Below are 57,671 nucleotides of genomic sequence, written 5' to 3'. Positions count from 1 at the left end.
AAAGATCTACGTGGTTCATTAAACGTTGATGATGAAGGTGTAAATGGCCAGTACAATACTTTGATTGAAAATGGCGTACTTAAAGGTTATATGCAAGACAAGCTCAACGCCCGTTTAATGGGTGTTAGTCCAACAGGCAATGGTCGTCGTGAGTCTTATGCTCATCTTCCTATGCCGCGTATGACCAACACATACATGCTGCCAGGTCAGCACACACCAGAAGAGATCATCTCTACAGTTAAGAAAGGTCTGTATGCGCCTAACTTTGGCGGCGGTCAGGTGGATATTACTTCAGGGAAGTTCGTCTTCTCGGCCTCTGAAGCTTACTTGATTGAAGATGGCAAAATCACTCGCCCAGTAAAAGGGGCCACCCTAATTGGCTCAGGCATTGAAGCGATGCAACAAGTCTCGATGGTTGGTAATGATCTTAGCATTGACCGTGGTGTCGGTGTGTGCGGTAAAGCAGGTCAAAGTGTTCCAGTTGGTGTCGGTCAGCCAACGCTGAAGCTCGATTCGATCACTGTTGGTGGTACGGAATAGAGAAGGGAACGCTTTCGCTTCGAGATTCGAGAGAGGACTTAGTCCTTCGAGGGGTCTTTGTGGATGAGGTGGCGAAAGTTGCTGAAAAGCTTAATTGGACATAAAAAGAAGGGTTGACGCCATGCGCCAACCCTTTAATTTTTCTCGCTTCTCGCTTCTCGCTTCTCGCTTCTCGCTTCTCGCTTCTCGCTTAGATGCCATCTCTTTCAATAGGGCAGCTCATACAACGAGCGCCACCACGGCCGCGGCCTAATTCATTGCCTGGAATGGTAAGAACCTTGATGCCCGCTTGGTCATACTTCTCGTTAGTATAGACATTACGCTCGTAACCAATCACAACGCCCGGTTTCACCGTTAGCACGTTGTTAGCATCGTTCCATTGCTCACGTTCCGCTTCGTAGCTGTCACCACCAGTGGTAATTATCTTGAGGTAATCCAAGCCCAATGCTTCTTCAATCGCGTGAATAAAGCTAGGTACTTGTTCGACCTTCATTTCGCCGTCGTTTTTAGGTGTCAGACGCCAAGTGTTGAGATCTTTACGCATGATTTCTGGGTAAACCGAGAAGGTATCGATATCCATGTGCGTCATCACGGTATCTAAATGCATACAGGAACGGTGTTTAGGTAGTTCGATGGCAATAACTTGCTTCGCCTGACCGTGTTTAAATAGTTTTGCAGCAAGGTTTTCGACACCTTGAGCAGTTGTCCGCTCTGACATACCAATAAGCACAGCACCTTTACCAATAACCAGTACGTCACCGCCTTCAATGTTGGCGTTGTCGTAGTGCAGGTCTTCATCACCGAAGTACTTAATAAAGTCTTGACCTGCGAATACCGGATGCCAGCGATAAATAGCACGCAAGTGGTTGGTTTCACGTTGACGGGCTGGTTTCATCATAGGGTTGAGTGACACGCCGCCATATACCCAACAGGATGTGTCGCGGGTAAACAGATGATTCGGTAGCGGTTCAATCACGAAATCCAGTGGACGATGCATACGTGGTAGCATAGAAGAAGATTGAATTGGTAACTCTGAATACGCCAAACCACCTAGCAATACAGTGGCGAGATGCTCATTGTCCATCTCTGATAGGTAATGGCGCAAATCTTTGGCAAAAGTTGGACCATAGCGGAAATCTGAAATCTGGGTATTAAGAAGCCAAGTTTTCGCCTCGTCAACGGTAAGGGTTTCGACAAGTAGATCGTGAAGCAGTAATACCTCGACATCTTGGCTACGCAGAGTATCGGCAAACTTGTCGTGTTCTTCACCCGCTGCCTCAACAGCCAATACATCATCAAACAACAGCTCATGACAGTTTGACGGGGTGAGGTGGGTGAGTGCTCGCTCTGGACGGTTTAACAGTACTCGTCTTAGTTGACCAACTTCAGAGCCTACGTACAACTTACTCATTTCGTATCCTTACAATTAGTTCCTGAGCGTATTTATGACAAGTTTGTTATAAAGATGCAAGTTGACATACTGGTTGGTATTGCTGTGTTTTGTTTGTTTATTGGTTATATATTTCATAATTTCCTTATGGAGTGCCTTCTTGTGCTGTTTTGTGATTTCATAGAGTGCAAGGAAAGATGCGTTGCTATGCGATTACTAACGCTGGAAAGGATTGCTCTTTTCTAGGGTCCTAGAGCATAGCTATGCACAAATTGGAGTCTGTATGGTTTATCGTTACCTATTTATTCATTTGGCCATTTGTCCAGTCTATGCATAGGCTAGAGATAAAAACGCAGTTCGCGTCATTTGCAAGGATGTTTAGAAATAGAGAGAAAGTTCTGAATTGTGACAATGATAAAAAATTGTTAATTCCTATAACTGTGAAGTGGATCTTAATTGATCTAACTTGAAGTGGTGAAGAAAGATCGGGATCGAACCATATTCTGGGTAGTAATTTCTCTGGATCCATGCGATATTTCGTCGCGGTATATAATGATCAATTTTGTCACTATCTGGAGCACGACTTATGTCTCACGAAGATGAATATCTATCTGTTGAAGCGTTAATTGAGATTCAAAAGGAAGATACTCGCGAAATCATCCAAGCTTTGTTAGAAGACGGCAGTGATCCAGATGCTTTGTATGAGATTGAGCACCATCTGTTTGCTGAAGATTTTGCTACGCTAGAAAAAGCTGTGGTTGAAGCCTTTAAGATGGGCTTTGAAGTACTTGAAGCAGAAGAAACAGAAGATGAAGATGGCAACAAGTTGCTTTGCTGTGATGCAACGATGGAATCTGCACTAAACCCAGAAGCGATTGATGCGCAAGTTGAAAAGCTGGTACATCTTGCAGAGAAGTTCGACATCATTTATGACGGTTGGGGCACCTATTACGAAGGTGAAGATGCCTTGTACCCAGAAGAAGACGATGAAGAGTAAGTTCATCTACTGATAGAATCTTGAAAATACCAGCTAATCGGCTGGTATTTTTGTTTTTGCCTTAAACGAGATATATCTTTTCTTGCCGAGTTGGCATTATAATCGACTCAACTTTGATCCAGGACAAGATATAGATATATGGAACTCTCCCTTGCTGGCCTGTGGCAAGTCTCCCCCTTGACTGATTTATCCATCCCACAAGATGATGTGACATTTCCAGCACCAATAAGTCAGGTTTTGCCTGATTATCTATCTGAATCGGATATTGCCGAGCAAGAATGGCATTTAATGCATGATATCGAAGTCGATGAAGCAATGATGGCTTTTCCTGCGGTGGACTTAGTACTAGGTGGGGTAGATTATCACGCAGAAGTGCGCCTCAACGGTGTCGCGCTATTTGACTGTGATGGTACTCAAGCAGAATACAAGAAAGATATTCGTCCTTACCTACAACTTGGCCGTAATCGTTTTGAGGTTCTCTTCTTAGAAGAAGAGGAAGATCTGCTATTTGAAGAAGATCAGTTGGGTCTGTGCCAGCTAGGTGAAGATGCGTATAAAAAATTCGACAATCGTTTGGGGGTTTGGAAAGAGCCCTACTTACAGTTTATCCGTCATATGCGATTGGAACATGTGACCACTGAGCAAATATGGCACCATGGTGGTGGATGTGAGTTTTTGGTTGATTTGCACTACAAGACCTACTCACCGGGCTTAGTCTCTGCGTCAGTCAAGTTTAATGGCATGACTTACCATTTGCCTATTGATGTGCGAGACAACCGTGCCAGCGCCTTATTTCAAATTGAAGCACCAATCTATGCAGATAGTGACGCTCCCAATCTAGAAGACTTATACCTGCTCGAAGTTAATTTAGACGGTCAAACCCAGCGTTTCAACGTTGGGTTAAGTAAGGACATGTGCGTTACCCACTACCCGCTTTAAGCGTGAGCGCATCCCCAGTACTGGTTATCTTGCTGTTTACGCAGCCACATTTTCTCATGGAAGTAATAAGCAATGGTGTTAATGGTTGGCTCAATCGCCGCCATTATTCCACCAATCAATGCATCTCCAGTCATTAGGTAAACAACGCCAAAAGCAACACTGAAGTGAACAATGGCAAAGCTGGTGGTTTTAATTTTCGCCGAGCGAGATAAAGTCGCTAGCAATTTGTTTTTTGCCCATACGCGCTCGTGGAGATAAAAAGCGACGGTGTTGACTGAAGGTTCAATCATCGCAATTAGGCTACCAATCAGAATGTCACCTGTCAGTAGGTAAACGACGGTGAATGCAATGCTAAAGTGAATGGTTGCGAATGTGATTGTTTTCTTCATCTTAATAACCTGTATCTTGTCTTGCCATGAGGTTATTATTGATAATTATTCGTATTAATGAAAACGGCTTTTGTCGATATGATTGATAGGATATAGCTATTAAAAAGGCGCTCATAATTGAGCGCCTTGGATTTCCGTTGTACTTTGGTTATGAACCTTGAGGCTTTACAACCAAGACATTGATAGGGGAGTTCTGCACCACTTTGCTTGCTACAGAACCAAGCACCACTTTGTCTATCTTCGAGCGTTTATGACTCGGCATAACGATAAGATCTGCGCCGAGCTTTTCAGCAAAGTCCAAAATGGTTGAATACGGCTTGCCTTCTGCAACATGAACCTTGTATACCACATCTTCATCAATGTGCTTAATAGCAAAGTCTTTTAACTGGCTTTCGACGTCTGCTTTCATTTTTAGTGCTGCGTCTTTTGGGAAATAAGTCGCAACCATCGACATGTGAATTCCTGGTAACACGTTAAGTAGGTGCACTTGTGCGTTTGAGTGCTTAGCGTGCCAGACCGCGAGTTCTACCGCCTTGTCAGAAAAGCCTTTGTCATTGAGATCGACTGGAACAAGAATTTGCTTATACATTGTTATTTCTCTTTGTCGTCACTTGCTGCGAACACACCAAGTGGAATTAATGCATCCTTAGTTTAATTGTAGCCCCACATTGACAGTGGGGCTGACTAAGTTACGCGCTCATCTGTTCCTTTCGAGCTCGTCGTTTCTGGTTAAGGCCAAGGCCAATCAACAGCATCAGCGCAGGGACAAATACCCATTCTTTCATCGGACGATCGGCTTCAACAACCACAGAACGAATCTCCCAGTCAAAATCGACACCAGCAGATTCGGCTGGGCTGCCAAATTCCACCATATCGACTAACATACGTCCGTTGGCGCTATTAAGCATCAGGCCCATAGAGGAAATACGTTCTTCGGCTGTTGTTGCTTTATCTTCAAACGGCAGACGAACCGTTTTAGAGACGTAGTCACCTTCAAGGTTTTCACCTGCTACTAGCAGTTCTATCTCTTCACCAACGTTTAGATCTTCGGCAATCTGTGCGATTTCAGTACCAGGGTATAGGACTTTTGCCGGATAGATTTGATCCCACCAGAAACCAGGGCGGAAGAAGGTAAAGGTCAAAGCAAGCAGCAGGAGCGTTTCCCACCATTTGTTTTTAGTAAACCACCAGCCTTGTGTTGCTGCAGAGAATATCAGCATTGCGATCACAGAAGATATGATCGTGAGCAACAAATGCCACCATGAATCGATACCCATCAACAGTAATTGGGTGTTGAAGATAAACATAAACGGCAAGATTGCGGTTCGAATATCGTAAGTGAAGCCTTGAATACCAGTTCGGATTGGGTCTGATTTAGCGATTGCCGCCGCTGCAAAGGCCGCAAGACCTACTGGAGGTGTATCATCGGCAAGAATACCGAAGTAGAACACAAATAGATGGACGGCGATTAGCGGGATGATCAAACCACTTTGTGCACCTAAGGTGACGATTACCGGAGCCATCAGTGTTGAAACAACAATGTAGTTTGCTGTGGTAGGGAGCCCCATACCTAAGATCAGGCTGATCACAGCGGTGAACAATAGCATTAAGATGATGTTACCGCCGGAGATGAACTCAACAAAGTCGGTCATTACCAAGCCGATACCTGTCAGCGTGACGACACCGACAACTGTCCCTGCAGCGGCGGTAGCAACACCGATACCGATCATATTGCGCGCACCAGCAACAAGACTTTCTAATAGATCGACAAAGCCTTCTTTGGTCTGCTCGGCAATAGATCCTTGTTTAGACAATACGGCCATAAGAGGACGTTGGGTGATCAAGATAAAGATCATGAATACCGTTGCCCAGAAGGCGGATAAGCCTGGAGAGAAACGCTCTACTGTCAAACACCAGACCAGCACCACGATTGGTAGTAGGTAGTGCAAACCTGACTTAATCGTTGGACCCGGATCGGGTACTTCCGTCAGCTCTGCATCAATTTCAATTGCACCTTCTTTAGCGTACTTGGCTGAAATGTTGACTAGAGCAACATAAGCCAGAAGTAGTGCGACAGTTACAATTGGAGTGGCCGCTTCACCGAATACATCTTTGGTCCAGCCAACACCGTAGTACACAGCAGCACTTATCACACACAAGCCAAGAATGGTGCCAGTGAAAGAGAGCAAGCTAGCCAGTAGCGTTGGGTTGTGGCGGCGAGGTAGGCCTGTCATGCCTGCTTTACACGCTTCTAAGTGGACGATGTAAATCAAAGCGATGTATGAGATCAGGGCTGGAAGAATCGCTGCCTTGATAACTTCGACATAAGAGATACCGACATATTCCACCATCAGAAAGGCTGCGGCGCCCATGATAGGCGGAGTTAGCTGACCGTTAGTAGAAGCTGCAACTTCTACTGCACCAGCTTTAGTGCCGGGGAAACCGACACGTTTCATTAGTGGAATGGTGAATGTGCCTGTGGTCACTACGTTAGCGATGGATGAACCAGAAACCAGTCCTGATAGGCCAGATGCGACCACGGCAGCTTTTGCAGGGCCGCCTTTCATATGACCGAGTAACGAGAAAGCCACTTTAATAAAGTATGCACCAGCTCCCGCACGTTCTAGCATGGCTCCGAACAGAACAAACAGAAATACGAATGACGTTGATACACCAAGTGCAACACCAAATACGCCTTCAGTGGTTAGCCATAAATGCGACATAGCTTTATTGAGGCTTGCCCCTTTGTGGGCTATGACGTCTGGCATGTATGGGCCGCCAAAAGTGTACAGTAAGAAGACTGCCGCGACCACCATCAGTGGTGGGCCTAAAGCCCGGCGAGTTGCTTCAAGGAGCAATAGCATACCCATTACAGCAATCACAATATCTGGCGTTGTAGGTGCACCGGAGCGACCAGCAAGCTCGGTGTAGAAAATGTAGATATATGCGGCAGAAAAACTTCCCGCTAACGCTAACAGCCAATCAACGGCTGGGATGCGGTCTCTTGGCGAGTTTTTCATTGCTGGATAGGCAGTAAATGCTAGGAATACTGCAAACATCAGGTGAATTGAACGCGCTTCAGTATCGTTGAGTACGCCAAAGTTAAAAATGAACGGCAAAGGGGATGCGTACCAAAGTTGGAACAGTGACCAACATAGCGGCACAAACCATAAGATGCGACCAGGAAGCCCTGAAGGGGCACGTGCACCAGTATCGGATTGAGCTACCATTTCTTGCACATCTTGAGACGGAGTTGTTGTCTTCGACATGTACTTAATCCTTATTATAAATGGTCCATGTATTTATGATTATCAGAACCTTTATTTAGCATCTTTCAGTGTAGTGAAAAGATGAAATATTACTCAGTTGTGTGATTTTCTTAGGTGTAAAACGAGGGTGAGTTTCAAGAGTGTGAAACTCAAAATTTGAATGTAGCTTTAACCAAACAGCGACTACGAACCAAGGAGGCATGTGCCTCCTTGGCAAAAGAGGGTTTACTTAAGTAGACCGATCTCTTTGTAGTACTTCTCTGCACCTGGGTGTAGAGGGATAGAAAGACCAGCTTTCACCATGTCTTCTTTCTTCAAACTTGCAAACGCTGGGTGTAGGCGCTTGAAGGTGTCGAAGTTTTCAAATACAGATTTAGCAACGTTGTACGCAACTTCGTCTGAAACGTCAGTGGTTGTCACCATAGTTGCTGCAACACCAAAGCTGTTTACGTCTTTGTCTGTACCGCGGTACATGCCAGCAGGTACTGTGCTGTATGCGTAGTAAGGATTGTTGGCAACAATTTCATCGATTTTCGCGCCCGTTGCTGAAACGAGTTTAGCGTCACATGAAGTGGTTGCTTCTTTGATAGATCCATTCGGATGGCCAACAACATAAACAAACGCATCAATCTTGTTATCACAAAGTGCTTGTGAACGCTCAGAACCTTTCAGCTCAGACGCTAGTTTAAAGTCATCGTTAGTCCAGCCCATTGCTTCCATTACAACGCCCATTGTTGCACGGTCACCAGAACCTGGGTTGCCGATGTTGACACGTTTACCCTTAAGGTCTGCAACGTTTTCAATCCCAGCGTCGCTGCGCGCGATGATGTTGAATGGTTCTGTGTGTAGAGAGAAGACTGCACGTAGTTTCTTGTACGGGCCTTGCTCAGCAAACTTACTTGTACCGTTGTAGCCGTGGTACTGCCAATCAGACTGAACGATACCGAAGTCTAGCTCGCCAGCGCGGATAGTGTTCACGTTGTAGATTGAACCACCAGTCGACTCGACAGAACAACGAATGTTGTGTTCTTTACGGCCTTTGTTTACTAGCTTACAGATTGCACCACCCGTAGGATAGTAAACACCAGTCACAGAACCCGTACCAATAGTGATGAACTCTTGAGCGTTAACTGCGCCAGCGCCCATTACAGCAGCTGCAATCGCACCAACCTTAATAAGTTTGTTCAATGCCATGAATGTCCCTTCCTTATTCATTATTAACCCCTAGCAAGTGTAGTTGCTAGGGGCGTTTCCTATTACTGGAAACGGCATCTTTTTCAATCCGTATGTTGAAAAAGTGGCTGAATAATAGCAAAAAATTGGCACATAATTACACGGATGTTAAAGAATATAGACAAAATGCCTGAATATTAACCCAATGTATCTGGAATATTTTCAAGGTAAACCTTATATAAATCATTGGCTTATATTGAGAACTTAGCTAAGGGAAGATTTTTTTAAGATGTGATCTCAATCACGCCGCGAATTTGGCGGCGTGATTTGTATTTTGTCGATGTATATGAAACTAACCTGTGTACTCAAACAGGTCGCACACCGAGGCAAAAAGTTGCTCTGTGGTAATCGAAAGGGTTGGGGTGATAAAGATAGTATCGTCACCAGCTACGACGCCTAAGATACCTTCAGCTTTACCAAGAGAATCAAGTAGGCGGGCAATAAGTTGGGCAGCACCAGGACCGGTGTGAATGACGACCAACGCATTGTTGTGATCGATGTCTAGAACCAGTTCACGTAGCGAGCTAGACACAGTCGGTACGCCCAACTCGGCAGGAAGACAGTAAACCATCTCCATTTTGGCGTTGCGAGTACGCACAGCACCGAACTTGGTCAGCATACGAGAGACTTTCGATTGGTTGATGTTCTCAAACCCTTCGTTCTTCAGAGCTTCGACAATATCGCCTTGGGATCCAAAACGTTCTTCTTTGAGTAGGGACTTGAACGCACGAACGAGGTTATCTTGTTTTTCAGAATGGCGCATGGTTCTCTTTCTATGTTGGTTTTTATAAAAAGCAAGTGAATATTCTCGCATAGCTATGCAGATAGTGCCAATGTGAAGCCTGATTTCTGTCTAGTATATCACTGTAAATTTGGCAGAAATTATTGACAGAAATCTTGCTTAAACCTTTGTCATTAAAGGTGAAGGAGACGATAATAGCCTCGATGCATGTGGCACGTTTTTGTCGGATTGCGCAAGGTCGCAAAGCTGACGTTAATTGATTGTAATCAGGTTGTGATTACTATAGTTTGACCTAGTTGATTACAAATCGCTCTACAAAACATATATAAGAGAATCGTCTCAAGGAGAACTACGATGAAAGTAGCCGTTATTGGTGCCGCTGGTGGCATCGGTCAAGCCCTAGCCCTACTACTGAAAAACCGTCTTCCTGCTGGTTCAGATCTAGCCCTGTATGATATCGCACCTGTTACACCAGGGGTTGCTGCTGATCTAAGCCATATCCCAACGCCAGTATCAATTAAAGGTTATGCAGGTGAAGATCCAACACCAGCATTAGAAGGTGCTGATGTAGTGCTTATTTCTGCGGGTGTTGCGCGTAAGCCAGGTATGGATCGTGCGGATCTGTTCAACGTGAATGCGGGTATCGTTAAATCTCTAGCGCAAAGAATTGCGGATGTTTGTCCTAAAGCGCTTGTCGGTATCATCACAAACCCAGTGAACACCACTGTACCAATCGCAGCTGAAGTGCTTAAGCAGGCGGGTGTTTACGATAAGCGTCGTTTGTTTGGTGTAACGACTCTGGATGTGATTCGTTCTGAGACTTTCGTAGCTGATCTAAAAGACAAAGATCCTGGTGATGTTCGCGTTCCTGTTATCGGTGGTCACTCGGGTGTAACGATTCTTCCTCTGCTTTCTCAAGTTGAAGGTGTTGAGTTTAGTGATGAAGAAGTAGCAGCACTGACTAAGCGTATCCAAAACGCGGGTACTGAAGTGGTTGAAGCGAAAGCAGGCGGTGGCTCTGCGACTCTATCTATGGGTCAAGCTGCTTGTCGTTTCGGTCTTGCTCTGGTCAAGGCTCTTCAAGGTGAAGAGGTGATTGAATACGCTTATGTGGAAGGTGACGGTGAACATGCTCCATTCTTCGCTCAGCCAGTGAAGTTAGGTAAAGAAGGCGTTGAAGAAGTACTGAGCTACGGTGAGCTAAGTGACTTTGAAAAGTCGGCACTCGACGGCATGTTAGAAACACTGAACGGTGATATCCAAACAGGTGTTGATTTCGTTAAGTAGTCAAACCTAAGCTTAAACCGAAAGCCGACTTTTCTAAGTCGGCTTTTTTGATCCTTTTTACGCACCTAGATGTAAACTTAATAACAACGGAGGAACGTAAAATGGATATTAGTAAAATCGAGAAAGGCATGTTGGTTGAGTGTCAGCAAGGGATCGGAACTGTGCTTGAAGTTGATCAGGAACATGGAGCCGTGGTGATTGAAGAGCGGAATTCTCACCAAAAATTCGAGGTAGATATCAAGGATTTGATGGAAGATCCTCAACTTCATCAGGGATGCGATAAGTACTACTAGCGCTGAAAGCACCAACAAAAAAGCGAGCTAATCAGCTCGCTTTTTCAATCTATATGTCGGATTACTTGCGTACAGCAATCGCTTCGATTTCGATACCGACATCTTTAGGCAAGCGAGCAACTTCAACACATGAACGGGCAGGGTAGTTAGCTACCTTGTGCTCATCGAAGAACTGACCGTAAACCTCATTCACTGTGCCGAAATCGTTAAGGTCTTTAACGAATACCGTCATTTTTACGATATCTGTGACAGCTAGGCCAGAAGCCTCTACTACAGCTTTTACGTTGTCTAGAGACTGACGAGCTTGCTCTGCGATATCTGCAGATACTTCACCAGTAGCTGGGTTTACTGGGATTTGGCCAGAAGTCAGTACCATATTACCTAGGTCAACACCTTGTACGTATGGACCGATTGCTGCTGGAGCTGATTCTGTGTGAAGTACTTTAGTCATTATTATGTTCCATCTATTTTGGGGTGAACAGAATTTAGGGGATTCAGTGTGCCGCGAAATAGCGGTTGGGTAAAGTAAAAATCCTCGCCCTAAACGAGCGAGGATAGTCAATTTATGCTTATTGAGTAACCAGAGTCTGTTTAACGCTCAGTGACGATTTCACGTGAGAAGACTTTCTCGCAGTATTTACATTTCAAGCGAATATCTTGTTTCTTCTCAAATACCTTAAAGCTACTTTCTACTGGCTCGCCGTGGGTAATACAGTTGGTATTTGGGCATTCAAATACATTATTCACTTGTTCCGGTAGCTCAAGCGGCAGCTTCTTCACTACTTGGTAGTCTTCGATTTGATTGACCGTTGCGTGTGGTGCGTACAGAGCAAGCTTACTTGCTTGTTCCTCGCTGATAAACACGTTTTCAATCTTAAGCAGATCTTTGTGCCCTAGGGCTGATGAAGGTAGATTGAGACCGACCGTCACACGTTGTTGCGACTTATGCATTGAGAACAGCTTGAGAACCTTAATACCAATTTGTGCCGGAATGTGGTCGATTACGGTGCCGTTTTTAATTGCTTCAACCTGCAATTGAGTTTCTTTAGTCATGATGATTTCCTCGATTACAGTGTTTCGTTTAAGACAAGGGCAAGCAACGCTTGGCGAGCGTAAACGCCGTTTTCTGCCTGTTCAAAGTAGTAAGCATGCGATGTTTTATCGACATCAACTGTAATTTCGTCAACACGTGGCAGTGGATGAAGTACTTTCAGGTTGTCACGCGCGCCTTCTAATAGTGCGGCGGTTAGAATGTAAGCTGACTTGATATGAGCATACTCAGATTCGTCGAAGCGCTCTTTCTGTACGCGAGTCATGTAAAGCACGTCTAGCTCGGGAATCACGCTTTCCATATCGGTATGTAAACTGTATTCGATACCTGACTCATCTAACTCTTCACAGATGTAATCTGGCATCGCCAGCGCTTCTGGAGCGACAAAGAAGAAGCGAACATTATTAAATTTCGCTAGTGCCTGAGTTAGAGAGTGAACGGTGCGGCCGTATTTCAGGTCACCGACGAAAGCAACATTGAGCTTATCGAGACGGCCTTGCGTCTCAGCTATTGAGAATAAGTCGAGTAGCGTTTGGGTTGGGTGTTGGTTTGCGCCATCGCCACCATTGATGACTGGGACACCGTTGGAGAACTCAGACGCTAGTCGCGCGGCACCTTCTTGAGGGTGGCGCATAACGAATGCATCAACATAAGAAGAGATTACCTGCACTGAATCTGCCAACGTTTCCCCTTTTTTAGCCAGCGAGGTGTTACCGCCATTATCGAAACCAATCACATCACCACCGATACGCTGAATGGCAGTTTCGAAAGACAAACGAGTACGGGTAGATGGCTCGAAGAAGCAACTTGCAACGACTTTATTTTTAATCAACTCTGGCTGAGGTTTAGCCTTTAATTCTCCCGCCGTTTTGACAATCAATTCTAGCTCTTCACGAGAAAGCTCAGGAATCGAGATAATATGCTTGTTATAAAGCGTGTTTGTCATAGTCATCTTCCCAGTCATGAATTTGAGGCACAAAAAAGCCCCCCATTACGGGAGGCTTTAGAAATCGGTAGAAATAGAAAAACCAGCGCCGATAAGCATTTTGGCTTACCTAATGTAATACGCTTTTTAGAGCACGAATTACGTGGCATTGTTTTACTACCTCCAGACAAATTGCCGAGCATTATACGCCGAAGATTTGTTAACGCAAGCGATTACATCGAGGGTTTTGTTGTCACTTGTTTGCTAAGTTCAAGCGCCGAGTGTGGCAACCATCACAGCTTTAATTGTATGCATGCGATTTTCCGCTTCATCGAAGACAATAGAGTGCTCTGACTCAAATACCTCTTCGCTGACTTCTAGGCCATTCATGCCGTATTTATCAGCGACCTGCTTACCTATTACTGTCTCGTCATTATGGAAAGCAGGAAGGCAGTGCATAAATTTAACCTGCGGGTTGCCCGTTTTGCTAATCATATCCATGTTGACTTGATACGGAGTCATCTTGGCGACGCGCTCATCCCAAGCTTCGGGTGCTTCGCCCATTGATACCCAAACATCGGTATAGAGGTAATCACAACCTTTAACGCCTTCTTCGACATTTTCAGTGAGAGCGATTTTAGCGCCAGTGTGTTGTGCTATCTCCCGGCAGGTTGCAACCAGCTCCTGTTCTGGCCAAAAATCTTTTGGTGCGACTAAGCGAATGTCCATGCCCATCTTAGCTGCGCCAACTAGTAAAGAGTTACCCATGTTATTACGCGCATCACCTAAGTAGGCAAACTTAATTTCATGCAGGTATTTACCGCGACCGTGCTCAAGCATAGTGAGGAAATCAGCAAGGATCTGGGTTGGATGAAACTCATCGGTGAGGCCGTTCCATACAGGTACACCTGCATGAGCGCCAAGTTCTTCAACAATTGACTGACCAAAACCACGATACTCGATCCCATCGTACATACGACCTAAAACACGCGCAGTGTCTTTCATTGACTCTTTGTGTCCGATCTGAGAACCCGACGGGCCGATATAAGAAACTTGTGCTCCTTGATCAAATGCCGCAACCTCAAAAGCACAGCGAGTACGCGTAGAGGCTTTCTCAAAGATCAAAGCGATGTTTTTGCCGACTAGTTTTTTTTGCTCAGTTCCAGCGTATTTGGCTTTCTTCAAATCAGCTGATAGATCGAGCAAAAACTGGATCTCTTTAGGGGAGAAATCGAGTAGCTTAAGGAAGTTTCGGTTACGTAGATTAAAAGCCATGCTCCAGTCCTTGAATGTTCATTCATTATTATGGCCTTAGTTAATCATACTTAACCACTGTTTGTGAATAATTATTTAAATAAAATGCCGAGATATGAATTATATCTCGGCCGATGTGATTATAAATTCTCTTCGGCATATTCCGCTAGGCGGCTGCGAACCACACCATTGAGGTGAATGTTGGCACTACCTTCGAAGTTTTTGAAGCGTTCAACCATGTAGGTTAGACCAGATGTCACAGGGGTTAAGTAGTGTGAATCTATCTGAGCTAAGTTACCTGAGCATACGATCTTGGTTCCTTCACCACAGCGTGTGATGATAGTCTTGATTTGTGATGCGGTCAGGTTTTGACATTCATCGAGCAACACAAACGCATTTTGGATCGAACGTCCGCGCATAAAGTTGATCGACTTAAACTGAATGTTAGCTTTATCACAGATGTATTTTAGCGAGCCTTCAGTACAATGATCATTCTTATGTAGCGCCTCTAAGGTGTCGGTGACGGCAGCAAGCCAAGGCAGCATCTTCTCTTCTTCGCTACCGGGCAGAAAGCCAATCGATTCACCAATATCTGGCGTGTTACGTGTCACGATGATCTTATCAAACATGCCTTGCTCAATAGTCTGCTCAAGGGCAGAAGCCAGAGCGAGAAGAGTTTTACCACTACCAGCTGCTCCGGTAAGGATCACCAAGTCGATATCGGGATCGAGTAAGGCATCAAGCGCCATGCCTTGGTAGATGTTTTTCGGTGTAATATCCCATGCGCGACGGTGCATCATTCGTTCACGGCTGAGATCTTTAATCGTGACAGTATCGTCTTCGATCTCTTCGACACGCCCGGCAAAGTCGCTTTCTTCATCAATGACATATTGATTGATGTAAGTGGGTTCGAATGGCTCTCTATCAAGGGTGTGGTATGTTCGACCTGCGAGGTTCTTACTCTCTACATTGTGGATATTGCTCCAGAACTCTCCCTCGATTTGTTGAAAACCTTTGGTGAGATACTGAACATCATCAATCAATTGGTCGGTTCGGTAATCTTCAACAAAACGAACGCCGGCTCCCTTGGCACGAAGACGCATGTTGATGTCTTTGGTGACCAAGATGACTTCACGCGGAGCGCGTTTGTTCTGTAAATAAAGCACACCGTTGAGAATACGATTATCACCCGCTTTGTCGGCAAAGGCCTTAACGGTTTCTTGCAGTTCAAAGTCAGCCAGAATCGCGATATGACCTGTTCCCTCTTTGTCTTTGTTGATAGGGATGCCTTCAGAAATTTCATCTGGTGTGGCGTCTTTAAACATGGCTTCGAGTGCTCGTATTGCCACACGGGCATCGCGAGCAACATCGCGTTTACTGTCTTTGATCCTGTCGAGCTCTTCGAGGACAGTCATCGGGATGACGACATCGTGTTCTTTAAATGAGTAGATGGCTAGTGGTTCGTGTAGCAGAATATTGGTGTCGAGGACAAAAAGCTTCCGGTCTGTGTCACCCATAAGCGTCTCCTTGCCGCGCTGCGGCTTGCTTACCCTTCATACTTTTGCATGAAGTGGTCTACCTGCGGTTGCTTGCAGTAATGTAGCCTGGCAATCAGAATACGCTGATGGTTTGACTACAAAAACTGCAAACCCGTGTTGATCGTCATCCTATCAAATGCATCTCTCGTGCCAGTCAGAAACTTGACGCGAAATGATGTACTTTCATCAATAAGTATAATCTCGTTTTTCAACACTCCTGTTTAGAAGTGCCACTGATTTCTTACACTTTGATGTCATCCTCAAGTTGGATAAAAAATTGTTGGTTTTTGAGGCCTTTGTACGTGACCAATGTCACAGCTTCGAGTAAGATTAGCGACCTTTTTCCGCGCAACGGCTGACACCATTGTTTCCTCGTCAGTTGCCTTTCAAGTTGCGTAAGAGTTACTAAAATAAATAGACCCATTTTTGAATTAATAGATGAGGTAGTCGATTCATGACATTTGCTTTGGGCCAGCGCTGGATCAGCGATACGGAAAGCGACCTAGGTTTAGGAACCGTTGTAGCATTGGATGCTCGTACTGTGACATTAATGTTTGCAGCTTCTGAAGAGAACCGAGTTTACGCTCGAAATGATGCGCCCGTAACCAGAGTAACCTTCAATATTGGTGATGTGATTGATAGCCAGGAAGGGTGGTCTGTTAAAGTTGAGCAAGTGGTCGAAGACCAAGGGTTATTTAGCTACGTTGGTGTGCGTGAAGACAGCGGCGAAGAAGGCGTGATTTTACGTGAAATCATGCTCAGCAACCAGATTCGCTTTAACAAGCCTCAAGATAAGTTGTATGCCGGTCAGATCGACCGCATGGATAACTTTGTGCTCCGTTATCGTGCATTGATGAACCAATATCAGCAGCATAAAAGCCCAATGCGTGGTTTATGTGGCATGCGTGCGGGTTTGATTCCTCACCAGCTTTACATCGCACACGAAGTGGGTCGTCGCCACGCCCCTCGTGTTCTGCTCGCAGATGAAGTTGGTCTAGGTAAAACCATTGAAGCCGGTATGATCATTCATCAGCAAGTATTGGCTGGTCGTGCTGAGCGTATTCTGATTGTGGTACCAGAAACGTTGCAGCATCAGTGGTTGGTAGAGATGATGCGTCGTTTCAACTTGCACTTTTCTATCTTTGATGAGGAGCGCTGCATCGAAGCATTTGCCGACTCAGATAACCCTTTTGATACGCAGCAATATGTACTGTGTTCACTCGATTTTCTGCGTAAGAGCCGCAAGCGCTTTGAACAAGCCCTAGAAGGTGAGTGGGACCTATTGGTCGTCGATGAAGCGCATCACCTAGAGTGGAGCCCTGAGAAACCGAGCCGAGAATACCAAGTGGTGGAAGGGTTAGCGGAACGTACTCCAGGTGTTTTGCTGCTAACTGCAACACCAGAACAGCTAGGTCGTGAAAGTCATTTTGCCCGTCTACGTCTATTAGACTCTGACCGTTTCTTTGATTACCAAGAGTTTGTCAAAGAAGAAGAGCAGTACGCGCCAGTAGCCGACTCGGTCAGTGCGCTGTTCTCAGGTCAATTATTAGAGAATGAAGCAAAGAACCAAATCACAGAGCTGCTTTCAGAGCAGGATGTCGAGCCATTGTTCCGCATTATTGAAAGCGATTCAGATCAAGAAGCAAAAGCAACGGCACGCCAGGAATTGATCGATAACCTGATGGATCGTCATGGTACAGGTCGCGTTCTATTCAGAAATACTCGTGCGGCAATAAAAGGTTTCCCGCAGCGCAACGTCAACCTACTACCTATGCCAATCCCGCAGCAGTACAGCACGTCTATGCGCGTATCCGGCTTGATTGGTGGCAAGATTAGCCCTGAAGCTCGTGCACTGAAGAACCTATACCCAGAGGAAATCTTCCAAGAGTTCGAAGGCGATGATGCAAGTTGGTGGCAGTTCGATAGCCGCGTAAACTGGTTACTGGAAAAAATAACAGAGAAACGTAGCGAAAAAATTCTAGTTATCGCTTCTCGCGCCAGTACAGCGTTGCAACTTGAACAGGCGCTACGTGAGCGCGAAGGCATACGCGCCACTGTTTTTCATGAAGGCATGTCTATTCTTGAGCGTGACAAAGCGGCGGCTTATTTTGCTCAAGAAGAAGGTGGTGCGCAGGTTCTGATCTGTAGCGAAATTGGTTCAGAAGGTCGCAACTTCCAGTTTGCTAACCAACTTGTGATGTTCGATTTGCCATTTAACCCTGACCTGCTTGAGCAGCGTATAGGCCGCTTAGACCGCATTGGTCAGAACCGCGATATTGATATTCATGTGCCTTATTTAGAAGGTACATCGCAGGCTATCTTGGCGCGTTGGTTTGAAGAGGGACTCAATGCGTTTGCTGAAACCTGTCCAACGGGGCGTACAGTTTACGATAAGTACTCTCAGCGTTTAATTGAGATGTTGGCTTCGGGTGACACCAGCGACCTTGACGAAGTGATCGCTGAGTCTGCAGCGCTTAATAAAGAGCTGAAAGCACAACTTGAACAAGGCCGTGATCGTCTGCTTGAGATGCACTCGAATGGCGGCGAAAAAGCGCAGGCTATAGTGGATAAGATTGCTGCGACCGATGGTGACACTAATCTAGTCACTTTTGCTTTGAGCCTATTCGATACCATTGGCTTAGACCAAGATGACAAAGGTGAAAATGCTCTAGTGGTCACCCCATCGGAGCACATGCTTGTACCGAGCTACCCTGGTCTGCCGTATGAAGGTGCAACGATTACCTTTGATCGTGAAACGGCTCTGTCGCGTGAAGATATGAACTTTATCAGTTGGGAACATCCAATGATTCAGGGGGGTATCGACTTGCTAATGAGCGAGGGTGTGGGTACAACCGCGGTTTCACTCCTTAAAAACAAAGCACTACCCGTTGGGACTATGCTGCTTGAGTTGGTGTACAAGGTTGATGCACAAGCACCAAAGCGCAGTGGTATCAGCCGTTTCTTACCTACGACGCCAATCCGAATGATGCTTGATGGTAAAGGCAATGACCTATCTTCTCAGGTAGAGTTTGAGAGTTTCAACCGTCAGTTGAGCCCAGTCGGTCGCCATATTGCGACCAAGCTCGTTGCTTCGGTTCAGGCGCAAGTTCACCAGTTAGTTGAGGCTGGCGAAAAGCTGATCGTCGACAAAGTTGAGGCGATTCGCAATCAGGCGCAACAAGAGATGCAAGCAAGCTTGAATAGCGAGCTAGAGCGTCTGCAAGCGTTGAAGGCGGTCAATCCTAATATCCGTGATGAAGAGATTGAAGCGATTGATGAGCAGATTAAACTGCTGACAGGTTATATCAGCGAAGCTCAGTATCAGCTAGATTCTTTACGCATGATTGTTGTAAGTCATAACTGATTTTCGTCATATACATCATTGCCGAATCAAGGAGCGAGATGTCAGGAATCTTTCCAGTGGGCAGAGATTCCTGACTGCACCCCTACATCGATATTGGGAATGATGCTTCTGTTTTTTTAGGAAAGAGATTCTTTCATGGCAATGACTGAATACAACCCACCGCAAGATCCTTGGGTTGATGTGGTGTTCGAAGATGAACATATCTTGGTGGCTAATAAACCATCGGGACTCTTGTCTGTGCCAGGGCGTTTAGCAGAACATTACGATAGCTTGTGGTCTCGTTTGGTGGATATCTACCCCGAGATCCAAGTGGTGCATCGCCTCGATATGGACACTTCAGGTCTGATGCTTTTTGCAAAACACAAAGAAGCTGAACGCTCGCTTAAGAAACAATTTCAGTATCGGTTGACGCACAAAGTGTATTACGCGCGTGTTTGGGGTCATGTCGAGCAGCCAGAGGGAGAAATTGACCTGCCTTTAATTTGTGACTGGGAAAAACGCCCTAGACAAAAAGTTTGCTTTGAAGACGGCAAGCCATCAAAGACTTTGTATCAAGTGGTAAAACATGAAGAAAAAACCACGATTGTCAGGTTGCTACCGATTACTGGTCGATCCCATCAGCTTCGAGTTCATATGCAAGCGTTGGGTCACCCCATCGTTGGTGATGAGTTTTACTCGCACGCTGAAGCGTTCGCTTATTCTTCGCGCTTGGAATTGCATGCGACAGAACTCAGTTTTTATCACCCTGACACCGAGTTACTACAAACTCGCTTTGTACCGTGTGATTTCTATCTTGAAGCAGAAGCGATGATCTTTAACTATTTTTCACTTGTGCGAGAATTACCAGACTACAAATTGCTGCCACGCCCATAATAATTCAAGGATAGATTCGGCAGCGCAAGGAGATCTTATGTCGCTGCCAACTATTGTTTTTCTCGATCGTGCTACGATCCCAACTCAAATTGAATTGCCTCATCTACCTTTCGATCATCAGTGGATCGAGTATGATTTCACCGCACCAGAATTAGTTGTCGAGAGGGCCAAAGATGCCCAAATCGTCATTACGAATAAAGTCGTCTTGGATCGAGATGTCTTAGCTCAGTTACCTAATCTAAAGCTTGTTGCAGTCTCAGCCACAGGTTTCAACAACGTCGATACGCTTAGTTGTCAAGAACGCGGGATCGCAGTGACTAATGTTCAAGGCTATGCAACGCAATCTGTTCCAGAACATGTTATAGCTATGATGTTCGCATTAAAGCGCAACTTAAAAGGCTATCACAACGATATCGCTGCCGGAGAGTGGCAGCGCAACAAACAGTTTTGCTTCTTCACTCACCCAATTAGCGATACTGCGGGCTCGGCAATGGGTGTGATTGGCGCCGGTGCGTTGGGTCAAGCAACAGCAGCCTTAGCTAAAGCATTGGGCATGCATGTATTGTTTGCTGAGCATAAAGGTGCGAAGAAGTGTCGCGAGGGTTATTTGCCTTTTGAGCAGGTCTTAGCTGTTTCTGATGTACTTACTCTGCATTGCCCACTTAACGAGCAGACAGAGCACCTTATTGGTCGACAAGAACTGTCATCGATGAAACCTTCAAGTATAGTCATCAATACCGGACGTGGCGGCTTGGTTGATGAAGAAGCACTTATCGATGCACTCAAGCATGGCGTAATAAGAGGTGCGGGTTTTGATGTGTTTACTGATGAGCCTGCGGATGAGTCCAACTCTTTGATTGCTAACATGCATTTGCCAAATCTACTTCTTACACCACATGTCGCTTGGGGCAGTGACTCATCGATTCAAAAACTGGCCGAGATTCTGATCGATAACATCGTCGCCTTTGTTGAAGGTAGACAGCAGAACCGCGTAGTCTAGTTCTCAAGTTTTTTGGGTAATGCCTTAAGTTGCGCTAAGCCTTGATTGAATACTTCCATTAAGGTTTGCGCTTTTGGGTGGGCTTTAGAAAACATCAAATAGCTGTCGTTAGTGAGAAAAGGCTTTGGGTGATAAGTGATTAACTTTTGTGTTTCAAGCGGCAGTTGGCTAAGCGCGTACATGCCAATATGTTTCTCTTCCGGAACTAATTCCACTCTACGGTATTTGAGCAGCTGAAAAGCTTTTTCTGGGCTCTCGACACGGTTCATGCTGATACGCTTATGTTCTAGCATTTGGTCTAACTCGGCACCATAACTATAACCTAAACCACCACCAAGCTGTTTTCCTTCTATATCAGCCAATGATTGCCAGTCAAAGGGTATCTCTTGTAAGTGGAAAAATACGAATTGCTCCTGAGCAACGGGATCGCTGTACTTAAAGAGCTCCGTTCGTTCTTCGGCATACATCCAAACTGCGGTGGCGACATACTCTCCTTCGCTGGCCTTTTTATAAGCCCGTTTCCAAGGGTAAAAGTGAAACTCTACTTGGTATCCTTGGTTGGCGAAGGCTTGCTGAATGGTATCACCTACGTGTCCGTAGTTTTCAAGCGTTTCACCAATAAAGGGAGCCCAGTTTCCTGCTGCAATTTGTATTACTTCTGGTGAGCTTTTGGCATTTGCGTCAAAACACCAAAAGCATTGAAGTATAAAAAAACTGAGTAAAGTTTTTACCAAGGCACTCGTTTCCTGTCTGACTATCTTCTTTAATTCTAGAAGAGCTGGATTTTTATAAGTATTTAAAGCTACCACAAAGCCAATAAAAGACACTAAACGAACACAAATAGTTGAGTTATAAGTCAATATAGCTATGCAGGCTGAGTAATATGTAAAATTTATGTATTAATCTGCATTGCTATATGTGATGAATATCAATTAGTTGCATTTTGTTGGCTCTAAGGAATAGACGTTGAGAATGAAATGTAAGAGATTGTTTAGCTTATATAATTAGCTAACAACGTCAGGATATTAACAATATGGAAGAAAAACGTATCACTAACCCGGTTGAGTTTCAGGGAAAAGGGGGAGAGTTCTTCGGCATTTGGATAGTCAATGTTCTACTTTCTATTATAACATTGGGTATTTATTCAGCTTGGGCGAAGGTCCGAACCAAACGTTATTTCTACGGTAATACCTATATTAATGGTGATAACTTTGAATATCACGCCCAGCCGATGCAGATCCTCAAAGGACGTCTTGTCGCAATCGCGGTGCTGATCGCTTGGGGTGTGGCAAACGCCTTTTTCCCTGCTGTGAGTGCAGTTCTTCTTCTGGCTTTTTATGCTGCTCTTCCTTGGTTATTATGGAGTAACGCTCGCTTTGATGCCGCGATGACAAGTTACCGTAATGTTCATTTCTCTTTTGATTCGTCATTGAAAGAAGCGTATTTGTCGCTAATGGGACGGGGCCTGGGTGCTTTGCTGGCCATGGCTGCTTATGTTGCGGTGATAGTCGCTGTGTCTAGTATCTCTAAAGTTGCCGCTACGGTATTGGGGATCGCGTCTTTGGTTTTCATGGCTGCGGTGTATGCATGGGTCGTGGTTGGTGCGCATAAGTATTTTGCTAACGGGTATCGATATGGAGATTGGAAGTTTAGTGCCGAACTGGAAACTGGCTTCTTTATTAAAACATATCTAAAAGCGATGGGATTAGGTATTGCCTTGACTATTGTCCTTGTTATTGCAATGTCTTTAACGGCATTCAATGGTTTTGATTTTTCGGCAATTCAGAATGGTGATTACAGTTCTTTGATGGGCACTTCTCAGTTTTCGGTATTCATTATTGGTTACCTAGGGCTCATCACTTTGACTATTGGTCTGACTGCGTACACAACGACACGAGTACGCAACTACGTCTTTGATCAGTTACAAGCTAAGTTAGATCAAGAGTCAGACAATTCCTACACTTTCAAATCGTCATTTACCGCAAGAGGGTATACAGGGCTGGTAATTACTAACTTTTTACTCCAGGTCGTCACGTTAAGTATTGCCAGACCATGGGTGATGATCCGCACTACGCGTTACGTTGCCGACAACACAGCCGTATTTGGTGATATGAGTGTACTAAAGGCGACAGACCAAGATTCAAATGTAAAATCTGCTGTATCGGATGAAGTAGCTCAAGCCTTTGATCTAGGAATTGGAATTAACTAATGCTGTTTGATGGGGTAGCGTTTCCACCCCGTAGCTCAGAGCGTCATCCTGCTCAACTGGATGTGACACAAGCTAACGCGTTAAGCTTGCGCGTTGACGGTAAAATTATCAGTTGTGATCAACAGTACGCCGACATCAGCGTTCCTGTTGGTAATCTTCCGGTGCGATTTAAGTTTCCCGATGGCTGGGTATTTGTTGTTGAAAGAACAGCAGAAGTCAGTCATTGGCTAGAGTGTAATCGTAGAAGCAGTAAGGTTGATAAGATAGAAGCCAACTGGATGGCGTGGTTGTTGTCGGCGTTTGTATGCATCGGTGTGGTGCTGGGCAGTTATTTCTATGTGCTGCCATGGGCCAGCGATAAGGTCGCAAAAACGATCCCTGACTATGTTGCCGTGGCGCTGGGCGATAAGATTCTCGAGAGCTTTGACAATAGCTGGCAAGAGAGTGAATTAAGCCCACAAGCGCAGCAAGAGATTCGCCAGCGTGTCACTCAACATGTCGCGCACCTCGAAGCGGTATCATATCCGGTTGAGGTGGTATTTCGTTCCTCAGAACTTGGCGCTAATGCTTTTGCGTTACCGGGCGGTAAAATAGTCTTACTCGATGATCTGGTCGCTTTAGCCGAGAATAAGCAGCAACTCGACAGCATTATTCTTCACGAGCTTGGTCATATTCATCATCGCCATATGATCAAGAAGTTGGTGCATTCTAGTTTACTTTCGGTTGGTGTTGCACTGTTAACTGGGGAAGGCTCAGGAGTGGTAGATAACTTAGCTGGTTTGGGGGTCTTCTTTATTTCTAATGGTCACTCTCGCGAGGCTGAACTGGAAGCCGACGCTTACGCTAGGCAAGCCATGCTGACTTTGTATGGTAGCAGTGAGCCTATGGCGGAAATGTTTGAACTTTTCAAACAGCAAGAAGTATTGGAACCACCAGAGTGGATGAGCACTCACCCCGACTTCGAGCAGCGTATCCAAGCTGCGCGTGAATAACAGAGACAAAAAAGGCAGCGAACTCGCTGCCTTTTTTTGTCAGTAATGCTGGCTTATTTACAGCGCAGCAATTGTAGTCTTCTGCTCTTCAAGTTTAGCTAGAGTTTCTTTGTAACCTTCTAGCTTCTCGCGCTCTTTTGCTACCACAGCTTCAGGAGCTTTAGCAACGAAACCTTCGTTACCTAGTTTGCCTTCGATGCGCTTTATTTCACCGTGAGTTTTCTTTATTTCGCCATCTAGACGAGCAAGCTCAGCGTCTTTATCGATCAGACCTGCCATTGGGATCATCAGTTCAGACTGACCCACTAGCTTAGTCGCACATGCTGGTGTCTCAGCACCATCAGCAAGAATCGTTAGGCTATCTAGCTTAGCAAGAGAGTTCAGAACAACCTTGTTTGCTTCGATACGCGCCGCGTCTTTCTCGCTAGCAACCTTGATCATCACTTCTAGGCCTTTGCTAGGCGCAATGTCGTATTCTGCACGTAGGTTACGGATAGCCGTGATGAAAGTCTTAACCCACTCGATGTCTTCTACGATCTCAGCGTTGAAGTTCTCTTCGTTAAACTGAGGAAGCGCTTGAGTCATGATAGTGTCGCCTTCAACACCGTCTACTAGTGGCTTAACGCTCTGCCAGATAGATTCAGTGATGTAAGGAAGCACTGGGTGAGCAAGACGTAGCGTCTTCTCTAGCACAGTGATCAGCATGTAGCGAGTCGCTTGTTGCTGAGCTTCTGTACCTTTCCAAAGAACGGGTTTAGTTAGCTCTAGGTACCAGTCACAGAATTGGTTCCAGATGAATTCGTAAAGCGTGTTCGCAGCCATGTCTAGACGGTAGTTGTCTAGGTGAGCGTTAAATTCTTTCGCTGCTAGTTCAAACTGAGATTCAATCCATTTGTCCGCTAGAGAGAATTCCATGGTTGCACGTTCTTCAGCCGACAGTGACATGCCACAATCGTGCTCTTCTGTATTCATCAGTACGTAACGGCTTGCGTTCCATAGCTTGTTACAGAAGTTTCGGTAACCCTCTAGACGTTTCATATCCCAGTTGATGTCACGGCCTGTCGAAGCCATAGCAGCAAGTGTGAAACGCAGTGCGTCAGTACCGTATGGTTCGATACCGTTTTCGAAAGTCTTACGGGTGTTCTTTTCGATCTTCTTCGCTAGCTGAGGCTGCATCATATTGCCACAACGCTTCTCTACTAGAGACTCAAGGTCGATACCATCGATCATGTCGATAGGGTCAAGTACGTTACCTTTAGACTTAGACATCTTGTCGCCGTTTTCGTCACGGATTAGGCCCGTTACGTAAACTGTCTTGAATGGTACTTGAGCTTTACCATTGTCATCTTTGTTGAAGTGCATAGTCATCATGATCATACGCGCAACCCAGAAGAAGATAATGTCGAAGCCCGTTACTAGCACGTCTGAAGGGTGGAATGTCTTCAGATCTTCAGTTTGCTCAGGCCATCCCTGAGTACCAAACGTCCATAGCGCAGAAGAGAACCATGTATCGAGTACATCGTCGTCTTGGCGAAGAACAACGACAGGTGCAAGGTTGTTGTTTGCACGTACTTCTTCTTCAGTACGACCTACATAAACATTGCCGTCGTTGTCGTACCAAGCAGGGATACGGTGACCCCACCAAAGCTGACGAGAGATACACCAGTCTTGAATGTCACGCATCCAAGAGAAGTACATGTTTTCGTATTGCTTAGGAACGAACTGGATCTCACCATCTTCAACCGCTTTAACAGCAGGTTCAGCAAGAGGTGCAGCACGTACGTACCATTGGTCAGTTAGCATTGGTTCGATAACTACACCACCACGGTCACCGTAAGGTACTGTTAGGTCGTGATCTTTGATTTCATCAAGAAGACCTAGTTCTTCAAACTCAGCAACGATCGCTTTACGAGCAGCGAAACGCTCCATACCGTGGTATTTAGCTGGTAGCTCAGTAGAGTAAACATCGCTTGCTTCACCGTTAGTGGTGAATACTTCAGCCGCATCACGGATGTCTGCGTTGAACGTTAGGATGTTGATCATTGGTAGGTTGTTGCGCTTACCAACTTCGTAGTCATTGAAATCGTGCGCAGGGGTGATCTTCACACAACCTGTGCCTTTTTCCATATCTGCGTGCTCATCGCCTACGATAGGGATCAGACGGTTAACGACAGGAAGCAGGATCTCTTTACCGATAAGATCTTTGTAGCGAGGATCTTCTGGGTTTACAGCAACACCTGTGTCACCAAGCATGGTCTCAGGACGTGTTGTCGCAACAACAATGTAGTCTTTACCTTCCGCTGTCTTTACGCCGTTTGCTAGCGGGTAGCGGAAGTGCCACATGTGGCCTTTTTTGTCTTTGTTTTCAACTTCAAGATCAGAAATTGCAGTGTGCAGTTTAGGATCCCAGTTAACCAGACGTTTACCACGATAGATTAGGTCGTCTTCGTATAGACGTACGAAGACTTCTTGAACTGCGTTAGATAGGCCGTCATCCATTGTGAAGCGCTCACGGTCCCAATCTACAGATGCGCCTAGACGACGAAGCTGCTTAGTGATTGTACCGCCAGATTCGCCTTTCCATTCCCAGATTTTATCGATGAAAGCATCACGGCCGTAATCGTGTTTCGTTTTGCCTTCTTCAGCTGCAATTTTACGCTCTACAACCATCTGAGTAGCGATACCAGCGTGGTCAGTACCTACTTGCCAAAGGGTGTTTTTGCCCTTCATACGCTCAGCACGGATTAAAGTATCCATGATTGTATCTTGGAACGCGTGGCCCATATGTAGGCTACCAGTGACGTTCGGCGGCGGGATCATGATGCTGTAAGCTTCTTTAGTCGTGTCACCGTGTGGCTTAAAGTAGCCTTTCTCTTCCCAAGCTTGGTATAAAGCTTGCTCGATTGAAGTTGGGTTGTATGTTTTTTCCATAGCTATAGATATTCTGCAGATAGGTCTGGTTTAATTCTAAGTCAATCTTTATAAGTGAGGCATCTCTAATAAGATCGCCTTAACTATAAGGATTGACCGCTAGTTGTGTTTGATCTCGATCGTTTGTAGCTGATAACCAGCTTGGCGGTAGATTTTATATCTTTCTCGCGCCAGTTGCTTGGCTTTTTCTTCGCAAGGGACGAAGTCTACCACCTCAGCAAACTTGTTCGCAAAGGTTGTCTCATTTTCCGCTAAATTTATTATCAACTGCCTATTCCAAGATGGTTTAACCCCTTGGTAGCCAATTTCGATGTTGGTTCCATATCTTGGTCCTTCACCAACAAGATTATGAGCAACAAACTGTTTGGCGTCGACTTGCCAGAAAAACTCCGCAATTTGCTCAGCATGCGATTTATCGCTGCAATTGAGATAAACTTTAGCGCCTTGCTTGGCGAAGTGGTGTGCAAGAAATAACACATATAAGCCAAACCCTTCCGCATCCGCTTGAGGTGAGTCTGGGTTAATAATGTAAAATGTTGCGTTCGCCATAACTGCTCGCCTTTAGTCGAAACGACAGAGACTAGAAAATACAAAAAAGGGCCTAGCGGCCCTTTTTAAGACGGTGAGGATTATTCCTCTGTCTCTTGGCCACTGCGGTTTAGCAGGAACTGGACAAGCATTGAGACCGGGCGGCCAGTCGAGCCTTTCGCTGCACCTGATTTCCACGCAGTACCTGCGATATCGACGTGCGCCCAGTGATACTTTTTGGCGAACTTGGATAAGAAGCAACCTGCAGTGATAGTGCCACCTGGGCGACCACCAATGTTTGCCATATCAGCAAATGGGCTCTTCAACTGTTCGTGGTACTCGTCTGCCATAGGTAGACGCCATGCGCGGTCGCTTGCTTGCTCCGACGCATTGACAAGTTCGTGAGAAAGTGGGTTGTGGTTTGAGATAACGCCACTGATGTGATGACCTAGTGCAATAACACATGCACCAGTTAAGGTCGCAACGTCTACCACGCACTCAGGCTCGTAACGCTCAACGTAAGTTAGTGCATCACATAATACTAGGCGGCCTTCAGCATCGGTGTTAAGCACTTCTACTGTTTGACCAGACATCGTTGTCAGGATGTCACCTGGGCGGTAAGCATTGCTGCCTGGCATGTTTTCACAACCCGCAAGGATCGCGACGACGTTGATAGGTAGGTTGAGTTTAGCTAGTGCTTTCATGGTTCCGAATACAGATGCCGCACCACACATGTCGTACTTCATCTCATCCATACCTTCACCAGGCTTGAGTGAGATACCGCCTGAATCGAAAGTTAGCCCCTTACCAACCAGTACAATTGGTTTCGCTTCTGAGTCTGGGTTGCCCTTGTACTCCATGACAGACATCATAGATTCGTTCTTAGAGCCACGACCTACCGCTAGGTAAGAGGTCATGCCCAGCTTTTCCATCTCTTGCTCACCAATGATCTTGGTCGTTACTGTTTCGTAGTCGTCAGCTAGACGACGAGCTTGCGAAGCAAGGTAAGCAGGGTTGGCGATGTTCGGTGGCATGTTGCCAAGATCTTTAGATGCTTTAACACCAGAAGAGATGGCTAGACCGTGTGCGATCGCTTTCTCACCTAGGTTTAGCTCACGACGTGTTGGGACGTTAAACACAAGTTTACGTAGTGGTCGACGAGTCTCTGGCTTTTGGCTCTTGAATTGGTCGAAGGTGTACAGACCATCTTTTGTTGCTTCAACAGCTTGACGAACTTTCCAGTAAGTATCGCGCCCTTTAACGTGCAGCTCAGTGAGGAAACACACGGCTTCCATAGAACCTGTCTCGTTCAAAGTATTGATGGTTTTCTGGATGATCTCTTTGTACTGACGTTCACCCAATTCACGCTCTTTACCACAACCTACGAGTAAAACGCGCTCAGATAGGACGCCTGGTACTTGATGAAGCAGTAGCATCTGCCCCGGTTTTCCTTCTAGATCACCACGGCGAAGTAGTGAACTAATATAGCCATCGCTGATTTTATCTAGCTGCTCGGCAACTGGAGAAAGGCGACGTGGCTCGAACACGCCTACAACGATACATGCGCTGCGCTGTTTCTCTGGACTGCCACTTTTTACACTGAACTCCATGCGTACTCCTACATCCTGAAGACAAATAGAACTAAATGTTAGATAATGCAGTCTTACTTGTTGATTCCTTACTCGGAACTATCCTTAAATAAGCGCATTAACAGTTAGCCAAAAATTTAAAAAATAAAAGGTTCAACGGGAAATTATAGTGATTCAATTAAAAAAACAAGTTTTGTATAGGTAATTTCAGCGTGATTATTGTTAGATATTTGATCCGCGAGACACTCAAAAGCCAATTAGCGATATTTTTTATCCTGTTTTTAGTGTTCCTTAGCCAAAAATTGATCAAAGTTTTGGCCGATGCTACGGATGGAGACATTCCCGCCAGTTTGGTCATGCACTATGTTGCTTTAAGCATGCCTTCGATGGGACTGTTGATGTTGCCGTTGAGTCTTTTCTTAGGGATCTTGCTAACTTTCGGCCGTTTGTACGCTGAAAGTGAAATAACCGTGATGAATGCAACGGGGATCGGTAATAAGTTCTTGATCCGAGCTGCCTTGTACCTTGCCGTGATTACCGGTGTTGTCGCGGGCTTTAACTCATTCGTTTTTGCTCCTTATAGCCAAGACCAACTGGTTAAACTGCAAGAAGAAGTGGAAGCTGAGAACAGCGTCGACTTGCTTAAAAAAGGCCACTTCCAAGGTACACCAGACGGTTCTTCCGTAGTCTTCATTGACGATATTGACGGTAAGAAGCTCAAGCATGTATTTGTTGCTCAAATGCGTCCACGTGACTCGATTTTACCGAGCGTTTCTTTCTCTCAATCAGGTGAAGTGAAAGAGTTGAGCGATGGTCGACAAGTGATTCGTATGTATGATGGCACTCGCTATGAAGGGGTTCCAACACGTGTTGATTATATGGTGACTGATTTCGACCAGTACGAAGGACTGATTGGTCAGCGTGATGTGAAACCAAAAGGTCGTGACTGGGAAGCTATTTCAACTCTCAAACTACTAAAGAACTCAGATCCTCGCGCCCAAGCCGAAGTTCAATGGCGTATCTCACTGGTGATTTGTATTCCACTGTTGACTATGTTGGTAGTACCGCTTTCGGCAGTTAACCCACGTCAGGGGCGATTTGCAAAAATGGGCCCTGCGATATTGATCTATCTTGCTTACTTCTTGGCGATTAGTGCCACTAAGTCAGCGATAGAAGACGGTTCTATTCCGACCTTCATTGGGATGTGGCCTATTAATGCCGCGCTACTATTGACTGCAATTGGTATTAACTCAATGGACAGTATTCCTGTTCGTCGCTTCAAAGACAAACTAAGACAAAGAAAAAAGGCAGCGTAAGTCGTGTTTAAGATTCTCGATCTCTACATAGGTAGAACTATTATCGCCACGTCATCTTTGGTGCTGGCAACCTTTGTCGGCCTCTCTGCCATCATTAAATACGTCGAACAGTTGCGTAAAGTGGGTGAGGGTACTTATGACTTGTTGCAGGCTTTGCTGTTTGTTTTGCTAAGTATTCCACGTGATATTGAGATGTTTTTCCCAATGGCGGCACTGCTTGGAGCCTTGATCGGTCTTGGCATGCTAGCTTCTAGCTCTGAGCTGGTAGTTATGCAAGCGGCAGGTTTCTCGAAGTTAGACATTGGTTTATCGGTACTGAAAACCGCAATTCCACTAATGATTATGGTGACCTTGCTCGGTCAATGGGGAGCCCCTCAAGCTCAGAAAGCGGCACGTGACTTACGTGCATTTGCGACCTCTGGCGGGGCGATTATGTCAGTGCGAACTGGGGTTTGGGCACGTGATGCCAATGACTTTATCTTTATCGGTAAGGTCGAAGACGACAAGATCTATGGCATGAACATGTGGCGTTACGACGAAAACAAGCGCTTGGAAAGTGTGGTTTATGCAGCAGAAGTGGAGTATGTGTCTGATAACACTTGGATGATGAAAGACGTCCAAGTGACAGAAATGGTTGATGAGGTAGAAATCTCTAAGCAAAGTCTACCAAAATATAGTTGGACGACCTCTTTGGCTCCAGACAAACTTGCGGTGGTCACCGTTAAACCAGAAGAGCTATCACTCGGAGGTTTGTACGATTACGTCACCTACCTGAAAGCGTCTGAGCAAGATCCGTCACGCTATGAACTGGCTTTTTGGCGTAAAGTAACTCAGCCATTTTCAATTGCAGTGATGATGTTGATGGCGTTGTCATTTATCTTTGGTCCACTGCGCAGTGTGACCATGGGGGCACGTATTCTATCGGGCGTTGTAGCTGGGTTTACTTTCTATATTTCGAGTGAGTTCTTTGGCCCACTCAGTTTGGTCTATAACATCCCGCCAGTGTTTGGTGCTGTGATGCCAAGTATCGTGTTTTTAACTGTTGCATTGATGCTATTACGCAGGAAGCTTTAAGCTTAAGACTTTTACAATAAAGAAAACGGCAGCCAATCCAATTGGCTGCCGTTTTGTTTTTATGGCATTAGTTATTACATCAATTTTTTCAGTCGATAAAGTTCTTCTAGTGCCTGCCTTGGTGTTAGGTCATCAGGGTCTATTGCAGAAAGCGCTTCTTCAACCTCACTTGGCTCTGGGATCAGGCTAAGTTGGTTGGCGATGTCTACTGCGCTTGAACGAGGTGAACCTTCACCTTCTTGGCCCAATTGTTCCAGCTGTGTCAGCTTAGCGCGCGCGTTTTTAATCACACTCTTAGGTACACCCGCTAAACCTGCAACGGCAAGACCGTAAGACTTACTTGCAGCCCCTTCTTGGACTGCGTGCATGAAGGCAATGCTGTCACCATGTTCGACCGCATCTAGGTGAACGTTTGCTAAGTGTGGGATCTGGTTGGGTAGCTCGGTCAACTCAAAGTAGTGGGTGGCAAACAAGGTCATTGAACCAAGCTCTTTAGCTAGCCACTCGGCACTGGCCCAAGCGAGAGAAAGGCCGTCATAAGTACTGGTGCCACGACCGATTTCATCCATCAGTACCAAGCTGTTGGCTGTTGCGTTATGTAGAATGTTAGCCGTTTCTGTCATCTCAACCATAAAGGTAGAGCGTCCAGAGGCGAGATCGTCAGAAGCACCAATACGGGTAAAAATGCGATCTATCGAGCCTATTTGAGCCGATTCGGCAGGCACATAAGAACCTATGTGTGCCATCAGCGCAATCAACGCAGTTTGGCGCATATATGTTGATTTACCGCCCATGTTCGGACCAGTAATGATCAACATTTTACGTTGCGGGTTTAGCTCAATTGGGTTGGCAATAAATGGGTCATCCATAACTTGCTCAACCACAGGGTGACGACCTGCTTGAATATGGATGCCCGCTTCTTTAGCCAAAGTTGGACGACAGTAATCTAGGCTGTCTGCACGTTCCGCTAAGTTTTGCAGTACATCGATTTGCGACACCGCAGAAGCGACGTTTTGCATTTGTTCTAGGTGAGGCATTAAGAGATCAAATAGCTCTTCCCATAGTTGCTTTTCCAGAGCGAGTGCTTTCGATTTAGAGTTAAGCACTTTATCTTCATGCTCTTTGAGCTCAGGAATAATGTAACGCTCGGCGTTTTTTAGTGTCTGACGGCGAACATAATGAGGAGGAACGAGATGGCTTTGACCACGGCTGACTTGGATAAAGAAGCCATGTACATTGTTGTAGCCCACTTTTAGGCTGTCGATACCGTGTCGTTCACGCTCGTCCTGCTCCATTTGTTCGAGGTACTCGGTGGCACCGTCAGCCAATTTACGCCACTCATCGAGCTCTGAGTTATAGCCTTCGGCAATCACCCCTCCATCGCGGATGACGACAGGTGGATTGTCTTTAATTGCTCGTTCTAACAGCTCGCACACTTCATCCATTGGTGCTGCATATTGCGCCAGTTTCACTAAGTATGGGTGGGCTAGTGATCCCATTGACTCTGCCAGCTCAGGCAGTTGCTGCATGGCAAAACGAAGGCGAGCCATATCTCGTGGCCTCGCACTGCGCAGAGCTAAGCGAGCCAGAATACGTTCAATGTCACCAACCTGCTTAAGTACAGGGTGAAGGTCGGCGAACAGAGACATCTCTTTCAGCTCAGAAATTGCATCTAAACGATGATTTAGAGTATCGATATCGCGCATTGGTTGGTGTAACCAACGCTTTAGCATGCGACTGCCCATTGCAGTGGCTGTGTGATCGAGCACTTCAGCTAAAGTGTTGTCGGTCCCACCGGCAAGATTATGAGTAATTTCCAAGTTGCGTCGCGTCGCTGCATCCAAAATGACAGAGTGATCTTGTCTGTCAAAAGTGAGTGAGCGAATGTGTGGTAGTGCGGTACGTTGGGTATCTTTGACATATTGGATCAAACAACCTGCCGCGCATAGACCTAGGTTGGCATGCTCAACCCCAAAGCCAACTAAATCGCGAGTACCAAACTGTTGGTTTAATTGCTGCTTAGCGGTATCGAGTTCGAACTCCCAAACTGGGCGACGGCGGTTACCATTGCGAGAAGACATTAGATGGACAGGTTCAAAGTCTTCCGGGAACAGCAGTTCACGTGGTGAGGTGCGTTGTAACTCTGCAGCCATCGCTTCTTCGGTTTGCGGCTCCATCAATTGGAATCGACCTGAAGTGACATCTAAGGTGGCATAACCAAATTTGCCGTCGTGATAATAGATAGCGGCAATAAGGTTATCTAAACGCTCAGACAGTAGTGCTTCGTCGGTCACAGTACCTGGCGTAACAATGCGGACGACAGCACGCTCTACAGGCCCCTTACTTGTGGCTGGATCGCCGATCTGCTCACATATAGCAACAGATTCGCCGAGTTGAACCAGCTTTGCCAGATAACCTTCCACGGCATGAAATGGTACACCCGCCATAGGGATGGGTTCGCCAGCAGAAGCGCCTCGCTTAGTCAGTGAAATATCGAGTAGTTGAGATGCTCGCTTAGCATCATCGTAGAAAAGCTCGTAGAAATCCCCCATACGATAAAACAGCAAGATATCTGGGTTCTCAGCTTTGAGCTTGAGATATTGCTGCATCATGGGCGTGTGTTTTTGCTTTTCTTTTTCAGGTAACGCTTTCACAGTTGGGATCTTTCGTTTATTTCTATTGCGGCTTAGGATACGTCAATAGCCAAAGGGCGAAAAGGTGTAATAAGGGGTTTTAGACATGGAATCACAGCAAACTTTGTCACAGCAGCTAGGTGCGTTGCTAAATCATCATAAATTAGTTATGACTACTGCGGAATCTTGTACTGGTGGCGGTGTTTCTGCGGCAATTACCGACATTGCGGGCAGCTCAGCTTGGTTTGATCGTGCATTTATCACCTATAGCAATGAAGCCAAGATGGAGATGCTAGGTGTATCAGCAGCAACACTCGAGCAATTTGGTGCTGTCAGTGAACAGACAGTCGTTGAGATGGTTGAGGGCGCAATCCATAACTCAAATGCCAATATTGGTGTTTCAATTAGTGGCATCGCAGGCCCAGGTGGAGGCACAGAGTTAAAACCAGTAGGAACCGTTTGTTTTGCTTGGGCCGATTCAATTGGTTGGAAAAAAGTCGAAACACTGTGCTTATCAGGTGACCGCGCACAAGTTCGTCAACAGGCGGTTGAACATGCCTTAAAAGTACTGCACGCAGAATTGCTCGCAAGAGATATCTGAACAACCTAAAATTTTAAATACCTTTAAAATTAGGACGATATCACCAAAAGTTAAAAAAAAGCCATACAGGTATGGACACTGTATGAATCAACAGTATAATGACTTGCATTGATTGTTCAGTAACATGGCTGAACGGAAGAATTAGATTGATAATCATCAGCACGAAATAGATGAGTCATTTGGAGAAAGTGATGAACGAGAACAAACAGAAAGCACTTGCCGCTGCGCTAGGTCAGATTGAAAAGCAATTTGGTAAAGGTTCAATCATGCGCCTAGGTGATAACCGCGCAATGGATGTAGAAACAATCTCTACAGGTTCACTTTCTTTGGATATCGCATTAGGTGCTGGTGGTCTTCCGATGGGCCGTATCGTAGAAATCTACGGCCCAGAATCATCAGGTAAAACGACGCTAACACTTGAGTGTATTGCTGCAGCGCAAAAGCAAGGTAAAACTTGTGCCTTTATCGATGCGGAACACGCACTTGATCCAGTTTATGCTAAGAAGCTAGGTGTTGATATTGATGCTCTACTAGTTTCTCAGCCAGATACGGGTGAACAAGCTTTAGAGATTTGTGACGCATTAGCACGTTCAGGTGCTATCGACGTAATGGTTGTCGACTCGGTTGCAGCGCTTACTCCAAAAGCAGAAATTGAAGGTGAAATGGGCGATAGCCACATGGGTCTTCAAGCGCGTATGCTTTCTCAAGCTATGCGTAAGCTAACAGGTAACCTAAAGCAATCTAACTGTATGTGTATCTTCATCAACCAAATCCGTATGAAGATTGGAGTGATGTTTGGTAACCCTGAAACAACCACGGGTGGTAACGCACTTAAGTTCTACGCATCTGTTCGTCTTGATATTCGCCGCACTGGTTCTATCAAAGAAGGTGACGAAGTTGTCGGTAACGAAACTCGCATCAAGGTAGTTAAGAACAAGATCGCTGCACCGTTTAAACAAGCTGAAACGCAAATCCTGTATGGCCAAGGCTTTAACCGTGAAGGTGAGCTTATCGACCTCGGTGTTAAGAACAAGCTTATTGAGAAAGCAGGTGCTTGGTACAGCTACAACGGTGATAAGATTGGTCAAGGTAAAGCGAATGCAGGTAAGTTCCTACGTGAAAACCCTGAAGCAGCAAAGACTATCGATACTAAACTACGTGAATTGTTGCTTTCGCCAGCTGAAGTTCAGCCAGATGATGCTGAACTAGGCCAAATGCCAGAGCAAGAAGAACTGTAACACTACTTTTTGAATAGAAAGCCCTGCTTATGCGGGGCTTTGTCGTATTTAGAATATGAGAATTTAATCCGACATGTTTCAACGAAAACCCCCAACACTATCGAGTAAAGAAGCAGCGATTCAACTACTCAGTCGCCGCGATCATGGTGAGTATGAGATGTATCAGAAGCTCAGCTTGAAAGGTTACGAAGATGACGCTATTCAAGAGGCGATCAATTTTTGCTTAGATAATAATTATTTAGATGATCTTCGTTACGCTAAAAGCCAAGTGAGACAGCATGTCTATAAAGGACATGGTGAGCGCCGCATTCGCCAAGAGCTGAATCAAAAGCGAGTTGCAGAATCAGTGATTGAAAAAGCCATAGAAGAAGAGCCGCAAGATTGGTTTGAACTCGCTAAAAGTGCTGCAGAGAAGAAATTTAAAGGAATGTAAGCGAAAGACCAAAAAGAGTACGCCAAACAGGTGCGCTTTCTCCAGTATCGAGGCTATAGCTTTGAGCAAATCAGCTATGCACTCAGCTCAGAAAGCGAGGATTGAAAGTTAAAACTCCCTTCAATTTGACTATTTAGTTTCAATTCCTCAAGCGAAAAGCTCTTTTCTACAAGAAAACTAGTCGTAGCGCTAACCATGATCTACAATAGCGCAAAATTCTAACTCGACTATTTTCAGGAAGAGCTGCATGTACATGAGCACTGATGAGGTTCGTAACGCGTTCCTTAAGTTCTTTGAAAGCAAAGGACACCAAATCGTAGACAGTTCATCGTTGGTTCCGCATAACGATCCGACCCTGCTATTTACAAACGCAGGTATGAACCAATTTAAAGATTGCTTCTTAGGCGCCGAAAAACGTGCCTACACACGAGCAACTACGGCTCAGCGTTGTGTACGTGCGGGTGGTAAACATAACGACTTAGAGAACGTTGGCTTCACAGCTCGTCACCACACTTTCTTCGAAATGCTAGGTAACTTTAGCTTTGGTGATTACTTCAAAGAAGACGCGATTGCTTTTGCTTGGGAATTTCTAACGGAAACTCTACAACTACCAAAAGATCGTCTGTTGGTTACGGTATACGAGACAGATGACGAAGCATTCGATATCTGGAACAAGAAAGTAGGCGTGCCTGCTGATCGTATCGTACGCATCGGCGATAAAGAAGGCGGTAAGCAGTTCGAATCAGATAACTTCTGGACAATGGGTGACACAGGTCCTTGTGGTCCATGTACTGAGATTTTCTACGATCACGGTGAGCATATCTGGGGTGGTCGTCCTGGTACACCTGAAGAAGACGGTGACCGTTTCATTGAGATCTGGAACAACGTATTTATGCAGTTCAACCGTCATGCCGACGGCACAATGGAGCCACTACCTAAGCCTGCTGTTGATACAGGTATGGGTATTGAGCGCATTTCTGCAATCATGCAAGGCGTTCACTCAAACTACGAAATCGATGTATTTCAAAAGCTAATTAAAGCGACAGCAGAGATCGTTGGTCACGAAGACCTATCGAACCAATCGCTACGCGTGATTGCTGACCACATCCGCTCTTGTTCATTCCTTATCGCTGATGGTGTGATGCCTTCAAACGAAGGTCGCGGTTACGTCCTGCGTCGTATTATTCGTCGCGCAGTTCGTCACGGTAACAAGCTTGGTGCACAAGGCGTATTCTTCCACAAACTTGTGGGCGTACTTGCTGAAGTCATGGGTAGCGCTGCTGAAGAACTTAAGAAACAGCAAGAGCTTGTTGAGAAAGTACTTCGCATCGAAGAAGAGAACTTTGGTCGCACACTAGAGCGTGGCATGGTTATCCTTAATGAAGCACTAGATGCACTAGAAGGCAAAGAGCTGGACGGTGAAACAGTATTTAAGCTTTACGACACTTACGGCTTCCCTGCTGACCTAACTAACGATGTGGCTCGTGAGCGTGAATTTGCGATTGACGAAGCTGGTTTTGAGAAAGCGATGGAAGAGCAGCGTCAACGTGCTCGTGAAGCGGGTCAATTCGGTACTGACTACAACGCAACTATTAAGTCTGACGTAGACTCAGAGTTCTGTGGTTACGTAGGTACTCAAGGTAAGAGCAACGTAGCAGAAATTTTCGTTGAAGGTGATGCGGCTGAATCTCTATCGGCGGGTGATAAAGCAATCATCATCCTTGGTGAAACGCCATTCTACGCAGAATCAGGTGGTCAGTGTGGTGATGCTGGTGTGCTTAAAACTGAATCTGGTCTATTCAAAGTGGAAGATACTCAGAAGCTAGGTAATGCAATCGCGCACCACGGTGTTCTTACAGAAGGCGTTCTAGCGAAAGGTGATGAGGTAGAGGCGACTGTTGATGCTGAGCGTCGTGCATCGATCTCTCTCAACCACTCTGCAACTCACTTATTACACGCAGCGCTACGTTCAGTACTGGGTGAGCACGTTACGCAGAAAGGCTCGCTAGTTAAACCTGAAAACCTACGTTTCGATTTCTCACACCTAGAAGCGGTAACTCCAGCAGAGCTAAAAGAAGTTGAGCGCCTAGTGAATGCTCAAGTTCGTCGCAATCACGTTATTGAAACTAACGTAATGGACATCGAGTCAGCAAAGCAGAAAGGTGCAATGGCACTATTCGGCGAAAAGTATGATGATGAGGTTCGCGTTCTATCAATGGGTGAGTTCTCTACCGAACTTTGTGGTGGTATCCACGCATCAAACACGGGTGATATTGGCCTATTCAAGATCACTTCTGAAGGTGGTATCGCAGCAGGTATCCGCCGTATCGAAGCTGTAACAGGTGAAGCGGCACTAGATGCAATCGAAGCTCAACAAGCTAAGTTCGAAGAGAAGCTTGTTGAGTCGGCGCAAAAAGCTAAATCGCTAGAGAAAGAAATTCAGAAACTTAAAGACAAGATGGCTGCAGCGGAAAGCGCAAACATCATGGGTAAAGTTCAGGATATCAACGGTACTAAAGTATTGGTAGCGGCTCTAGAAGGCGCTGATAACAAGAACCTACGTACCATGGTTGATGACATCAAAAACCAAGTCGGTAGCGGCGTGATTCTGCTGGCTAACATCAACGACGATAAGATTGGCCTAATTGCTGGCGTGACTAAAGATCTTATTGGCAAAGTAAAAGCGGGCGACCTAGTTAAGATGGTCGCTGAGCAAGTTGGTGGTAAAGGTGGTGGTCGTCCAGATATGGCTCAAGCAGGTGGCACGGACGTTGCTGCTCTGCCTGATGCTATTCAGTCTGTGCAACCATGGCTAGAAGAACGTCTGTAATTAAAAATTGAACTATTATTACGCTCAATCAGTTATTTGATTGAGCGTAATTTTTTTCTGACAACCAAGTGCTTTAATTGATGCTCACAATGAACATCAAGTAAGTCACTTGGTTTTTGTTATAACTACCACAAGTAATATTCAACATATTGAATGTGGTTCGAATGAGACTTTGGTCTTGGGAAGGTGAAGACTGGTGAAAAAGCCCCTTATCGTGCAAAAGTTTGGCGGAACTTCTGTGGGTTCAATTGAAAGAATCCATAAGGTTGCTGAACACATCATAAAGGCGAAAAATGATGGTACTCAAGTTGTCGTAGTCGTATCGGCAATGTCTGGTGAAACAAACAGATTAATGGACTTGGCTAAGCAGGTAGACAGTGTACCTACTGCCCGAGAACTTGATGTTTTGCTCTCTGCTGGTGAACAGGTGTCGATGGCACTGCTTGCAATGGCTCTGAATAAACTTGGCTATGCGGCACGTTCACTTACCGGAGCACAAGCGAGCATTGTGACGGACAACCAACACAATGACGCAACGATTAAACATATTGAGATGACTGCGATAACTCAACTCCTTGAACAGGATCAAATAGTGATAGTCGCAGGTTTTCAAGGTGTGAATGATAACGGGGATATCACTACACTTGGTCGAGGAGGCTCTGATACCAGCGCAGTTACGCTGGCAGGTGCGCTCAATGCTGACGAATGCCAGATTTTTACTGATGTAGATGGCATCTATACTTGTGACCCGCGCGTGGTTTCTAATGCAAAGAAGCTTGATGTGATCGATTTCCCTTCGATGGAAGAGATGGCACGTAAAGGCGCTAAAGTTCTGCATCTACCTTCAGTCCAGTATGCATGGAAAAACAATGTACCTTTGCGGGTACTATCGACATTCGATGTCAACGCTGGCAGCTTGGTTAAAGGTGAAGAGTGCCAGTCTGCGGTGTGTGGCGTCGCTATTCAACGCGATATGTGTTTGATCAGAATTGAAAAAGATGCCTTAGCCAGTATGAAAAAACAGTGCCAGATGCTAGGCGTCACAATTTGGAATGTGATCGAGCATGCAGAATGGATAGGTGTAGTGATAAAACACGACGCTTATGCAAAACTGGAACTGGTTTTCGGTGACAAAATCCGTAATAGTGACTCAGTAAGCTTACTAACAGCAGTTGGTCTACATGTCGAAGGACTGGTTGAAAGATCATACGCGTTGTTGACGGAGCAGGGGATTGAGGTTGAGCACTACGCAGTTAATCCACAATCTTTGATGCTTGTCCTGTTACCAGAATGTGTCGACAAAGCGGCTAACATACTGCATGATGCTTACATAACTTCTGCGGAGCCAGTCGACTGCCGACAAAAACATGCCTTTTTAGGCTAGATTCGAGCCACAATAGAGTTTACGAAAATATAACTTTTGTTGGATAATAGCCGCGTAGCAAGATAAATCAGAGATTACTCAAGGAGCACAGAATGCTAATTTTAACTCGCCGCGTTGGCGAAACTCTCATGATCGGTGATGAAGTAACAGTAACTGTACTAGGTGTTAAAGGTAACCAAGTACGTATTGGTGTAAATGCACCTAAAGAAGTGTCTGTTCACCGTGAAGAAATCTACATGCGCATTCAGGCAGAAAAAGGTAATGGTAACGTTGCATCAGGCAACTACTAATTACACGAAGAGGCTGACATTTTGTCAGCCTTTTTTGTGCGGCAAAGGCAACTAAACATAGGAAAAAGAGCGAATTAACATCGCTTTGATTAAATAGCCAACGGTTGAATGACTTTTTGCTATTTTTGCCAAGAAAATGTTTGACATATTTTTGGTAAATCGTAATATGTGCCTCCGCAAGACGGTGAGGTGGCCGAGAGGCTGAAGGCGCTCCCCTGCTAAGGGAGTATACGGTTTGTAGCCGTATCGAGGGTTCGAATCCCTCCCTCACCGCCATTCTTGCTTCTTCCTCGGAAGAATTGTTCTTCGGAACAGCTTTAAAACAACTTTCTTTAGCAAGAAAGCATAGCGCGTCCTTAGCTCAGCTGGATAGAGTACCTGGCTACGAACCAGGCGGTCGGAGGTTCGAATCCTCCAGGACGCGCCATAATTTCCTTACCAGGGAATAAAACGGTGAGGTGGCCGAGAGGCTGAAGGCGCTCCCCTGCTAAGGGAGTATACGGTTTGTAGCCGTATCGAGGGTTCGAATCCCTCCCTCACCGCCATTAATTGGCTTATGGCCAATTTTTTTGTTTTAAAGACCTGTTGTTCCAAAGAACTAGTGTGATATACTTCACATCTCTTATTTTAGAGAACATTGCGCGTCCTTAGCTCAGCTGGATAGAGTACCTGGCTACGAACCAGGCGGTCGGAGGTTCGAATCCTCCAGGACGCGCCACTCTTTAGGGTTTCTTTTTATCAAAGTCATCCTGATATTGACTTGGAGTTGATATCAAAATCGCGCGTCCTTAGCTCAGCTGGATAGAGTACCTGGCTACGAACCAGGCGGTCGGAGGTTCGAATCCTCCAGGACGCGCCACTCTTTAGGGTTTCTTTTTATCAAAGTCATCCTGATATTGACTTAGAGTTGATATCAAAATCGCGCGTCCTTAGCTCAGCTGGATAGAGTACCTGGCTACGAACCAGGCGGTCGGAGGTTCGAATCCTCCAGGACGCGCCACTCTTTAGGGTTTCTTTTACGAAAGTCATCCTGATATTGACTTAGAGTTGATATCAAAATTGCGCGTCCTTAGCTCAGCTGGATAGAGTACCTGGCTACGAACCAGGCGGTCGGAGGTTCGAATCCTCCAGGACGCGCCACTCTTTAGGGTTTCTTTTTATCAAAGTTATCCTGATATTGATCTAGAGTTGATATCAAAACCGTGCGTCCTTAGCTCAGCTGGATAGAGTACCTGGCTACGAACCAGGCGGTCGGAGGTTCGAATCCTCCAGGACGCGCCACTTATTTTAAAGCCCTGCTAGAAATAGCAGGGCTTTTTTTGTTAACGCCGTTGTAACATTATTGAAACAATGATTTTACAAGTTATTGTTTATTAAACTCTTTTCTTATTTCTTTTAAGCCTATCGCAGTAATGCCCTATGTTTTGGCATAACGTCATAAAACACGCAGTTATTTATGCTTATATGCAGATGTATTGCAGATTTATGTGATTTGTGTGACGAATAATTCCCTAGATTTGTGCAATATCCTCAATAGCACCTTAAACAAAATTGACAAAGTTTAACCAATCGAGATAATCCTAGACCTCTTGTCAGGATTTTACTGCATGTTCAGGCAACAAGAGTGCTAGCAAGATGCTGGCTAAATTTAGCGTTGAGCATTGAAAAACACGATGTTTTTAGCGATATAGCTAATGCTGTTGTCAGGATGACAAAGAAAGGATGCAAAAATGGATAATATTGGAAGCCTGCTAGTAGATGCTGCAACCCTGATGCTTACAGGGATGGCTGTAGTATTTATATTCCTCACTATTCTCGTCTATCTCGTTCGGTTGATGTCAAAACTGGTACCACAAGAAGTACCTGAACCGATCGCGACACCTATTCAAAATAACAAAGTACAATCACCATCTTCTGCTGTTAGCCCGAAGGTAGTTGCGGCGATCTCCGCAGCGGTACATCAGTATCGTACCTCTACCGCTAAGTAGCATTTGACAGGATTAAAAGGAGTTAATGAGCATGTCTAAACCACTAGCTTTAACGGACGTGGTCCTTCGTGACGCCCATCAATCGCTGTTTGCGACTCGTATGCGTCTAGAGGATATGTTACCTATCGCAGAGGAACTGGATAAAGTCGGTTACTGGTCTCTAGAAACATGGGGCGGTGCGACGTTTGATGCTTGTATTCGATTCTTAGGGGAAGACCCATGGGAACGTTTACGTGCGTTGAAAAAAGCGATGCCAAATACACCAATGCAAATGCTGCTACGCGGCCAGAATTTACTGGGTTACCGCCACTACGCAGATGATGTGGTTGAAAAGTTTGTCGAACGCGCTCATGCCAACGGTATGGATGTCTTCCGTATCTTTGATGCGATGAACGACGTGCGTAACTTCGAGAAGGCAGTAAAAGCTGCGGTCGATGTTGGCGCGCATGCACAAGGTACGCTTTCTTATACCACTAGCCCTGTGCACAATACCGACACTTGGGTGGATCTTGCTAAGCGTCTTGAGGATCTTGGCTGTCATTCATTGTGTATCAAAGATATGTCAGGGTTGCTTAAGCCATATGAAGCGGAAGAGCTAATTACTCGCATCAAATCTTCTACTGATATTCCTTTAGCGCTTCATTGCCATGCAACAACGGGTCTATCAACGGCTACTGCTGTAAAAGCGGTAGAAGCTGGGGTAGATATCCTTGATACCGCTATCTCATCAATGAGCTGTACTTATGGTCATACACCAACAGAGACAGTGGTTGCAATGCTTCAAGGCACTGAGCGTGACACTAACCTTAACCTCGATCAAATTGAGCCTATTGCTGCATACTTCCGCGATGTACGTAAGAAGTATGCCAAATTTGAAGGTCAACTTAAGGGTGTTGATTCTCGTATTCTGATTGCTCAAGTACCAGGTGGTATGTTAACCAATATGGAAGGCCAGCTCAAAGAGCAAGGTGCGGCAGATAAGTTAGATGAGGTATTAGAAGAGATCCCACGTGTACGCAAAGATCTTGGTTACATCCCGCTAGTGACACCAACATCTCAAATTGTTGGTACTCAAGCGGTGATCAATGTATTGACTGGAGAGCGCTATAAGAGCATTACCAAGGAAACTGCCGGTGTGCTTAAAGGTGAGTATGGTGCTGCGCCTGCTGAAGTGGATGCTGAGCTGCAAGCCAAAGTGCTTGAAGGCGGTGAGGCGATTACTTGTCGCCCGGCTGATTTGCTACAGTCAGAAATGGATTCATTGACCGAAGAGCTGTTAACGAGAGCCAAAGAAGACGGTATTTCACTAGCAGAAGATACGGTGGATGATGTGCTAACTTATGCGCTATTCCCTCAGGTAGGTCTGAAGTTCCTTAAGAACCGCCGTAACCCTGAAGTATTTGAACCTGCTCCTTGGTTAGAAGAGGCGCCGATTGTACCTCAAGCTCAACCCGCTCAAGGTGGCATCGAAACTTACAGTGTTAAAGTTGATGGTCAGGTTTATGATGTTGAAGTTGGTCCGCAAGGTCAGCTAACGTCTGTAGCTCCGGCTAGTACAGCTTCGCAACAAGCTGCCACGCCTGCTCCAGCAGCGCCTGCGGGTAACAGTGAAACTGTCCCAGCGCCATTGGCGGGCAACATCTTTAAGGTAAATGTCCAAAGTGGTACTCAAGTTGCCGAAGGCGACGTATTGCTGATTCTCGAAGCCATGAAGATGGAAACCGAAGTACGTGCGGCGCGCGGTGGCATTATTCAAGATCTCCACGTCAAGGAAGGCGATTCTGTGACGGTTGGCGCTCCACTACTGAGCTTAGCGTAAGGGAGTACCATGGAAGGATTAATGACCTTATGGTCAGAAACAGGGATTGCTAACTTTGAGTTTGGCCAAATCTGTATGATCTTGGTCGGTTGTACTCTGCTGTTTTTGGCTATTCGTAAAGGCTTTGAGCCACTGCTTCTACTGCCAATTGGTTTTGGGGCTATTTTAGCTAATATTCCTAATGCCGGCTTTACTGAAGAAGGTGGTTTACTTTACTACGTCTATTACGTAGGAATTGAGTCTGGTATTTTCCCACTGCTTATCTTTATGGGTGTGGGTGCAATGACAGACTTTGGGGCGCTGATCGCTAACCCTAAAACCCTATGGTTAGGTGCTGCTGCTCAGTTTGGTATATTCGCGACACTGTTTGGCGCAATCTTACTTAACTATGTGCCAGGTATGGAATTTAGTATGGCAGATGCAGCATCGATTGCGATTATCGGTGGTGCAGATGGCCCAACCGCTATCTTCTTGGCAAGTCAGTTATCTCCAGACTTGCTAGGCGCCATTGCTGTTGCTGCCTATAGTTACATGGCATTAGTGCCTATTATTCAACCGCCAATTATGAAGGCACTGACTTCGCCTGAAGAGCGCAAAATTCAGATGGCGCAATTACGTCATGTGGGTAAAGCCGAGAAGGTCCTCTTCCCACTGGCCGTGTTGCTGATGACCATTCTGTTTTTGCCAGCAGCGACACCTTTGGTAGGTATGTTCTGTCTAGGTAACCTGATGCGTGAGGCGGGTGTTGTCGATCGTTTATCTAAAACAGCGCAAAATGAGCTAATCAACATTGTGACCATCTTCCTCGGACTAGGTGTTGGTTCAAAGCTTCAAGCTGAAGAGTTCCTCAATGTAGAAACTTTAGGTATTTTGTCATTGGGAGCAGTAGCATTTAGTATTGGTACGGCAGGTGGCGTGCTAATGGCTAAACTGCTTAATAAGCTTTCTAAAGAAGACATTAACCCACTGATTGGAGCTGCGGGAGTTTCAGCAGTGCCGATGGCAGCTCGTGTAGTGAATAAGGTCGGTTTAGATTCTAACCCGCAAAACTTCCTACTAATGCACGCAATGGGACCTAACGTAGCTGGGGTACTAGGCTCGGCAGTAGCAGCAGGTATTTTATTAGCGCTGGTTGGCTAGTTTAACTTTTAGGTTAGTAATTAGTTAATTTGAGAGCAAGTGGTTAACTTGCTGCCAATAAATGGTATATATTCAAAGGGATGCTTTCGCATCCCTTTTTTGTACCGATAGGGAAATGAAGAAATGGAAAACAAACAAATCGCAATCTCTCAATTTGGTGATCCAGACGTTCTCGTTATTCAGACTTCACCAATTCCACAGCCACAAGCAGGTGAAGTGCTAGTTAAAGTGCACTTTTCTGGAGTAAACCCTATCGATGTAAAGACGCGGGCTGGATTGGGTTGGGCAGCATCAGAAAATAAAGATAACCTTCCTTGGGTTCCGGGTTACGATATCTCTGGTCAAGTGATCTCTTTAGGCGAACAAACTGAGCGGTTCTCGATTGGTGATAACGTGGCGGGTTTTGTTGGTTTCCCTCTCTCTGGAGGTGGCTACAGCCAATATATCTGTGTCCCTGAAAGCGCGCTGAGCCTAGTTCCGGACTCAGTAACCTTAGAAGCCGCTGCAGCTTTACCACTTGCGGGGCAGACAGCGGTTCAAGCTTTGGATAAAGCGGGTGTACATGAAAGCGATAGAGTGCTTATTTTAGCAGGAGCCGGTGGCGTCGGGCATTTAGCGATTCAAGTGGCTGTTGCAGCCAAAGCAGAGGTCTTTACTACTTGTAGCGAGGCAAATTTAGACTATATGGCGACCTTAGGTGCCCACGCGGTAAATTACCAATTTGCACCTGTTTCCGAGCGAGTAGAAGAGGCTGACGTATTGATCGATTTGGTTGGCGGTGATGCGGCGCTCGATGCACTGAAATGCTTAAAAGATGGTGCTAAAGTAGTGACTGTACCGACACTCAGTGCAGAGCTTATCTGTGAAAAGGCCAAGCTACTTGGTTTTGAAGCAACGGGCATGCTGGTTGATCCTAATCCAGAGCAACTTGATGCTTTACTTTATATGGTCAGCGTAGGCTTAGTTAAGACAGAGATTCAGAAAGTGTACCCAATGTCTCAAGTGGCTGAAGCGCACAAACAAATTGAAACGGGTCATACCAGAGGCAAGATCTTGCTTGATATGCAGTGTTAGAAGCGTTTAATAGCGCTTTTGAATCTTTCGCATTATGGTTTTCTGATTCGGCACTGTGGGTACTGTTTCTTAGCGGTTTCCTCAGTGCCACTTTACTGCCTGGTGGTTCAGAAGCTGGCTTGATTGCCACATTAAGCCTCAATCAGTTTTCAGCTCCCTTAATCATTCTTGTCGCCACTTTGGGTAATACGCTCGGTGGCTTGACTAATTTTTGGCTAGGTTTATGGTTACCAAACCGAACTCAAAATGAAAAACATGGTCATAAAGCTTTATTATGGCTCAATAAATACGGCTATTGGTCGCTTCTTTTTAGTTGGTTACCGATAATCGGTGACCCTTTATGTTTAGCCGCAGGTTGGCTTCGAATGCGTTTTTGGCCATGTTTCTGGCTTATATTGATTGGCAAAGCACTTCGATACTCATTACTTGCAGCAATTTTTTACGGATTTTTCTAAGGGGATGTCATGAGAAAGATTTGGCTTGGTGCTATTTCTCTTGTCGCACTTTATGGTTGTAGCTCCAACAACCTTTCTTCTGTTTCATTTTTATCTTCACTGCCACAAGGCGTTACTCTCGTTGAAGAAGTGCCAGCTCAACCTAGTAAGGCAACAATCCCATACTCAAAATATCAGCTAGATAATGGTCTAACGGTGATTCTATCGCCAGACAATTCCGATCCACTGGTTCACCTTGACGTGACCTACCATGTTGGCTCCGCCCGTGAAGAGATTGGTAAGTCGGGTTTTGCTCACTTCTTTGAGCATATGATGTTCCAAGGCAGTGAGAATGTCGGAGATCAGCAGCATTTCAAGATTATTACCGAGGCAGGCGGAACTCTAAACGGCACGACTAACCGGGATCGTACCAACTATTTTGAAACCGTACCATCGAATCAGCTAGAGAAAATGCTCTGGCTAGAGTCGGACCGCATGGGCTTTCTACTTGATGCAGTCTCACAGCGTAAGTTTGAAATTCAGCGCGATACAGTGAAAAACGAACGTGCGCAGAATTATGACAATCGTCCTTATGGATTGATGTGGGAGCGCATGGGTGAAGCTATGTACCCAGAAGGCCACCCCTATTCTTGGCAAACTATAGGTTATGTTGAAGATTTAGATAGGGTAGATGTGAACGATCTTAAAGCTTTCTTTCTTCGTTGGTACGGTCCAAACAATGCGGTGCTGACTATTGGTGGTGACATTGACGTTGAGCAGACCTTAGAGTGGGTAAGCAAATATTTTGGTTCTATTCCTGCTGGGCCTGAAGTTGATCGGGCACCTAAGCAACCAGCAAAACTGACAGAAGATCGTTACATCACACTAGAAGATCGTATTCAGCAACCGATGTTGATGATTGGCTGGCCGACGAAATACAACGGAGCTGAGGAGCAGGCGTCGATCAATGCGCTGGCTAACGTGTTAGGCAGCGGGGCAAACAGCCTGCTTTATCAAAAGCTAGTGAAAACCCAAAAGGCGGTAGATGCCGGGGCTTTCCAAGATTGTGCAGAGCTTGCCTGTACCTTCTATGTGTACGCAATGGCACCATCAGGAGAAAAAGGAGCGCTTAAGCCCCTGTATCAGGAGTTGATGCAAACTCTGGATGAATTTGAAGCGAAAGGTGTCGATGAGGCGCGACTAGAGCAAATCACTGGAATGGCAGAAGCTAATGCAGTATTTGCGTTGCAAAGCGTTCGTGGCAAGGTCACTCAACTTGCCTCCAACGAAACCTTCTTCGATACGCCTGATCGGATTCAAACTCAATTAGAGCAGATTCGAGCGGTTACGCCAGAGTCTGTCATGGCGGCATATAAAACTTATGTAAACGGTCACCATAAGGTCGCATTAAGTGTTGTTCCACGTGGCAAACTTGAACTTGCTGCCGCGCCTGATACCTTCGTCACGCCACCAAGGGTTTTGCCTGAGTACCAAAGAGTCACTGACAGCCACTTAGCCTATCGCCGCGCGACGGACACTTTCGACCGTTCGGTGATGCCTGAAGTCGCTCAAGGGGTGAAAGCTCAAATGCCAGACCTGTATCACCTTTACTTCGATAATGGCGCTGAGCTACTTGGTACGGTCAGCTCCGAAACGCCAACCGTTCAATTGGAGATTAGCTTCCCTGCCGGAGAACGCTATGTAGTGAAAGGTAAAGAGGGACTAGCCAACTTAACTGCTGCGATGATGCAAGAGGCGACACTCGACTCTAGCTTGGAAGAGCTGCAAGCTAGGTTAGATACCTTGGGTAGTACGGTTTCTATTGATGCGGGTAACTATACCACGGGTATTTCCGTCTCCAGTTTGGAAAAGAACCTTACCGAAACGCTTAAGATCGTCGAGGAAGTGTTATTCAAACCGGCTTTCCGGCAAGAGGACTTCGACCGCTTGAAGAAACAGATGTTAGAAGGTTTGGTTTATCAACATCAAAAGCCTAGTTGGATGGCGTCTCAGGCAACACGACAAGTATTGTTTTCTGGGTCGATTTATCAGCGCTCAAATGACGGGACAGAGGCGTCAGTATCTAGTTTGACCTTAGATGATGTTAAGGAATTCTATCATCAGCACTACACGCCACAAGGTGCACAGATTGTGGTGGTTGGTGATATCAATAAGCGCCAGGTCAAAAAGGAGCTCGCTTTTATCGACAACTGGCAAGGTGAGTTCGCCCCTCTACTCCGGCCTCAATTGGTGAAACCACTCGAACAACAAAAAATCTACTTGATTGATAAGCCTGGGGCTCCGCAAAGTGTGGTTCGTATGGTTCGTCAAGGTCTACCATTTGATGCGACGGGTGAAGTGTATCTAACCCAGCTAGCAAACTTCAATTTAGCCGGTAACTTCAATAGCCGTATAAACCAGAATTTGCGCGAAGATAAAGGCTACACTTATGGAGCTAGTGGGTATCTTGCTGCAAACCGAGAAGTTGGGGCGATAATTTTTTCTGCCCAAGTTCGAGCTGATTCGACCGTTCCTTCGATTGTCGAGATGAGAAAAGAACTCGCAACTTACGCCGAAAGTGGTATGACCGATGATGAAATGAAATTTTTGCGCTTAGCTGTCGGTCAACAAGATGCATTAAAGTATGAAACGCCTTCACAGAAAACTGGATTACTTAGTAGTATTCTTGCGTATAGCTTAGAGGAAGATTACCTCCAGCAGAGGAACGAGATTGTCGAGACCGTCAATCAGAAGACGTTGAATGGGTTAGCACACAAGTGGTTTAGCCCTGAAGACTACCAAATTATCGTGGTAGGTGATGCGAAAACGTTAAAGTCTCAGTTAGAAAGTTTACAGATTCCGATAGAAGAGCTTGAAATCATCCGATAGAGTACACATAACATAGTGCATAGCTAAAGGGTGACTGTAGTCACCCTTAATAATTTGTTTAGCCAGTTTGGTATCACAACCAAACCATTGATATAAGCGACCTTCATTTTGACTGAATTTGCTGCGCGACTGGAGCGAGTTGCACAAAACCCAGAAGTATTTAAGAGTTTCGGACGGGGTGTAGAGCGTGAGACGCTGCGATACCACCAAGATGGGCACCTAGCAACGACCCCTCACCCAAGTGAGCTTGGTTCGGCTTACGCTAATAATTGGATTACCACTGATTTTTCGGAGTCATTGTTAGAGTTTATTACTCCTGTCTCAAGTAGTATCTCGACGTTAACTGCTCAGCTCGAGGATATTCATCATTTTACTCAGACTAAGTTGGGTGCAGAAAAAATGTGGCCGCTTTCAATGCCTTGTTATGTTGGCAGCGAAGATGATATCAACCTCGCTCAGTATGGCTCATCGAATTCTGGCAAAATGAAAACGCTGTATCGAGAAGGCCTCAAACATCGCTACGGCAGCTTGATGCAAATTATCTCGGGTGTTCATTTTAACTTTTCATTCCCTGACTCTTTTTGGGAGCAGTTATATGGAGAACAGAGTGATGAGCAGAGACAAGACAGTAAGTCAGAAGCTTACTTTGGCCTGATCCGTAACTACTACCGTTTTGGCTGGTTAATTCCTTACTTCTTTGGTGCGTCGCCAGCTCTGTGTGGCTCATTTATCCAAGGTCGAGAGACAAAACTACCATTTGAAAGCATTGGTGGCACTCTGTATTTGCCGCATGCAACTTCGTTACGATTGAGTGACCTCGGTTATACCAATAGTGCACAAAGCGCGCTTAAGATCGGTTTTAACAGCTTAGATGAATACCTAGAAGGTTTGAATAAAGCGATTCGAACGCCTTCTCCAGAGTTTGCAGAGATTGGCATAAAAGTTGGTGATGAGTACCGCCAGCTCAACAGTAATGTGCTGCAAATAGAAAATGAACTTTATGCGCCAATTCGTCCTAAACGTGTGGCAGAGGCAGGTGAAAAACCTTCTGAAGCTCTTGCGCGTGGTGGTGTCGAGTACATAGAAGTACGCTCTCTCGATGTGAACCCTTACAGTGCGATAGGCATCAGTGAAGATCAGGTACGCTTTTTAGATCTGTTCTTAACTTGGTCTGCGCTAACAGAATCCGAACCAATGGATCATTGTGAACAGGCGTGTTGGCGCGAGAACTGGAACAAGGTGATTATCGAAGGGCGCAGATATGGTTTAGAGCTGCAAATCGGCTGTAAAGGCGAGATCCTTACTTTGCAAGATTGGGCAAAGCGTGTATTTGTTGAACTCACTCAAATTGCCGAAAAAATGGATGCTGTAAATGGAGGCGAGGAGTATCAAGCTGTTTGTTATAAGTTACTCGCGTGGATTGATCATCCAGAGCAAACTATTTCGGGCCAGTTACTTGAAGATACCAAGCGTTTCGGGGGCTTAGGTAAAGTCGGTTGTGAAATTGGAAAAGAGTATCGCCAGCAGCATTTAGGTCATTGCTACCGTATTTATAGTGAATCTGAAATGGAGCTTGAGGTTGAGCGCTCTCGTATTGCTCAGTCTGAAGCAGAGGCGATGGATAAACAAAGCTTTGATGATTTTCTTCAAGAGTACTTTGCCTACTTAAAAGCATAAGGAAACCAAGTGATAAGGATATTTGTTGTCATACTTAGTTTTGCAGTGCTAGGCGGTTGTGCCACCGCACCACCTAAAAATCAGTCTAACTTGTGTGAGATATTCCGCGAAAAACCAGACTGGTATGACGATGCTCTAGATATGCAAGAAGAGTGGGGAACACCGATCCAAGTCTCAATGGCGTTTATAAAGCAAGAAAGCAGCTTTAGGCACGACGCCAGACCACCGAAGGATTATTTGTTAGGCATTATTCCTTGGGGGCGCGTGAGTAGTGCCTATGGTTACGCTCAGGCGCAAGATCCTGCTTGGGAAGACTTCCAGAAAGCAACCAATCACGGCGGTTCGAGAACAGATTTTGCTGATGCGCTGATGTTTGTTGGCTGGTATACCGATGCTACTCAAAAACAGCTTGGGGTATCTAAGTGGGATGCTTACAATCAGTATTTGGCATACCACGAAGGGCGCGGGGGCTTTAAAAGAAAAAGCTACCAGGGTAAACCTTCATTGGTAAAAGTTGCTCGCAAAGTAGAGCAGCAAGCAAAGGATTATGGTTGGCAACTTAAACAGTGCCGACAAGAATTAGAAGACAATAGAAGCTGGTTGTTTTAAGAGCAGTTAACATGGAGAAGTACAATGCCGTTACTTGATAGTTTTACCGTAGACCACACACGAATGAATGCGCCTGCAGTTCGCGTGGCAAAAACCATGACAACCCCAAAAGGTGATACCATCACGGTATTTGACCTACGCTTCACCGCACCAAATAAAGACATTTTGTCAGAAAGAGGCATTCACACGCTTGAGCACCTTTATGCGGGTTTTATGCGTAACCACCTTAATAGTGATGTGGTTGAAATTATTGACATCTCTCCAATGGGGTGCCGTACCGGATTCTACATGAGCTTGATTGGTACACCACAAGAGCAGCAAGTGGCTGATGCCTGGTTAGCAGCGATGAAAGATGTACTTAAGGTCGAGAGTCAAAACAAAATCCCAGAGTTGAATGAGTATCAATGTGGCACCGCAGCGATGCACTCTTTAGATGAAGCAAAGCAGATTGCTGAAGCGATTCTTGCTGCTGGAATTTCTGTAAACAAGAACGATGAGCTTGCTCTACCAGAAGAAATGCTAAAAGAACTTAAAATCGATTAGTCATGACTAAAATAGGAAAGGAAGGCCAAATGCCTTCCTTTTTTGCTTTCGAATGAGCGACTAGTTCGCTTTTGGTAGTACCACCACTTGGGTTTTGGCCCAAATATCGTGAAAGCCCCGTTTTTTCGGATCGATAGGAACGGTTAAGTTGGCAAGACCAAAGCCTGAAGTGCCGATGCGAATCAGTGCCTGAGTCACTGTAACCGGAGAACCATCATTACTGCGCATGTGCAGTTTCCAAGCTCGCATTCCTAGCGTTTGACCAGCACGAGTCCAAAAATAAACAAAGAAATAGATCCAAACAAACGCTAGGTAAGCGGTGTAAACTGGACTCCATAGTGGATGATGAGTCAGAAAGGCGCTGACATCTTCAAACTCACCCAAATGAAACAAACCCATCGCCATTAAGGCGTGCAAAATAGCAACCACGACACCCGCAGCCATCATTTCAACCGCAATAATAATTAGGCTATCGTATAAAAGCGCCCCTAAACGGCGAAATAGTCCCGCTGGTGGCAAAGAGTTTGTTGCAGACATAACACTCACTTACATAAACAAAATAAGTCGACAGAATATAGTGTCAAAAATGCCCTGAAAAGAGAGCTTGCGCACAGACTCTTCAATTGGTCGCACTTCAAGAGGCTTTAACGGAACATTCCAGCTAGCAGTTAGTAATGTTTCCTCTGTACTTCGATCACATCCTCCCTTACTGCACCAACGGTTTGCCATATTGTCTGCACGAGTTCTGGGTTATCTTTTGAAAATTGCAGGCCAAATATTAGGAAATAGTCTTTGGTTGTGATTGCAGGAAACACTTGTTCTATTTGATCAGACCAAGGCTTATCTTTAAGGTACTGCTGAGCCATAGTGTCTTGAATCGCAATGGCATCGATGCGTTTGGATCTCAACATATGGAATAACTGCTCGGTGTTTTTTGCTTCATGCACCAGAATATTGTTTTGTTTGAGCTGCTCTGTAATAGAAAAACCTAGGTGAGCCGCTATCAGCTTGTCTTCTAACTTATCAAAATTAGACCCATTCCAATCTAATGAGTGCTGTTTTAGCTTATAGAAGTAGTAACCTAGCTTAGCGATGCGTTTTGTACTATCAAGAGTTCCATTCTGCATCGGATAATCAGCAAACCGAGCGCGATTAGCGTTGTAGGAAAAAATAAACCCTCCGTCTACTTCACCAGTGGCAATATAATCAAGCACTCTCTTTCCCGGTAAACGAAGGTAGTTTATCTCTATTTCTAGCTGGTTAGATGCCTGATTGAGTACATCTAATGCAAGACCGGGAGGTTCCGCAATATGAGTGCCGTTACCAATTTGGAAGGGGTAAGACTCTACATCTGAGTATGCGAGAGTTAACGTTGTCGCTATAGCCACCTTACTTAAGATGGTGGTTAGTACGAGCATGGTGAACAACCGATATATGTACGACCGCATATAAGATACCTCAATTTCGATTTGCTCTTCTGTCAGTATAGACAGTAGAACACCGAGTAATGATTTGCGTTCCGGGAACATCTCTTGTGGTGAAAATATCAGCAAACGATGGTTATCTAAGGTTTTTTCCTTGCAGAGCTTAAATGCATACGTATAATGCAAAGCATCAAAGGGTAAAGCCCAGAGATGCCGGTGTGGTGAAATTGGTATACACGACGGATTCAAAATCCGTTGCCTTCGGGCGTGGCGGTTCAAGTCCGCCCACCGGTACCATACATAGAAAGGTCGCTTTTACAGCGGCCTTTCGTCGTTTTAGTCATTGTAAAATACATAAAGGTAACGTCTAAGCGTTGCCTCCTTGGTGGTGGCAGGAATGCCTGTCCAGTCTGTCTATCTGTACCATATTTAGAAAGGTCGCTTTATATAGCGGCCTTTTGTCGTTTTAGCTGTATATAAATGCAAACAGTTCAGTGGTGATTTGTCTTCAGTCAGTCAACGTTGCCCAGACTTATGTGGTCAGATTCATTTAGAATCCAGTCAGTGTTGTTCTCCAAAAAAGCTAAAATTTTCGGCTAGTTAGAAAAAAACTGTCTATCTTTAAAATAACAACATGGAGATAAACAATGTATCAAGTTACCCCTTACTTATTTTTTGCTGGTCGTTGTGAAGAAGCACTCGACTTTTACCATAGGTGTTTTGCTGGTGTCGTTGTAACCAAGCAACTTTTCAAAGATGCTCCCCAGCAAATAGAGGGGGCGGATCCTAACTGGGTAATGCATGCAGAGTTTGAGGCATTCGGCCTGAAGCTGATGCTCTCTGATGGAATACTCGCACAAGAACGTAGCGGCAATAACATCGCTTTGGCAATTGTGTTAACCGATCTCGATGAGCAGGCGCGTATTTTTGACAAGTTGTCTCACGGTGGGCACATCATGATGCCACTTGCCGATGCGCCGTGGGGAGCCCGTTTTGGTAAAATTGAAGATAAGTTTGGAGTTCGTTGGATACTTAACTGTGATTTAGTCAGGTAACAAAAACACACAATCTGACGTGTTATTGATCTCTCACTTAACACTCACTAGTGGTGAATTCATATTGTCAATCAATTAAAATTATAAATTGGTTATAAATAGATAAGTTGTATATAGATCGTGGCCAGCATCAAAATAACAGTAGATAGATTACAGCCAGGGTTGCATATTCGGCTTCCAGTCAAGTGGAATGAGCATCCCTTCTTATTTAATAGCTTCAAGATAAAAGACGAAGACCAGATTCGCATGATCCGTCATTTGGGGATCAAACACGTCTTTATTAATACTGCGCAGAGTGATACTCAACCTTTACCCGTTGCTGAAGAAGATTCAAATGCAGATGTAGAAGAAGTGCTGCATGAAGAAATTGACCTTGAAGCGCAAAAACTTTGGAAAGAAAAGCAAGATAGAATTGAAAAACTGAATGCTTATCGCCGACGTGTCATCCATTGCGAGAAAGAGTTCGAACGTTCGCTATCTCGAATGAGGGCTGTGATGAATAAAATTCGTAACCGCCCAGAGCAGGCAGTTGATGAAGCCAGTCAGTTGGTCAACGATATAGTCGATAAATTGCTGAGTGATGATAATGTCACACTACATCTAATGAATGGAAAAAGTGAGTTTGAAGATATCTACTTCCATTCGCTCAACGTATCCGTAGTCGCCATGATGATTGCTAAGGCTAAAAAACTCAGCGCTGATCAGATAAAAGAAGTTGCTTTTGCCTCTTTATTTCATGATATGGGAAAAGTGAAGGTCCCTACTGCGATACTACGTAAGCCAACGCAGTTAACCGAGCCGGAGAAGAATTACCTCAAACTGCACACTAAGTATGGTCTAGAGATTGCGGCTCATATGGATAGCTTCCCGGAAACTGCACGCACAGTCATCGCTCAGCATCATGAGCTAAATGATGGCTCAGGTTATCCCGAAGGTTTAAAAGAAAATCAGATAGACGAGCTTACCCAAATTGTTTCAGTGGCGAACGCTTATGACAATTTGTGCCATAGCAACATTCCTGCAGAACAAAAGATACCTTATGTTGCGTTATCTCACTTATTTAAGAACTGTAAGCATCAATATAATAGTGAGAATTTGAGCCTGTTGATTAAGTTTATGGGAATCTATCCACCAGGTACGGTAGTGCAGTTGTCAAATGATATGGTCGGATTGGTGATTTCGGTAAATGCGCAAAATATTCTTCATCCTAACGTACTTATCTATGATCCGTCAGTACCTAGAACTCAAGCTCCAATCATTGATCTAGCAGAAAAAGAGATAAAGATAGTTAATGCTATCTTGCCGAGTAAATTACCTGACAAAGTGCGAGAGTATTTAAACCCACGTTCACGAATTTCCTATTTCTTTGATTCTGATGAGTAGTTATCCACAGGGATTTGTGGGTAACATCTGACTATATTGAGAGTAAAGTGGGTGTAACTAAAGGTCTGGCTGATTAGTGTTCAGTTAGGCTTTTTTTATGAAAAAAACGTGTTTTTCTCTTGCCTTAAAATTGGAACTCCCTATAATGCGCATCCACTGACACGGCAGACGCCACAAGGCTTCAGCGATAGTCAGAGAGGTAAAAGCTTCTGAGAGAATAAATTTGAAAAAGTATTTGACTCTTCAAATTATCTCGCTAGAATTCACCTCCGCTTCGAGAGAAAGTTTCTCGAAAGCACTGCTCTTTAACAATATAAACCTATCAATCTGTGTGGGCACTCGTTGATGATAATCCAATTAGAAACTTCGGTTTCAAATTAGGTTTCAATGAACTGAGTGACCAATTTGATAACTTCGGTTATCGAGCACAGTCAATTCATTATCGTTCTGTTGGAACGATAATAGCTTTAAAATTACACAGTAGTTTTGAAGTCAGTATTCATT

The 57,671-nt window shown here is 45.3% G+C and carries 46 protein-coding genes, 9 tRNA genes and 1 pseudogene (1 of these 56 running past the window's edge); 38 read left to right on the top strand and 18 right to left on the bottom strand.

Features of this window, described 5'->3' with window-relative positions; all coding sequences use genetic code 11:
* Window positions 1-540, top strand: the 3' portion of a protein-coding gene (gene tldD / locus ZX61_RS09395) for a metalloprotease TldD (RefSeq protein ID WP_049844380.1). The gene continues 906 nt to the left of window position 1, outside the view; 540 of the gene's 1,446 nt are visible here — the last part of the coding sequence; its start codon lies off the left edge, out of view; the stop codon is at window positions 538-540.
* Between the two features lie 190 nt (window positions 541-730).
* Here the strand turns inward: tldD and arcA are convergent, their stop codons facing one another.
* Window positions 731-1,951: an arginine deiminase gene (gene arcA / locus ZX61_RS09390; RefSeq protein ID WP_049844379.1), complete on the bottom strand. Its 1,221-nt coding sequence runs from the start codon at window positions 1,949-1,951 to the stop codon at window positions 731-733.
* Window positions 1,952-2,516: 565 nt separating this feature from the next.
* Here arcA and rraB point away from each other — a divergent pair.
* Together rraB and ZX61_RS09375 are read left to right on the top strand one after the other, a co-directional pair.
* Window positions 2,517-2,927, top strand: a complete 411-nt coding sequence (gene rraB / locus ZX61_RS09380; RefSeq protein ID WP_049844377.1) for a ribonuclease E inhibitor RraB — start codon at window positions 2,517-2,519, stop codon at window positions 2,925-2,927.
* A gap of 138 nt (window positions 2,928-3,065) precedes the next feature.
* On the top strand, window positions 3,066-3,866 hold the full coding sequence (locus tag ZX61_RS09375) for a glycosyl hydrolase 2 galactose-binding domain-containing protein (protein WP_049844376.1): 801 nt from the start codon (window positions 3,066-3,068) through the stop codon (window positions 3,864-3,866).
* Here ZX61_RS09375 and ZX61_RS09370 read toward each other — a convergent pair.
* The 5 genes from ZX61_RS09370 to argR all read right to left on the bottom strand — a co-directional run bounded on the left by ZX61_RS09370 (window position 3,863) and on the right by argR (window position 9,520).
* Window positions 3,863-4,255 (bottom strand): DUF2061 domain-containing protein, encoded by a 393-nt coding sequence (locus ZX61_RS09370; protein ID WP_049844375.1) that lies wholly within the window; start codon window positions 4,253-4,255, stop codon window positions 3,863-3,865. The two genes, ZX61_RS09375 and ZX61_RS09370, sit on opposite strands and share 4 nt — an antisense overlap.
* Before the next feature lie 148 nt (window positions 4,256-4,403).
* Window positions 4,404-4,844: a universal stress protein gene (locus tag ZX61_RS09365; protein WP_049844374.1), complete on the bottom strand. Its 441-nt coding sequence runs from the start codon at window positions 4,842-4,844 to the stop codon at window positions 4,404-4,406.
* A 100-nt stretch (window positions 4,845-4,944) separates the two neighbouring features.
* Window positions 4,945-7,524, bottom strand: a complete 2,580-nt coding sequence (locus ZX61_RS09360) for a TRAP transporter permease (RefSeq protein WP_049844373.1) — start codon at window positions 7,522-7,524, stop codon at window positions 4,945-4,947.
* A gap of 225 nt (window positions 7,525-7,749) precedes the next feature.
* Window positions 7,750-8,718, bottom strand: coding sequence for a TAXI family TRAP transporter solute-binding subunit (locus ZX61_RS09355; protein ID WP_049844372.1), 969 nt, complete (start codon window positions 8,716-8,718; stop codon window positions 7,750-7,752).
* 331 nt (window positions 8,719-9,049) lie between these two features.
* The gene (gene argR / locus ZX61_RS09350; protein WP_049844371.1) at window positions 9,050-9,520 is read right to left on the bottom strand and encodes a transcriptional regulator ArgR; all 471 of its coding nucleotides are present in this window, start codon (window positions 9,518-9,520) and stop codon (window positions 9,050-9,052) included.
* Window positions 9,521-9,853: 333 nt separating this feature from the next.
* Between argR and mdh the strand changes: the two genes are divergently transcribed.
* Together mdh and ZX61_RS09340 are read left to right on the top strand one after the other, a co-directional pair.
* A complete protein-coding gene (gene mdh / locus ZX61_RS09345) occupies window positions 9,854-10,786 on the top strand; it encodes a malate dehydrogenase (RefSeq protein WP_049844370.1) in 933 nt (310 codons plus the stop codon).
* Between the two features lie 101 nt (window positions 10,787-10,887).
* The gene (locus ZX61_RS09340; protein ID WP_049844369.1) at window positions 10,888-11,079 is read left to right on the top strand and encodes a hypothetical protein; all 192 of its coding nucleotides are present in this window, start codon (window positions 10,888-10,890) and stop codon (window positions 11,077-11,079) included.
* 61 nt (window positions 11,080-11,140) lie between these two features.
* On the opposite strand, the gene ZX61_RS09335 is transcribed toward ZX61_RS09340, so the two are convergent.
* The 5 genes from ZX61_RS09335 to ZX61_RS09315 all read right to left on the bottom strand — a co-directional run bounded on the left by ZX61_RS09335 (window position 11,141) and on the right by ZX61_RS09315 (window position 15,826).
* Window positions 11,141-11,530: a RidA family protein gene (locus ZX61_RS09335; RefSeq protein ID WP_049844368.1), complete on the bottom strand. Its 390-nt coding sequence runs from the start codon at window positions 11,528-11,530 to the stop codon at window positions 11,141-11,143.
* Window positions 11,531-11,670: 140 nt separating this feature from the next.
* A complete protein-coding gene (gene pyrI / locus ZX61_RS09330) occupies window positions 11,671-12,132 on the bottom strand; it encodes an aspartate carbamoyltransferase regulatory subunit (RefSeq protein WP_049844367.1) in 462 nt (153 codons plus the stop codon).
* Between the two features lie 14 nt (window positions 12,133-12,146).
* Window positions 12,147-13,076, bottom strand: a complete 930-nt coding sequence (pyrB, locus tag ZX61_RS09325) for an aspartate carbamoyltransferase (RefSeq protein ID WP_049844366.1) — start codon at window positions 13,074-13,076, stop codon at window positions 12,147-12,149.
* 249 nt (window positions 13,077-13,325) lie between these two features.
* Window positions 13,326-14,330: an ornithine carbamoyltransferase gene (gene argF / locus ZX61_RS09320; protein WP_049844365.1), complete on the bottom strand. Its 1,005-nt coding sequence runs from the start codon at window positions 14,328-14,330 to the stop codon at window positions 13,326-13,328.
* A 119-nt stretch (window positions 14,331-14,449) separates the two neighbouring features.
* Window positions 14,450-15,826, bottom strand: a complete 1,377-nt coding sequence (locus ZX61_RS09315; protein ID WP_049844364.1) for a PhoH family protein — start codon at window positions 15,824-15,826, stop codon at window positions 14,450-14,452.
* A 475-nt stretch (window positions 15,827-16,301) separates the two neighbouring features.
* Here ZX61_RS09315 and rapA point away from each other — a divergent pair, with 475 nt between their 5' ends.
* The 3 genes from rapA to ZX61_RS09295 all read left to right on the top strand — a co-directional run bounded on the left by rapA (window position 16,302) and on the right by ZX61_RS09295 (window position 21,084).
* A complete protein-coding gene (gene rapA / locus ZX61_RS09305) occupies window positions 16,302-19,211 on the top strand; it encodes an RNA polymerase-associated protein RapA (RefSeq protein WP_049844362.1) in 2,910 nt (969 codons plus the stop codon).
* Window positions 19,212-19,346: 135 nt separating this feature from the next.
* Entirely contained in the window at window positions 19,347-20,084 is a 738-nt protein-coding gene (gene rluA / locus ZX61_RS09300; protein ID WP_049844361.1) for a bifunctional tRNA pseudouridine(32) synthase/23S rRNA pseudouridine(746) synthase RluA, read from the top strand.
* Window positions 20,085-20,121: 37 nt separating this feature from the next.
* Window positions 20,122-21,084, top strand: a complete 963-nt coding sequence (locus ZX61_RS09295) for a D-2-hydroxyacid dehydrogenase (RefSeq protein WP_049844360.1) — start codon at window positions 20,122-20,124, stop codon at window positions 21,082-21,084.
* Here the strand turns inward: ZX61_RS09295 and ZX61_RS09290 are convergent.
* Window positions 21,081-21,791 carry a substrate-binding periplasmic protein gene (locus tag ZX61_RS09290; protein ID WP_235431321.1) on the bottom strand — a complete coding sequence of 237 codons (711 nt, stop codon included), beginning with the start codon at window positions 21,789-21,791 and terminating at the stop codon, window positions 21,081-21,083. The genes ZX61_RS09295 and ZX61_RS09290 overlap by 4 nt on opposite strands.
* 326 nt (window positions 21,792-22,117) lie before the next feature.
* On the opposite strand from ZX61_RS09290, the gene ZX61_RS09285 reads away from it, so the two are divergent.
* Together ZX61_RS09285 and ZX61_RS09280 are read left to right on the top strand one after the other, a co-directional pair.
* On the top strand, window positions 22,118-23,293 hold the full coding sequence (locus tag ZX61_RS09285) for a YjgN family protein (RefSeq protein ID WP_049844359.1): 1,176 nt from the start codon (window positions 22,118-22,120) through the stop codon (window positions 23,291-23,293).
* The gene (locus ZX61_RS09280) at window positions 23,293-24,285 is read left to right on the top strand and encodes a M48 family metallopeptidase (protein WP_049844358.1); all 993 of its coding nucleotides are present in this window, start codon (window positions 23,293-23,295) and stop codon (window positions 24,283-24,285) included. Before ZX61_RS09285 ends, ZX61_RS09280 begins: the two co-directional genes overlap by 1 nt.
* Window positions 24,286-24,342: 57 nt before the next feature.
* Here the strand turns inward: ZX61_RS09280 and ZX61_RS09275 are convergent, their stop codons facing one another.
* The 3 genes from ZX61_RS09275 to pepA all read right to left on the bottom strand — a co-directional run bounded on the left by ZX61_RS09275 (window position 24,343) and on the right by pepA (window position 29,354).
* On the bottom strand, window positions 24,343-27,216 hold the full coding sequence (locus ZX61_RS09275; protein WP_049844357.1) for a valine--tRNA ligase: 2,874 nt from the start codon (window positions 27,214-27,216) through the stop codon (window positions 24,343-24,345).
* Window positions 27,217-27,315: 99 nt separating this feature from the next.
* A complete protein-coding gene (locus ZX61_RS09270) occupies window positions 27,316-27,765 on the bottom strand; it encodes a DNA polymerase III subunit chi (RefSeq protein WP_049844356.1) in 450 nt (149 codons plus the stop codon).
* 80 nt (window positions 27,766-27,845) lie between these two features.
* A complete protein-coding gene (pepA, locus tag ZX61_RS09265) occupies window positions 27,846-29,354 on the bottom strand; it encodes a leucyl aminopeptidase (protein WP_049844355.1) in 1,509 nt (502 codons plus the stop codon).
* A 191-nt stretch (window positions 29,355-29,545) separates the two neighbouring features.
* Between pepA and lptF the strand changes: the two genes are divergently transcribed.
* Both lptF and lptG read left to right on the top strand, forming a co-directional pair.
* Window positions 29,546-30,649, top strand: coding sequence for an LPS export ABC transporter permease LptF (gene lptF, locus ZX61_RS09260; RefSeq protein WP_049844354.1), 1,104 nt, complete (start codon window positions 29,546-29,548; stop codon window positions 30,647-30,649).
* 3 nt (window positions 30,650-30,652) lie between these two features.
* Window positions 30,653-31,723, top strand: a complete 1,071-nt coding sequence (gene lptG / locus ZX61_RS09255; protein ID WP_049844353.1) for an LPS export ABC transporter permease LptG — start codon at window positions 30,653-30,655, stop codon at window positions 31,721-31,723.
* Window positions 31,724-31,797: 74 nt separating this feature from the next.
* On the opposite strand, the gene mutS is transcribed toward lptG, so the two are convergent.
* A complete protein-coding gene (mutS, locus tag ZX61_RS09250) occupies window positions 31,798-34,335 on the bottom strand; it encodes a DNA mismatch repair protein MutS (RefSeq protein ID WP_049844447.1) in 2,538 nt (845 codons plus the stop codon).
* A gap of 127 nt (window positions 34,336-34,462) precedes the next feature.
* Between mutS and ZX61_RS09245 the strand changes: the two genes are divergently transcribed.
* From ZX61_RS09245 to luxS, 23 genes and pseudogenes are all read left to right on the top strand, one after another.
* Window positions 34,463-34,957 (top strand): CinA family protein, encoded by a 495-nt coding sequence (locus tag ZX61_RS09245; RefSeq protein ID WP_049844352.1) that lies wholly within the window; start codon window positions 34,463-34,465, stop codon window positions 34,955-34,957.
* Between the two features lie 191 nt (window positions 34,958-35,148).
* Window positions 35,149-36,195, top strand: a complete 1,047-nt coding sequence (gene recA / locus ZX61_RS09240) for a recombinase RecA (RefSeq protein ID WP_049844351.1) — start codon at window positions 35,149-35,151, stop codon at window positions 36,193-36,195.
* Window positions 36,196-36,268: 73 nt separating this feature from the next.
* Window positions 36,269-36,733, top strand: a pseudogene (gene recX, locus ZX61_RS09235) (recombination regulator RecX).
* 142 nt (window positions 36,734-36,875) lie between these two features.
* Complete coding sequence (gene alaS, locus ZX61_RS09230; RefSeq protein ID WP_049844350.1) at window positions 36,876-39,458, top strand: alanine--tRNA ligase; 2,583 nt, start codon at window positions 36,876-36,878, stop codon at window positions 39,456-39,458.
* A 196-nt stretch (window positions 39,459-39,654) separates the two neighbouring features.
* Window positions 39,655-40,842, top strand: coding sequence for an aspartate kinase (locus tag ZX61_RS09225; RefSeq protein ID WP_049844349.1), 1,188 nt, complete (start codon window positions 39,655-39,657; stop codon window positions 40,840-40,842).
* 92 nt (window positions 40,843-40,934) lie between these two features.
* Window positions 40,935-41,132, top strand: coding sequence for a carbon storage regulator CsrA (csrA, locus tag ZX61_RS09220; RefSeq protein WP_004415691.1), 198 nt, complete (start codon window positions 40,935-40,937; stop codon window positions 41,130-41,132).
* A 183-nt stretch (window positions 41,133-41,315) separates the two neighbouring features.
* A tRNA-Ser gene (locus ZX61_RS09215) sits at window positions 41,316-41,408 on the top strand.
* A gap of 74 nt (window positions 41,409-41,482) precedes the next feature.
* A tRNA-Arg gene (locus ZX61_RS09210) sits at window positions 41,483-41,559 on the top strand.
* Window positions 41,560-41,584: 25 nt separating this feature from the next.
* A tRNA-Ser gene (locus tag ZX61_RS09205) sits at window positions 41,585-41,677 on the top strand.
* A 96-nt stretch (window positions 41,678-41,773) separates the two neighbouring features.
* Window positions 41,774-41,850 (top strand) — tRNA-Arg (locus tag ZX61_RS09200).
* 64 nt (window positions 41,851-41,914) lie between these two features.
* A tRNA-Arg gene (locus tag ZX61_RS09195) sits at window positions 41,915-41,991 on the top strand.
* A gap of 64 nt (window positions 41,992-42,055) precedes the next feature.
* Window positions 42,056-42,132 (top strand) — tRNA-Arg (locus ZX61_RS09190).
* A gap of 63 nt (window positions 42,133-42,195) precedes the next feature.
* Window positions 42,196-42,272: transfer RNA gene (locus tag ZX61_RS09185), tRNA-Arg, on the top strand.
* 64 nt (window positions 42,273-42,336) lie between these two features.
* Window positions 42,337-42,413, top strand: a tRNA-Arg gene (locus ZX61_RS09180).
* Window positions 42,414-42,862: 449 nt separating this feature from the next.
* Window positions 42,863-43,120: an oxaloacetate decarboxylase subunit gamma gene (locus ZX61_RS09175; protein ID WP_004748148.1), complete on the top strand. Its 258-nt coding sequence runs from the start codon at window positions 42,863-42,865 to the stop codon at window positions 43,118-43,120.
* 31 nt (window positions 43,121-43,151) lie between these two features.
* The gene (gene oadA, locus ZX61_RS09170; protein ID WP_049844348.1) at window positions 43,152-44,939 is read left to right on the top strand and encodes a sodium-extruding oxaloacetate decarboxylase subunit alpha; all 1,788 of its coding nucleotides are present in this window, start codon (window positions 43,152-43,154) and stop codon (window positions 44,937-44,939) included.
* A 9-nt stretch (window positions 44,940-44,948) separates the two neighbouring features.
* The gene (locus ZX61_RS09165) at window positions 44,949-46,079 is read left to right on the top strand and encodes a sodium ion-translocating decarboxylase subunit beta (protein ID WP_049844347.1); all 1,131 of its coding nucleotides are present in this window, start codon (window positions 44,949-44,951) and stop codon (window positions 46,077-46,079) included.
* A 123-nt stretch (window positions 46,080-46,202) separates the two neighbouring features.
* Entirely contained in the window at window positions 46,203-47,153 is a 951-nt protein-coding gene (locus ZX61_RS09160; protein WP_049844346.1) for an NADP-dependent oxidoreductase, read from the top strand.
* Window positions 47,147-47,608, top strand: a complete 462-nt coding sequence (locus tag ZX61_RS09155; protein WP_049844345.1) for a YqaA family protein — start codon at window positions 47,147-47,149, stop codon at window positions 47,606-47,608. Before ZX61_RS09160 ends, ZX61_RS09155 begins: the two co-directional genes overlap by 7 nt.
* A gap of 9 nt (window positions 47,609-47,617) precedes the next feature.
* A complete protein-coding gene (locus ZX61_RS09150; RefSeq protein ID WP_049844344.1) occupies window positions 47,618-50,476 on the top strand; it encodes a M16 family metallopeptidase in 2,859 nt (952 codons plus the stop codon).
* 108 nt (window positions 50,477-50,584) lie between these two features.
* On the top strand, window positions 50,585-52,153 hold the full coding sequence (gene gshA / locus ZX61_RS09145) for a glutamate--cysteine ligase (protein WP_049844343.1): 1,569 nt from the start codon (window positions 50,585-50,587) through the stop codon (window positions 52,151-52,153).
* A gap of 9 nt (window positions 52,154-52,162) precedes the next feature.
* On the top strand, window positions 52,163-52,762 hold the full coding sequence (locus ZX61_RS09140; protein WP_049844342.1) for a transglycosylase SLT domain-containing protein: 600 nt from the start codon (window positions 52,163-52,165) through the stop codon (window positions 52,760-52,762).
* 24 nt (window positions 52,763-52,786) lie between these two features.
* Window positions 52,787-53,305, top strand: coding sequence for an S-ribosylhomocysteine lyase (gene luxS, locus ZX61_RS09135; protein WP_049844341.1), 519 nt, complete (start codon window positions 52,787-52,789; stop codon window positions 53,303-53,305).
* A gap of 60 nt (window positions 53,306-53,365) precedes the next feature.
* On the opposite strand, the gene ZX61_RS09130 is transcribed toward luxS, so the two are convergent.
* Both ZX61_RS09130 and ZX61_RS09125 read right to left on the bottom strand, forming a co-directional pair.
* Window positions 53,366-53,842, bottom strand: coding sequence for an RDD family protein (locus tag ZX61_RS09130; RefSeq protein ID WP_049844340.1), 477 nt, complete (start codon window positions 53,840-53,842; stop codon window positions 53,366-53,368).
* A gap of 131 nt (window positions 53,843-53,973) precedes the next feature.
* The gene (locus ZX61_RS09125) at window positions 53,974-54,723 is read right to left on the bottom strand and encodes a substrate-binding periplasmic protein (RefSeq protein ID WP_054963607.1); all 750 of its coding nucleotides are present in this window, start codon (window positions 54,721-54,723) and stop codon (window positions 53,974-53,976) included.
* A gap of 218 nt (window positions 54,724-54,941) precedes the next feature.
* Between ZX61_RS09125 and ZX61_RS09120 the strand changes: the two genes are divergently transcribed.
* The 3 genes from ZX61_RS09120 to ZX61_RS09110 all read left to right on the top strand — a co-directional run bounded on the left by ZX61_RS09120 (window position 54,942) and on the right by ZX61_RS09110 (window position 57,167).
* Window positions 54,942-55,026, top strand: a tRNA-Leu gene (locus ZX61_RS09120).
* Between the two features lie 350 nt (window positions 55,027-55,376).
* A complete protein-coding gene (locus ZX61_RS09115; protein WP_049844338.1) occupies window positions 55,377-55,784 on the top strand; it encodes a VOC family protein in 408 nt (135 codons plus the stop codon).
* Window positions 55,785-55,904: 120 nt separating this feature from the next.
* A complete protein-coding gene (locus ZX61_RS09110) occupies window positions 55,905-57,167 on the top strand; it encodes an HD-GYP domain-containing protein (protein WP_049844337.1) in 1,263 nt (420 codons plus the stop codon).
* Window positions 57,168-57,671: the final 504 nt, after the last annotated feature.

The sequence above is a fragment of the Vibrio sp. VPAP30 genome (genome assembly GCF_001188205.1).
In the GTDB taxonomy this organism is placed as follows: Bacteria; Pseudomonadota; Gammaproteobacteria; order Enterobacterales; family Vibrionaceae; genus Vibrio; species Vibrio bivalvicida.
The sequence above is the reverse complement of the archived record's forward strand: the minus strand, read 5'-3'. Positions and strand labels throughout refer to the sequence as shown.

Coding starts and splice junctions, on each gene's coding strand:
- arcA (WP_049844379.1), bottom strand. CDS start 1,951: ATGAGTAAGTTGTACGTAGGCTCTGAAGTTGGTCAACTAAGACGAGTA.
- rraB (WP_049844377.1), top strand. CDS start 2,517: ATGTCTCACGAAGATGAATATCTATCTGTTGAAGCGTTAATTGAGATT.
- ZX61_RS09375 (WP_049844376.1), top strand. CDS start 3,066: ATGGAACTCTCCCTTGCTGGCCTGTGGCAAGTCTCCCCCTTGACTGAT.
- ZX61_RS09370 (WP_049844375.1), bottom strand. CDS start 4,255: ATGAAGAAAACAATCACATTCGCAACCATTCACTTTAGCATTGCATTC.
- ZX61_RS09365 (WP_049844374.1), bottom strand. CDS start 4,844: ATGTATAAGCAAATTCTTGTTCCAGTCGATCTCAATGACAAAGGCTTT.
- ZX61_RS09360 (WP_049844373.1), bottom strand. CDS start 7,524: ATGTCGAAGACAACAACTCCGTCTCAAGATGTGCAAGAAATGGTAGCT.
- ZX61_RS09355 (WP_049844372.1), bottom strand. CDS start 8,718: ATGGCATTGAACAAACTTATTAAGGTTGGTGCGATTGCAGCTGCTGTA.
- argR (WP_049844371.1), bottom strand. CDS start 9,520: ATGCGCCATTCTGAAAAACAAGATAACCTCGTTCGTGCGTTCAAGTCC.
- mdh (WP_049844370.1), top strand. CDS start 9,854: ATGAAAGTAGCCGTTATTGGTGCCGCTGGTGGCATCGGTCAAGCCCTA.
- ZX61_RS09340 (WP_049844369.1), top strand. CDS start 10,888: ATGGATATTAGTAAAATCGAGAAAGGCATGTTGGTTGAGTGTCAGCAA.
- ZX61_RS09335 (WP_049844368.1), bottom strand. CDS start 11,530: ATGACTAAAGTACTTCACACAGAATCAGCTCCAGCAGCAATCGGTCCA.
- pyrI (WP_049844367.1), bottom strand. CDS start 12,132: ATGACTAAAGAAACTCAATTGCAGGTTGAAGCAATTAAAAACGGCACC.
- pyrB (WP_049844366.1), bottom strand. CDS start 13,076: ATGACAAACACGCTTTATAACAAGCATATTATCTCGATTCCTGAGCTT.
- argF (WP_049844365.1), bottom strand. CDS start 14,330: ATGGCTTTTAATCTACGTAACCGAAACTTCCTTAAGCTACTCGATTTC.
- ZX61_RS09315 (WP_049844364.1), bottom strand. CDS start 15,826: ATGGGTGACACAGACCGGAAGCTTTTTGTCCTCGACACCAATATTCTG.
- rapA (WP_049844362.1), top strand. CDS start 16,302: ATGACATTTGCTTTGGGCCAGCGCTGGATCAGCGATACGGAAAGCGAC.
- rluA (WP_049844361.1), top strand. CDS start 19,347: ATGGCAATGACTGAATACAACCCACCGCAAGATCCTTGGGTTGATGTG.
- ZX61_RS09295 (WP_049844360.1), top strand. CDS start 20,122: ATGTCGCTGCCAACTATTGTTTTTCTCGATCGTGCTACGATCCCAACT.
- ZX61_RS09285 (WP_049844359.1), top strand. CDS start 22,118: ATGGAAGAAAAACGTATCACTAACCCGGTTGAGTTTCAGGGAAAAGGG.
- ZX61_RS09280 (WP_049844358.1), top strand. CDS start 23,293: ATGCTGTTTGATGGGGTAGCGTTTCCACCCCGTAGCTCAGAGCGTCAT.
- ZX61_RS09275 (WP_049844357.1), bottom strand. CDS start 27,216: ATGGAAAAAACATACAACCCAACTTCAATCGAGCAAGCTTTATACCAA.
- ZX61_RS09270 (WP_049844356.1), bottom strand. CDS start 27,765: ATGGCGAACGCAACATTTTACATTATTAACCCAGACTCACCTCAAGCG.
- pepA (WP_049844355.1), bottom strand. CDS start 29,354: ATGGAGTTCAGTGTAAAAAGTGGCAGTCCAGAGAAACAGCGCAGCGCA.
- mutS (WP_049844447.1), bottom strand. CDS start 34,335: ATGATGCAGCAATATCTCAAGCTCAAAGCTGAGAACCCAGATATCTTG.
- ZX61_RS09245 (WP_049844352.1), top strand. CDS start 34,463: ATGGAATCACAGCAAACTTTGTCACAGCAGCTAGGTGCGTTGCTAAAT.
- recA (WP_049844351.1), top strand. CDS start 35,149: ATGAACGAGAACAAACAGAAAGCACTTGCCGCTGCGCTAGGTCAGATT.
- alaS (WP_049844350.1), top strand. CDS start 36,876: ATGTACATGAGCACTGATGAGGTTCGTAACGCGTTCCTTAAGTTCTTT.
- csrA (WP_004415691.1), top strand. CDS start 40,935: ATGCTAATTTTAACTCGCCGCGTTGGCGAAACTCTCATGATCGGTGAT.
- ZX61_RS09175 (WP_004748148.1), top strand. CDS start 42,863: ATGGATAATATTGGAAGCCTGCTAGTAGATGCTGCAACCCTGATGCTT.
- oadA (WP_049844348.1), top strand. CDS start 43,152: ATGTCTAAACCACTAGCTTTAACGGACGTGGTCCTTCGTGACGCCCAT.
- ZX61_RS09165 (WP_049844347.1), top strand. CDS start 44,949: ATGGAAGGATTAATGACCTTATGGTCAGAAACAGGGATTGCTAACTTT.
- ZX61_RS09160 (WP_049844346.1), top strand. CDS start 46,203: ATGGAAAACAAACAAATCGCAATCTCTCAATTTGGTGATCCAGACGTT.
- ZX61_RS09150 (WP_049844344.1), top strand. CDS start 47,618: ATGAGAAAGATTTGGCTTGGTGCTATTTCTCTTGTCGCACTTTATGGT.
- luxS (WP_049844341.1), top strand. CDS start 52,787: ATGCCGTTACTTGATAGTTTTACCGTAGACCACACACGAATGAATGCG.
- ZX61_RS09130 (WP_049844340.1), bottom strand. CDS start 53,842: ATGTCTGCAACAAACTCTTTGCCACCAGCGGGACTATTTCGCCGTTTA.
- ZX61_RS09125 (WP_054963607.1), bottom strand. CDS start 54,723: ATGCTCGTACTAACCACCATCTTAAGTAAGGTGGCTATAGCGACAACG.
- ZX61_RS09115 (WP_049844338.1), top strand. CDS start 55,377: ATGTATCAAGTTACCCCTTACTTATTTTTTGCTGGTCGTTGTGAAGAA.